This window comes from Ruminococcus sp. OA3 (assembly GCF_022440845.1).
In the GTDB taxonomy this organism is placed as follows: Bacteria; Bacillota; Clostridia; order Lachnospirales; family Lachnospiraceae; genus Ruminococcus_G.
In genome coordinates this window covers 978,805-1,036,475 of record NZ_JAKNTO010000001.1, presented here as the reverse complement: position 1 = coordinate 1,036,475, position 57,671 = coordinate 978,805, and the positions used below count along the sequence as shown (strand labels likewise).

Sequence of the window (57,671 nt, the reverse complement as noted above, 5' to 3'; positions counted from 1 at the left end):
AGCAGTTCCTGTGCTTTTGCTGCAGCCTCGTCAAGTGCCACAACAGTCTTTTCTCTTGTATCACGGCGAACCAGCACAGCCTGACCATTTTCTATATCCTTCGGTCCCAGCTCGATACGCACTGGTATTCCTCTCATTTCCTGCTCTGAGAATTTCCAGCCCGGGCTCTTATCCGAATCATCCAGTCGTGCTCGAACACCCGATGCCCTCAGACTGCTGCAGACTTTGTCCGCCATATCCAGAACGCCTTCTTTTTTCTGCTGGATCGGAATGACCATTACCTGCACGGGTGCAATGCGCGGAGGCAATACCAGTCCGCTGTTGTCTCCATGTACCATAATGATAGCTCCGATCATACGAGTCGTCATGCCCCATGAGGTCTGATGTACGTATTTCAACTGGTTATCTTTATCGGCATACTGGATACCGAATGCCTGTGCAAACCCATCCCCAAAGTTATGACTGGTTCCGGACTGGAGTGCCTTACCATCATGCATCAGGGATTCAATTGTATACGTTGCCTCTGCCCCGGCAAACTTTTCCTTATCCGTCTTTCTTCCTTTGATCACAGGAATAGCCAGCACTTCCTCGCAGAAATCTGCATACACATTCAGCATCATGATCGTACGTTCTTCTGCCTCTTTTGCCGTTGCATGTGCAGTATGGCCTTCCTGCCATAAGAATTCTCTGGAGCGGAGGAACGGTCTCGTCGTCTTTTCCCAGCGCACAACAGAGCACCACTGATTGTACAGCTTCGGAAGATCCCTGTGAGAATGGACATCCTTGGCGTACAGGTCACAGAACAATGTCTCGGAAGTCGGCCTGACACAGAGACGCTCCTGAAGCGGTTCCAGTCCGCCGTGTGTCACCCATGCAACCTCAGGCGCAAAGCCTTCCACATGGTCCTTTTCTTTTTGCAGAAGGCTTTCAGGAATAAACATCGGAAGATATACATTCTCAACTCCCGTCTCTTTAAACCGTCTGTCAAGCTCATGCTGAATATTTTCCCAGATCGCATATCCAGCCGGTTTGATTACCATACAGCCTTTTACGCTTGTATAGTCAATCAGCTCTGCCTTTTTTACAATATCCGTATACCACTGCGCAAAATCTTCCTCCATGGAAGTAATCGCTTCAACCAGTTTCTTTTCCTTAGCCATAATTTCTCCTTTTTACCTGAATATATTTTAAACACGGAATGTGATTTCCCGGTTTGTCCTGTTGTATTGATAATAACGCACCCCCGCAGCGTCCAGCATTCTCTTGGAAGCAACAACGGAATCTGAACCCGAATATTTATCACAGTCATAGATAATCGTCTTGATACCTGCCTGAATGATAGCCTTCGCACACTCGTTGCACGGAAACAGTGAGACGTAAAGCTTTGACCCCTCCAGACTGCCGCCGCGATAATTCAGAATCGCATTCAGCTCGCTGTGCGTGCTATAAAAATATTTGTTATCAAGCGGTGCTCCCTCCCTTGTCCACGGAAATTCATCGTCCGAACATCCGGTGGGAAAACCGTTATATCCCATCGACAGGATTTTATTATCTGCGCTTACGATACAGGCTCCAACCTGTGTGTTGGGATCTTTTGACCTCATTCCGGATAAGATTGCAACACCCATAAAATATTCATCCCAGGTTATATAGTCTTCTCTTTTTGTCCCCATTATGTTTCCTCTCCTATTGCTCCTGCTGTTCCTCTTCGTTAAGGCGGATTACGATGCCTCCGATCAGAGCTTCCAGCGTCTCATAACATTTTCCGTATTCCTTTAACGGTTCCCCGTAAAGAGGAGGGAGTTCACCCCGCAGGCTGATATATTCAGTCAGCGTATAAACGTGATGTGCATGCTCATAGTTTTCCCAGATTTTTTCCTTCTGTGCATCCTCCATCGTAAGTACCAGAACATCTTCCCCCAGATCTTCCTGCTGCAGCTGTCTGGCCTCATGGGTCGTCACACTGTAGCCGTTGCTGATCAGCACCGCCTCCGCCTTCTGATTCATCGGTTCCGGAAACAGCACAACGAGACCTCTGGATTCAATATCCAGCGGTCCGAGAAGGAATTTGCTTTTCATAATGATCTTTGCCATCGGTGCTCTGCTGTTATCATCTTCATCTACGAAGATCAGTTTGTTATAATACTTCACTGTGGTGCTCCTCAAACCTCTATAATCTGGTGTCCTGCCGCCTTCAGCAGACGGTTCATGATAGCCTGTCCCATTTTAGGAGTGTGGAAAGACTCCGAATAAATATATGCAACTTCGCTGTCATCAAATTCCCGCAGCACCCGGTAAAGATGCCGCGCGATCCCGGCTTCATCTTCGCGTGCCCCGATGCTCTTGACAACTCCTGATTTATAGGCGTCAACCGTCTCATCCGTACCGATGATGCCAACACAGTATCCCTGGCCGATTTTTTCATCCGCCATTTTCTGGATTGCAGCCGTCACATTTTCCTGCCTGCCTTCTACGATCACAAGCGATCCCTTCGGCGCATAATGTCTGTATTTCATACCGGGAGCCTTTGGGTGAATATCCATATCTTCCGCGATCAGTCCCTGATCCATCCTGACTTCCCCCAGAATCTCCCGAAGCATATCTTCATTGATATAACCCGGCCGCAGTATCGTGGGTATATCCTCTGTAAAATCCACAATCGTGGACTCCAGCCCGATTCCTACACTACCCCCGTCAATGATCATATCAATCTTCCCATTCAAATCTTCGATCACGTGCTCCGCCAGCGTGGGGCTGGGCCTCCCGGATGTGTTAGCGCTTGGTGCAGCCACGTATCCGCCAGCCTCCCTGATCAGAATCTGTGCAATACTGTGACTGGGCATTCTGACTGCAACACTCTCAAGTCCTCCTGTCGTCTCATACGGCACACATTCGCTCTTGGGAAATATCATAGTCAGGGGACCGGGCCAGTATGTGCCCGCAAGGTGTTTTGCCGCAGGCGGTATCTCAGTCACTAACGCGTCCATGTCTTCCAGGTTCGCTATATGAATGATCAGCGGGTTATCCGACGGTCGTCCCTTGGCCGCATAGATCTTATGAGATGCGTTCACGTCAAGTGCATTGCCTCCCAGACCGTACACGGTCTCCGTCGGAAACGCCACCAGGCCGCCGTCCTTTAAAATCTGTCCGGCCTCCCTCATGATGTCCTCCTGTGGATGTTTCCGGTCCACCTTTACAATTTTCGTTTCCATAGTCATCCTCTTGTAATAAATCTTTACACAATCCATTTTATTATAGCATTGAATTTTGTAAAATGGAACTCTCTTTTTGGGAAAACTCAGGAATCCCCCAGATATTCCCTGACACCTGCGGTTACTGCGGCCGCAACCTTATCCTGATATGCTTCTGTCTTTAACTTTCCAGCCTCCTCTGAATTGCTCAGAAATCCACATTCAACGATCACGATTGGAACCTCTGTCTTCTTCAGCAGGTAGTATGTGATGTTCCCCTTCTCTTTTCTGTGGTTTTGAGGGTCGAGTCCATCCACAAGTGCATTCTGGAGCATGGACGCCAGCTGTTTTCCGTCCTCGGAATGTTCAAAATAGAAAACCTGAGCACCCTTCACGGCTTCATCAGAATAGCTGTTCTGATGAATACTGACTGCACAGTCTGCGGAACTTTCGTTGATGATCTGACACCGTTTCTTTAGATCCTCCGCCTTTTTATTCTGGCTTCCCCTGCCGCAGAGCATCTCATCCTTCGTGCGAGTCATAATCACCTGGTATCCCGACTCCTGAAGCAGTTTCTCTACTTTTTTGGCAATTTCCAGATTCAGATCCTTTTCCAGTTCGTTATTGATCCCCACTTTTCCCGGATCATCACCGCCGTGACCGGCATCGATCACTACAGTCTGACGGCCCTGCAGTTCCTGCGTGACCAGACGCGCTCCTTCCCGCGATAAATAGTACACGCCCACCAGCAGCAGACATCCCAACATAATGTCTACAACGGGTTTCCATTTTTTTCGATCCATAGACACCTGCCATCATATCTTCCTCTTAATATATGACTCATCCACTTCCAATCATTCTACCTGAGCTTAAAGTTTCCCAAATGCCAAAAATAACTTGACAAAAGCATTCTTTCTGCAGATGATAGAATTAACGTAACAGTTCAGGACGGCGGGGAAATTGGTGCAGAAAGCTGCGTCAAGCTTTGCTTGTAAGTCGCTTTCTACACCAATTTCCACATCGGATGAACATTTGATGCTTCTTGACCGGCTTTTTCGGTCAGGAAGATGTGCCGTCCTGAACAGTTACGGATTAATATTTATTACCATAAAGGGGGGATCTGCCATGAACCACTCAGAGGAGAACAGCTTATTTTCCGGTATTCTGGCCGCACTGACCGCAGCCGTGTTTTTTACCGCCTGTCTGAAGATACCGGCACTTTCAGCTTTTATCTCATCCGCAGGCAACATCAATTTAATTGTCTTTGCGGGAACCGTCATTTTATTTTGTCTTTCGTTCCTGCTTTTTTACCGCATATTCTGCTTTCGGGCATGCAGCTTTTTACAGCACCGTGCAGTGCGCTTTCTATGTTTCACACTGTTTTCAATTGGAACACTGCTCTTTTTAACCGTTTCTTTTTTAATGGAGGGAAACCTCACCGGAGGGGTGTCATACAAATACATCTGGCATAATCTGCCGCTGCTGCTTGTCATTGTCCTGGCCCTGATCGCATGTCTCGTGTTTTTCAGCGTATGGCATTTCCAGGATGTACCTGTCAGAACCTGGATTATGGTTTTATTTTACAGCGGGCTGACCATGCTGATGACCTATACCTTCTACACGCCAAATATCTTCGGACGAAGTCAGGCCGCCGATACCGCCCACGGCCATGCATATTTCAATTCTGTCTACAATGTATTTCACGGAAGTGCATACACAGAGTCCACGACCAGCATTTACGGTCATTACGCTCTTTTTTATAAAATTCCACTGAAGATTCTGGGCGGAAACTTCCTGGATTTCATGCTGATCACAGCATTGATAGGAGGGTTATGTTTTCTGTGTTCATTTTTAACGCTGCACCTGATGGTCGAAAACACCGTCATCCGTATTTTAGGATGTATCGCAATGACTCTCCCCATCTTATCTATGAGAGGTGGATATTACTGGCAGGTGTGGCCGCACCGTATCCTGTTTCCGGCTGTCCTGCTGTTGTTTGGCGCTTTCTGCCTGCGTATGAACAGGCTGAACCGACCGACCTGTGTTCTGGGGTATGTGTTATGCCTGGCGGGGGTCGTCTGGAACACAGAAAGCGGTATGATCTGTGCCGTTGCGTGGGCAGGTCTTTGGATACTCCGATATTTTGTATTGAAAACGCAGAGTACGTTGTCGCTCATAAAGACTGCGGTGTTTCACTGTGCAGCAGTCGGGGGTGTATTCCTCGGAGCTTATGGTCTCGTAAACCTGTATAATATCCTGCAGCATTCTCCGGCAAATTCACTTCGGGAATTTTTATTTCCGCTGATGTCATCATCCTATATGACGGATCTTCTACACCTGGATCTTCCCCTGTATCCTGCTGCTTACATGGGCGTCCTGCTGCTCTTTTTTATTGCAGCTGCCTGGGGCATTTCTTCCATGAGATGCTTTCAGATCTGTGCCCCTTCTTCTATTCCGGTGCTCCCGGTATTCAGCTTTTTTCTGTCCGTAATCTCACTTGGACAGATTACATATTTTATGAACAGACCTGCCTATCACAATCTGGATATCTGTCATATTCAGGCCGTACTTTGTCTGTGTATGCTGGCTGACCACACACTGCCACAGCTGCAGGTTTTTTCTCTCAGAAGGCTTATGAAGAACTCTTTTGCACAGCTTGGGAAAATCAGTTTCTGTGCTTTATCCCTGTCCGTCCTGCTGATGCTGACGCTTGGTACAATGATACAATACGCTTACAACAGTGATATCAGGAAGAACTATCATGATATGACAGAATTCCAGGGATTTGCCGATACAATTGCCGCTGAGATTCCCCCTCACACCTACGGATTCGGCGTCTCCGTCTCGGAGATATACAGCCTGCTCGGCTGGTCAACGAACTGCTTTACTCTGGATTTTACCGACTTATCGGTGCGTCCTCAGGTTGCAGATTACGTAATACAGGATATTCAGGATAAGAAGGTCACACAGGTCTTTACCGGACAGGCCACCATCGAAAAAATGGAGTCCTTTGCTCCCGGAGCCGCCTCCTGGTTTCATGATCATTTCATACTGGAAAAAGAATATAATTTCGGCGGTTCAACCTTCCGGTACTTTGTTGCAAGAGGAGCATCCACGGGCTGAAATGCCAAAAGCAGGTCATCGTCCTTCCCTCAACTTAACGTTAAGGGTATGGACAATGACCTGCTTTTTATTCATCGTCTTTATCCTTACGGATAATCCCATGTTTATAAAGAAATTTTTCAAGATCTTCTTCTGTCAGGTCGTCTGCATCATCCAGACTATCCTCGAGATCAAGATCTTTTCTGATCTTACGCTCAATCTCACGCATGGATTTGCCTGCCGCCTCCAGCTCCGGATCCTGTTCACTGATATCGGCATCAAAGTCATTCGTAATGTCCTCATCAAAATTCCTGAGCGATTCAGGCATTGTACTGATAATACTGTGAACCTCTTTATAAGAGGCCATAAACCGCTGCTGTGCCTGGTTGATCAATTCAACAATCGCATTCATCTCTTCCTGTACAGCTATGTATTTACGCTGCCCGTCTGTGAGTCTCCTGTCTACTTCTGACTGTACCGTGTCGATGCGCTTCTGCGCTTCCTTCTCAGCCTGACGCACAATATCATCGGCCTTCTTCTGTGCATCCTTGATAATGTTCTCGGCCCGGATCTGTGATTCCAGTACCAGCCTCGATATACTTTCATAATGATCGATATACTTTTGATATTTATTTTTTATATTGCGTTCCAGCTGTTCTTTCTGTTCTTCTTTGGCAACCAGACGTTCTGTCAGCTCCTCAATCCTGCTGTTTTTCTTCTGAATCTCCTTGGCAAGACGGGTAATTTCTCCTGTGTGGGTTTCTTTCATTTTCCTCATCTGTTCCATCACATCATCCTTGTCATATCCCCCCATTAATGTTGTCTTAAACAATTCATTCTCACTCATGTGTTTCCCCTTTCTGTCTACTGCAGGTATTTGCCGATCACGGCCCACACACTGTTGTTCTGGTATCCGAGCTGCCAGGATGCCACTCCTGCCAGGTCATATGACTGAATCAATTTCATTTTCTCTTCAATTGACTGGTCGTCTTCCAGCCAGATTTGATACAACGCATCATCTCCCTGGAGTTCAGCCACATTCTGTCCGGCCTCTCCGTCCCAGTATGTTTCCATCTGGTGTTCACTCACATAAGCTGCAGCCGTATCCATTCCCATCGCCTCGCTGGTAATATTGCTGGATCCATATGGCTGGGTCCACAGTCTGGTGTAAAATGGTATCGCATTGATCACCTTTTCTTTCGGTACTTCTTTCAATGTCTGTTCAATTCCGTCTTTCACAAAAGGCAGGGAAGCAACAGATCCCGCTTCTTCCGAACCGGAATAATGTTCATCGTAACCCATTATAATCACGTAATCCGCCATGATCCCCTGTTCTTTCCGGTTATAAAATTCATTATATGGCTGCGGAACAGGGTTGTCCACAGACAGTACAAGCTGTGCTTTTCGGCACGCAACAGAAAGCTCTCTGATAAACTGTACATAGTGCGGTGCGCAGTCTTCCGTTATGTTTTCAAAATCTACGTTGATGCCGTCCATTCCTGTCCATTTTGCAGATTTCATCAGCTGCTGTATGATTTTAGTCCTGTTTTCCGTGACAGAGAGCAGGTCGAGCGTACTGACTTCAGTATTAATGTTTTCGATCAGTCCCCAGACCTCAATTCCAGCCTCATGTGCCTGTTTCACATATGCCGGACTCGCCAGAGACTGCAGTTTTCCTTTATCATCCGCAAAAGTATACCACGTCGGTGAAATTGTATTAAGGCCGGTACATCCTTCGATCTTAGAGGTAAGCTCTTGATTGCCTTCCCGGTTCATCATCATGTGCCATGTCAGATTAATTTTGTAATCTTTCCGGATATTTGTATATTCCAGTCCATGAGTTTCCACCGCAGACTCAACTTCCCTCACTCCGGAAATATCCTCATTGCGAATATAGCCGGTATATCCATCGCCGGTAGACACTTTCGTCCAGTTCTCCATCGCCTCAAGGAAATACAGGGCATCCCCTTTCTTCCCTTCTGTCAATATTGGACTTTTTATGCCACCCTTCTGCCGTATTTCATAATCAGCAGACGCATCAACCATCTGCACTGTCCCAGCTTCTGTGCTGATCACGACCCGTGCTGGCTCCTTATATTCTTGGCAGGACATATCACTGTACTTTTTCAAAAATTCAAGGGATACATAAAAAACGTCACCCTCCGACCTGATCATTGGAACATCTTCCCTCAGTGTTTCCCCGCCAACCAGATATTCAGTACTGTCCGGTGTCAGCGTGATAACTTCTTCCGGAAGCGTATAAAGCATGACCTTGTTATTTGCATCCCAGTAAAACCTCTGGTTTATATACTGGCTCACCACAGCATCCTGTATATAGATATTTCCGTCAATAAATTTCCCTACATCTTCCAGCACTTCCCCGTTTACCACAAGTGCCACGTCTGTATCCTGTTCCAGTCCAAAGTATTGACTGCCGTCCATCTTCTCATTGCTCGGTGTAAACCTCTTGATGACAAATGACAACACACCGGCCGCCGCTACCAAAATTATCAACAGAATGACAACCAGTATCGGAGCTGCCTTTTTTTTCATCCTGTCATACCTCCTGATGTTTTATTTTTTGTCCCCTCGTGCAGGTTCTGATGAGGCCTCTCTGCGTTCGGCTTCCCTTTCCTGCTCTCCCCTTTCACCTCAGGAACCCTGTTCCTTCGTGAAAGATCTCAAGAGCTTCGCTCTTTCGATAACTTATATTATAGCAATATATCTTTTGTTCGTCATTACCTATTTCGACATTTTAAGATTAATTTCATAAGTATTGCACCCGAAGCGGCAGCTGTGCAGAGAGGGGACTCATCACTTTACTTCGGGTGCAGCATCTTACTTCTTTATAATCAAGTCAAATTGTAAGGTTTCCACTCTCCCTTCTTCGTTCTGTACATAATCGCGCATATACGCCCCATCTTCAGCGATGCAGTGCGCCTTCATAATTGCCTTTGGCGTACTGGGTCTTCCGTTCAGCATCAGCAAAACTCCCTGGGCCTGATATGCTTTCAGCTCATTAAGCAGGGTTTCATCTTTCTTTTTCTTTTTTTTTCCCATTTTCCATGGTATGGCGCTTCCTTCTTTTCGTGATATATTATTTTAATTTGAAGCCGGCCACGTCTCCTTTCCTGCTAATCTGCAAACCAATCCCTGGTTCTGGAAAAGATGACATCAAAAAAATAACGGTGCCTGCTGACGGGGTTTTTATGTTCATAAAGTTATAGTATATTTGGGTAATACGGCGACACGCCTTTGAAATTAATTGATATAAAATATGAGTTTGTTTAGATTGGGATGTAATGTCATCTTTTCTTAATTATCATTATACTAAAAACGGGGGACATTGCAAGAAATATTTTTTACAGAATCGACAGGTAACGACACGGCATGCTGTTTTTTGTCGTTTCAATATCCTTTCTGACCAGACATCTACTTAAATTTGTATAAATTATTTACAAATAGATATTTTTAGTCATAAATAACGAGTATATTGAATAATATAAACTCGTAACTGCCATTTTCCTTTCATGTTTTTGTACAACCATCGGTTTCCTTATAAGGTATTCTCTGCCTGATTTGGTATTATATAAATTTTAATGTAGAATCTGAAAGTTTTCTTAAGCACTTTACATATTCTAATAGGGTGGTATATAATATAGTAGGAGCAGAATATATCAATGCAGGGTTTTCCTTCCTTGATATAGGATTCATCATGAATGGATAGGATGTGATAGTATGAAGATTGAAAAGATCAACGACAACCAGATACGTTGTACGCTTACCAGTGATGATTTAGCCAACCGTGAAATTAAACTTAGTGAATTGGCTTACGGTACCGATAAAGCCAAGAATCTATTTCGAGATATGATGCTGAAAGCTCAGAATGAGCTTGGATTTGAAGCAGATAATATTCCTCTTATGATTGAGGCAATTCCGGTTACTCCGGACAGCATTGTCCTGATTATAACGAAAGTCGAAGATCCCGAAGAGCTGGATACACGCTTTTCCAAATTCACACCAACATCTGAGATTTCTCTGGATGTTTCAGAGACGCCTCAGGTATCAGGTGCTGATGACATCATTGACATTTTCCAAAAACTTTGTGAGGCGAAGTTAAAAGGACGAGCCGCAAAAAAAGAGACAAAGGAAGAGACAGCTCCCGCTTCCGAACCTGCAGTAAATCTGGTTCGCCTGTTCAGTTTTCAGTCACTCGACGATGTAATTGAAGCAGCACATGCCTTAAACGGATTTTTTGAAGGTACGAATTCACTTTACAAGAACCTGCAGCAGAAAACATATGCGCTGGTTCTTCACCAGTCAGACCGTACACCGGAGGAATTCAATAAGATCTGCAACATGCTTTCAGAATACGGTATCGGGAAAGCATTTTCTGCAGCCGGTGAGGCATATCTGCTGGAACACGGCGAAGCGATCATTAAAAATATAGCATTACAACAACTGGTTCAGCTTTAAAAGAGATAAAAAGCGGTATAGCTATGTGCTATGCCGTTTTTTTCTTGAGAAATATTTGAGATTTTTATCAGAAAATGAAATTAAGAGAAAGGGGATGAATGTTTTGTGTAAAAAACTTTTACTGGTTGACGATGAGAGAGGTGTTGTCGATATGCTCAGAAGTTATTTTGAGATGTCATCTTATCAGGTTTATACGGCGTACAACGGCGCGGAAGCTCTGCAGAAGGTATCATGTCAGCCCGATCTGATCCTTCTTGACATCACAATGCCCGAACTGGATGGCCTTACAGTCTGCGAACGCCTCCGCACATACGTTTCCTGTCCGATCCTGTTTCTGACTGCCCGCATTGAGACGACTGACAAGATAAGAGGATTTCAGGCGGGCGCTGACGATTATATCGTTAAGCCTTTTGATATTGATGAATTAGGTGCAAGAGTTGCAGCACATCTCCGGCGCGAAAGCAGAAAGCCAGAACATTCTGCGCTCCGTTTTTTTAGTGATATGACCATCGATTATACGAAACGGGAGCTTACAATAAACGGAACTTCTGTCTCATTATCGAAAAGGGAATTCGAGATTGTAGAATTATTGTCCCTGAATGCAGGTCAGATTTTTGACCGTGAACGTATCTATGATCGTATCTGGGGGTTGGATGGGGATGGCAGCAGTGATACGATTATGGAACACATTCGGAAAATACGGGCCAAATTTGCTTCCGTTTCTTTTCACAGCTACATTGAAACTGTATGGGGGGTTGGATATAAATGGATCGGTTAAAACAGATGAATCTCAGAAAATCATTATTTACCTTAACATTCATTAACGTTCTGGCTGCCTTCACACTCTCCGCCTTCACCTTTTGGGGATGTATAAGACTCCGCGGCATCATCGCACCTCAGGGCATTGTGATCGATCCACATACAACACCTGCCAAAATGACAGAGCTTCCCCAGCCTTCTGAATATGCCCTGCAGTTTGCCAATGCGCTGGAAGTCCTTCAGATAGTTCTGCCTGTTATATTTTTTATCCTTGCGCTGATTCTCACCTCCTCAATATTCTACCATCTGAAGCTGAAAGGACCCATAGCGGTTCTCACAGAGAGTGCAGACCGGATCATGGCAAATGATCTGGATTTCACCATTGACGGTTCCTCACCCGATGAGCTTGGGCAGCTCTGTCGTGCTTTTGAGTCTATGAGACAGGCCCTTCTGTTGAGCACCCGGGAACTCTGGCGTCAAAATGAAGAGCGCAGACGGCTGAATGCCGCTTTTTCGCACGATCTGAGAAACCCGGTTACAGTATTAAAAGGTTCATTAAAGATAGCCCGGCAATGTGTGCCGAAAGACCGGTTGTCCAAAGATCAGCTTATGGAAACTCTGGCACGCATGGAAGATTACACCGACCGGATCGCACACTATGTAGAAGTGATGGGCAATATCCCACAGCTGGAACAGCTGCCTCTCCATATGGAAACTTTCAGTTGGTCTATTCTATCTTCTGAACTTGAACAGACAGTAAATCTCCTTGCGTTCAACGATAATATAAAGATACAGTTCAAAAGCACCACGTACAACGGACATATATGTCTCGACAAGTCCATATTATTTCAGACGGCAGAAAATCTTACCGCAAATGCCGTTCGTTTTGCCTCCTCAAAAATCTGCATATCCTGTTCTGTCAGTAAAACACACCTGGTTTTTTTGGTGCTAGATGACGGCGACGGTTTCCCGGATGACATTCTGATACGTGGTATTCGCCCCTTTCAAAAAGGAAGAACCGGACCGGAGCACTTCGGAATGGGACTTTACATCTGCAGTGTGTTATGCCAAAAACACGGCGGAAATTTAACAATTGAAAACACACCACACGGAGCTCTCGTAACTGCAAAATTTAAAATCACACAGGTTTGAGAGTTTCTTGAGATTGCTCCTGTATACTCTCCTTATCAAAACAATAAGGAGAGTTTTTTATGGATATCAAGGTTCAAAACATTACTAAAATCTATGGCAGCGGCGAAAACCGTGTGACTGCACTCGACCACGCAGACATGAATGTCAGCACCGGTGACTTTATTTCTATAATGGGGCCATCCGGCAGCGGAAAAAGTACTTTGCTTCATATCATCAGCGGACTGGACCGCCCGACCTCAGGAAGTGTTTTTTACGACAATACGGATATTCACCGGGGAAGCGACAAAAAGCTTTCCGCATTTCGCCGTCAAAAAATGGGCTTTATATTTCAGCAGTTTAATCTGCTCCCGGTATTGACGGCTCGTGAAAATATAATAATGCCTCTGTTGCTCGATAAAAAGCAACCGGACGAAACATACCTGCAGCAGCTGTCTGAACTTCTGAGAATTCAAGACCGGCTTTCTCATCTGCCTCACGAACTTTCCGGCGGTCAGCAGCAGCGCGTGGCGATCGCCCGCGCCCTGATCGCACGGCCAGATATTATTTTTGCAGATGAACCGACCGGCAACCTCGACAGCAGCAGCGGTGCGGAGGCAATGGACATGCTCTGCAAGCTTCGGCAATCATTAAACAAAACGCTGGTCATTATCACTCACGATTTACGTGTCGCTGCCATGGCAGACCGCAGGTTCACAATGAATGACGGAATCCTTTCGGAGGTGATGCCCTCATGAAATCATACTTTGGATTTGCACTTAAAGAACTAAGGGCACAAAAGCTTACCTCCATCCTTATTTTAATTGCCGTCATTCTCTCGACCACAATGACAACAGCCGTGGGGCAGTCTGTCGGCACTCTTCAGGCAATGCGTATCAGTCAGGCCTCCTCCCTGAACGGTGACCGTTATGTTTCTTTTCACCAGATGACCAGAAAACAGATGCTGAAATTATCTGATGACAGCCGCATTTATGATGTCGGCAGTGTCATCAATACGGGAAACACCCGACTGAAAAACAGCGGTCTTACGCTCTTTTTGCGCGAATTCCTGGACGGAGCTACAAGCGTATATTCTGCCACCTGTGATATAAGTGAGGGGAGACTCCCGACTTCTGCGTATGAGATCGCCCTTCCGGAAAACGCACTCCCTTATATAGACGAGAACCTCACAGTCGGAGACCGCATCACGCTCAATCTGAGTATTTCTCTGATGAAAGATACAAAGCCTCCCTACGAATATTCCGCAGACTTCACTGTGTCTGGAATACTCAAGAGTAACTATACAGGATACGCAACCGGAATTGTCAATGCAGTCGTAGGCAAAGGGACTTCTCAGTCTCTGCTGCCAGCACGTTATCATCTGTACTCAACTGATTTCAAAACCCGCAGCATCGATAATTTTCAGACACTTGTCGATCAGCTCGCAGGTGAGGTCGATGTTTCCAAAGAAAACATTCAATACAACTGGGTGCTGCTGGACGCCCTGGGTGTCTCCTATGAAGAGTCGGGAAGCTCCGATACGGACTCCGGTTTTGCCTTTATGACGGCGTCCTGTATTCTTGTCGGTATACTTGTTCTGCTGGCCGCCGGTCTGGTCATCTATAATATTATGAAAATTTCCGTTGCCAAACGTATTCGTGAATATGGTACGCTCCGCGCCATCGGCAGTGACCGCAGACAGCTGTATATTATGGTATTTCTGGAAATCATTCTGTTATGTGTGATCGGTATACCCTGCGGTCTTCTCGCAGGACTTTACTCCGCAAAAGGCATCCTGGTCGCCGCAACAGGAATCCTGAATCCGGATCTGTTCATGGTAAACAGCACGCAGCAACTCAATGCAGTAATCGCCGCAAACAGTTTCGCGAAAATATTCCCTCTCGTCTTAAGCGCAGTGATTACGCTCCTGTTTACCGCTGCCGCTGCATACCCCGCCGCCAGATACGCCTCCCGTGTATCGCCCACTGTAGCAATGGCAGGCCAGGCAGTTAGAATCAGAAGGCACGTTCGAAAAGTAAAAAAAATCCGACATTTTGAGGCATACCATGCCAGAATAAATCTCAGACGAAGCCTGGGGCGCACATGCATAACCATCCTTTCGCTGATAATGAGCATTACTGTCTTCGTAGCTCTCCAAAGCTTTCGGGGGCTGCTGGATACGAGCCGTAAAGTACAGGAAATTCACCTCGGTGATTATGCGGTCACGAATGAAACGACAGGTATCTCCGTCTCGTCTGTGGAAGAAATGCATAGCCAGGAACTAGTGAAAAGTCTGTCCACGACAAAGCTGAAACTTTATACCCAGGACAAGTCAGGCGGGCTCCCCATTGAAACCAGCCTCTCCCTGAATCCCGGTGAAACGCTGCAGATTGCCGGACTGGATGATGACCGTCTGGGAGACAGCACAGGCGATCTTACAGAACAGGAAGTCTCTGAATTGTTAGCCGGAACCGCCTGCCTTATAAAAAATCCGATTCCTGTTTCATTTGAGGGACAGGAAGCAAAACTCACAGAGCTGCATACAGGGGATACGATAACTGTTGCCGGAAAAGAGCTTCGCGTGATCAGTGTTGTTGAGCATCCGGTCACTGTCAATAACGAAGGCTTTACAAACGGCGTCCAGATCATTGTCTGCGATAGTCTGTACAACGAACTGACAGGACAGGACAGTTACGCTGAAATTTACCCCGTCCTGCACGATAATTCAGATGCCGAAGTGTTCGAAGCATGGCTGGATGACTGGTGCGGCGAGAACCCAGGAAGTCACTGGCTATCTTATCGGCAGGCAGATGCTCAGATGGCAGAAAGTTTTGAACAGATCAACTTTCTCTGCTGGGGGTTAATTCTTTTCATCGGCCTCATAGGAATTTTAAATATTATTAATACTGTTTACATTAATATTCACACCCGGGTGGCAGAGATCGGCGTACAGAGAGCTATCGGCATGAGTGCAGGCAGCCTATACAAAACTTTCTTATGGGAAGGCGCCTATTATGGGATCATCGCTTCTTTTGCCGGAGCGGTTTTGGGTTATATCTGCACGCTTTTTGTGGAGGCCGCCGCATCCGATTCCCTGCACCTTTCCGCGATTCCTTTTCCTTCCATTTTGGCAGCATCTGCAATTTCCATACTCTCCTGTCTGCTTGCCACTCTGATACCTCTGCGCTTTATTTCGAAAATGGACATCGTAGACTCTATTGAAGCACCGGAATAAGCTCTTTGCAACAGCAAAACGAAAGACCAACTTATACAGTCCTGTACTAAATTGGTCTTTCTGTCTTACGAAAAAAGTCTTTCGTTAACCTTCCCGGGGAAACTCTTTCAGGAATTCCTCTAAACCATCAGCAGTCTGGCTGTTTCCTATTCCCTTTTTTCTTATATACTGTTTCGCCCTCGCAATTTCACCAGTTGAAAAACACCATTTCCCCTGCAATATCTTCCATTCACCCTCATCACTTTTCGTATTGGAAAATACTTCTGTGATTTGGTCGACATAATCTCTCTGTGTATACCACCTGGAATCTTCATGAAGCCCCCCCTCCTCCTGTCCCATTCTGTAATACTTTTCTGAGATAAACCGTACTTCGCCTTCTGTATCAGGCAGTGATTCAATTCCACCATCTATCACTGAGATGATAATGCTGTGAAATGTCTCCTTTCCAAACCTGTCAGCAACATGATAAGTGACTAGTATTTCACCCGGTGTTTTAAAAACTTCACTGTCAAATCCAACAATACTGAGATTGTCATTAATATCCACCAGTTTTCCGCCAGCCATCAGTCCCAGATCCCTTGCCTCATCGTCTTCCACATCAGTAGCAGAGGCAAAATTCAGAACCAGTTCCTCTGTCAGCATTCCATCACGAACCTCCTCTAAAAGATAGGTACGGTCTGTGGCCTCAATTACCGGAGGATGATTGTATCGAATCTGTATCTTAAGTTCTTTATTGGTTTCGTTTCCTGCACTGTCTGTCGTATGATACGTCACCCACAATATCTGATCACCGTCTTCCTCTGTCTTTCCCAACTCCCCAAACGACACCTGAAAATCGTCTTCGCTCTGCATGCCTTCAGGATATTCCCTGCTTAACGTTTCATCATCACTGCGGATTTTCCTGATGTCCAGCGGAAGTTCAATGCCCTGTCGGTTATCTTCCAGATCCTGGACGACCACTTCTTTCATCAGCATTTCTTTTGTGATAAGTTCACCTTCATAGTATACCGGCACCTCTTCTCTGCGGATATCAGGCGCATAATCCCAAATGGCATATAAGTCCGGCTGTCCCAGAGCTTTCGTTACATCCTCCACTTTCATTGGCAGCTTCGTGTTCGGGAATCTTACGTTCTCGGCAAATGCTTCCGGTATTTGATCCCAACCGGCAAATACTGCTGTCCCGCCTTCCTTAAAATGAATGTTTTCATCATTTTTTCTTACAATGTAAGGGAAGTTACGATAAGTCTTTTCCGTAAACTGCTCCTGCTCTTTTTTCCGAAAATTAGAGTGGTAATTGATCAAAACCTCTTCTCTGAACCTCGTTTTCACAGTATTACTTTTTTTTGATGAGGAACCGCCTCCTCTGATCAACGTTGAAACTGACTGATTTTCAACTTCATAGTAACCCGTCTCAGTGTTCAGCCACACTGCATAATTCAGCGGCCGACGGATACGGACCTGAACCTTAAAATGATAGGTCACCCCATAAAATATTGCTGAGTCAGGTGTTTTTACCTGAAAAATCACATTCTGATTGTTATGTGATACCAGGAAACGGAATGTTACATCTTTCCCAGTATCATCCTCTACTTTTGCGCTGACAAATTCAAGGCATTTAGGCAGAAGGTCCTTAACCGTGAAATCACTGTAATAATAAGCAGCCTCCTCTCTGGGAATATTTTGTGAGATCGTATAAAAATATTCTTCCCCCGGAGAGTCCAGCGTGTTCTCCTGCACAGCTTTCTCATCTTTATCTGTAACCGTCATGGCTGGCACTGGAAGTGACGTTTTAGCCATTCTTCTGGCCGAAAAACCCTGATAACCGGGATTCAGATTATCAACAAAATATGGTTCTCTGCTTTTCCAGTAAGCATTCCAGGATCCTGCTTTTGTATAAGCAGCCGGATCAATATAAGCGTTGGCAAGACCATCTCTGTAAAAATAACGGTCGTTATGATACTTGTATTCAAATACGTTTGAATCAAACTCCACCTGCAGTGCAAACGGATAGTAATCGGTATTATTGGCACCGCTTTTATCAATCAGAACGGGCGAAGTCATCACATGATTCTTATAGACCGCAAATGTTGATTCATCCAACACATAAATATTATCGTATGCACTTTCTACTTTAACCCCCTGGCCATAATCGACGTCATCCAGAAGCGCAAATCCCTTCACATTAACCTTTTTTGTCGAACTGCCGTGCTCATAAAATTCGATGCGCAGCGTGACATTACTGATATTTTTCGCGAAAATTCCTATGCGGTCTTCCGACAGCCCCAGTATTCCAAGCCCCTGTCTGGCTCCCTCCTTATATAAGGTATAATTTGAAATGACAGCCTTTGCATCGATAATTTTCCCTTTATAGGTGCCCACATTCCGGTACCAAGCACCAAATTTTCCTTTCCCGCTGTCATCAGTAATGCGTGCCGTATGGAGTATTCCGCTGCTTTTATATGAATTTTGCAGCTGTGAATCACCAACCGCAATTCTCTTCGCCCAGTCTCCCATCTCCTTATTGTCCCAGGGCCCGAACGCAGTGACCTTTGTAATATAATTCTGTTTTTCATATGCTTTTCCAGAATAAAGGACCCGCGCGCAAAATTCATACTCCCCATTCAGTGTAAACTTGTCAGGTCTGATAACCGTAAAGCGGCTGTCTGTCTTTGCATATGCGGCAGGCGTCATTGTCGGATAAGCGATCGTGTTGTCTGCTGCGGCTCTGGCCGCCAATCCCGTCAGAACAAAATACGGATCTGCCACCTCATCGAAAATTGCCTTTTCTGTAACTTCTGATTTTTCTGTTTTTACATCAGTTTGAATCACTACAATCTGAATGCCTTTTCCGGAAAACATCTCATTTGCCGCCATTTTATTTTCATCATAACAGTATACTGTCAGCAAGCCTTTCTCCCCATACGCTTTTAAGTCAAACGCCTTTTTATTGAGTCCGGAGTTTTCTGTAAACAGAACGGCTTTCAGATTTTCGCATCCATAAAAGGCTCCGTCTCCTATTGTCACACGATTAAATGGAATGTCGCCAACGACTGCCTCTCGATCTTTTACCCGTATAAAGTCCATATTTTTTTCTACAACCACGGCATTCTCGAAATCCACCGTATTTTTCAGTGTTTTGCATCCATAAAAGGCTCTGGAACCGATGAAATCAACATTGCCTCTCAAATCCATTGTTTCAAGTGATGTACACTCCTGAAATGCCCCTTCCGGAATTTCATGAATGGCTTCCGGCAATTCCACACGCTGAAGCTTCTGGCACCCCTCAAACACATAACTGCCTATGGATTCCAGTGTTTCCGGCAGCGTCACTTCCTCCAGGTCCGGCATACCGGCAAACAGGTAAGATGCCAGTTCTGTAATACCCTCTTCCACAGCAACAGCCCTGATAGCTCCCTCCCATCCACTCCATTCTCCGTCAGGAACAGCAGCTCCATGCCCGGACAATGTCAGCACACCGTCTTTACAATACGCTGTTACAGAGTCTGACAGTCTCCACTCTGTCACCGATCCTTTACCCTCATCTGAATTTTCTGCCGTGTCTTCTGTCTCCCCAACCGTCTGGTCTCTCCCGCCGTGCACGGTGCCGGTATCTGTCTCAGCATCCGCACAGATTGCATACGGTACAGGCGGCAGAATTGTCAGCGTAACCGCCAGAAATAGTGCAGAAATCTTCTTCTTCATAGCAGTCCTCCTCATTCCCGTTATACTTTGTCAGATGAAAACCGCTGTAAGTGTTAAATTCTGTGTTACAGGACAGTCCTCCAGCTCACCATCAATTTCGATATTCGGTTTCCACTGTACAAATATCATTCCCTCCTTTTCCGGTATGGCTGTCACTGCCAATACACTTCCCAGCAAGTCTCCGCTGTGAACATTTACACTCCTCACCACTTTTTCATCCACCACAAAATCCACCTTATGATAAGTCTTATTTATATTCTTCCATTCGTCAAACAACACCGTCCTTCTGCAGTTGATTTCTTTACTGTTGCCCGAAATACTCCGATATTTTGTTTTCGTCTCTACATCCAGCAGTCCCCTCACAGGATCCGCATTTAATATGTTTACCGTAACATCAGAATCACTGTCTGTCATCAGCAGAAAATTCTGGACAAAGTCAGCACACAGTTCCTCTGACAAGCTCTGCGCCCCTTCCCCGTTGCCATAACCATACGTCTGGTTCACTTTCAGGTTATACATTGTCTGCTCCAGCGCTGTATCCGTATTCCGTTCCAGTTCATTCGCCCTCACTGTCTGGCTGCCAATCCCGAGAACTGCAACTCCAGTAAGCAGAAGCAGTATAACTGCCGTCACCGATATTACTACCGTCCGCAATATATCCTCCTTTCATCTGGCATACCCTGTGATTTCATAATCCTTTGACAGCTGAAGCAGCGGAACTGAGTAAGTATATGACAAGGTCACTTCGGCTATCCGGTTATTTCCGTTTACTTCATATATCTTTACATCAAGGCAGTCCTTCAAACCTCCGCCATATTTCTTCCTGGCATCCGCTTCCAAAGCCTGAATCACTTTTGGTGCGTAATTTGATGCCTCAATTTCACTGATACACGAAGCATGAAAATTTCTGGCACCAGTGATATACAGATTGCTTCCTATGTAACCGGCAGCCATCACCGCCATTAGCGAGAGCAATGCTGTCATAATATAAAATTCAACACTTGTCCGCATCATTCACCCCGCTCCGTGTGCCGTCACCAGTACGGTAGCTCTTTCTTTTGCTTTCCTGCAGTAACTGTCCCTGTAATCAATGCTGACAGAGTATGTCTGTTCTCTGTCTGATTCCAGGATGCCTTCTGTACTCATCTTTTCACACTCTATGACAATTCTGCTCTCTCCTTTTCGATATACACACCGCCCCTGACTCATCTGATATTCTTCAAAGTCCAGATCTTCAGCTTTTCCTTCTGAATTTATCAGCGAGTCCAGGAATGAAAATGCTTTTTTCCTTTCTCCCTGTTTCAGATGTATGGGCCGTATTATTATCACAGGCTGCTGCATAGACGCCAGTTCTTCAAACATCGGTCCGCTGATATTCGATGCGGTCTCTTTTTGAGGTGCTGCCGACTTCAGCTGAGGGAGCACGGCAGCATATAAGCCAAAGAAACTTAAACCTGCAATTAATAACATAACAGTCAGCATGCCATACTCTTTTATGATGCTTTTCATACTCAGCCTCCAAGCAGCCCGTCTGCAAAAGCACCCAGCCACTCTTTCAGTACCCCTTCTGCTCCGAGCAGGTTCCTCAGCACGAATACCGTCACGCATAATGCTACTGCTGCCGTAAGGAGCAGCATGCCGTATTCACCTAGTATCTCCTTCATCCTGCTTCCTCCTCACGCGAACCACTGCACGGCTCCATAAAAAAACTTAACGATCACCACGCCGATTATTGCCGCGGATGCCATGCTTCCATACTCTTCCAGCATTTCTCTCATTAATTTTCCTCCTTCATTTTCCCCTGTTATGTCAAAGTTCCGGCTTTCACTGTCAGGACAACAATCAGCAGAATCATATCCGCCATCATTTTCACCGTTCCTGTTATCATGGGCAGATATACAAGCATTTCCGTCCCGGCAAGCCTGTCCTCATTCTGAATCCTCTCCGCTTTGTCCAGGAGCATATTATTCCTTTTGATCAGTGCATTCATCTGGATTTCCGCATTTCCTGTCCCGGTCTCGTCCATTGCATAGAGCATACGCATCGCCGTCTTTACGTCAGGCAGATCAAAATCATCCAGAAAGCGCAGATATGGATAAACGGAACCCGGTTCAGCCTGCATGTCTGACAGCAGCTGCCGGATGGAATCCCGTAAAACAGCAGGCGCATTACCTCTGGTCGCTTCAATTGACGTAAATACATTATTTGTCTGCAGTAAAAGGATCAGTTCCATCACCCATCCCGGAAAAACCTTTTGTATCTCCCGGACTGTACGCCGCCTTGCACCAGTCGTCATTCGCCCGGGACTTGTCAGCAGCAGGATTGCCGTACCAAAGAATGCAGCCGGCACAACAGCCTGTTTTGTAATGCGCCACCCGACTATGCCAAGAATCAGCACACAGACAGTCTTATGGACCGCTCTGCTTTGCAGAAGCTTTAAATCCGGATTTAATGCCGCCTGATAATCAGCCCAGACCTTCTCCGGATCGCTTTCTTTGATATCGGTGAACCATGTTCCGCTAAGTGCACTCTGGGCCGATGCACCGATCAGAATGCCCGAAACCAGAAAAATACACGTTACGATCTGACTGATCATCATCCCCTTAATGTCAAAGTTCTCGGGTACAATGAGGGTAATCAGAGAACATATGGCTGACGCGAAAATAATAGATATGAAAATCTTATTTTTCAAACGTTTTTTATCCTGCTGCAATGCATAGATACGTTCTATCCACATTCTTCTGTCCTCAAGCAGAATATCAAGCGTCATCTCATAATTTCCGCCGTATAATTCTACTTTCATCAGAAACCTGTGCAGCGTATTCACCCTGCCGCACCCATATCCATCTTCAATGATTCCCAATGCCTCCTCATACATCCTCGCCGACTCTCCTTTGTGAATGCAGGCGATAGCTCTCTGTATCCGTTCGCCCATATCTCCTTTCGGAAAGACAAGCGCTGTCTCTTTTAAGCAAAACAGAATATTTGGTCTTTTCTGAAAGGAAAACATCATTTGTTCCAGATAATTGTTGGCATCAGCAAACCTCTTCTGTTCATAAAGACTGTGATATACGGAAAGTATCACTTTCGGCATGCACATCAGCACACTCAGCAGGACCACAGCTGTCAATGCGGGGTGAAGTCCAAACAATAAGCAGATCCCGCACGTAGCTGCAAATGCCAACAGGATGAGTCTCCAGAATCTGGCGAGCGAAAACCTGTATCCATACCGGTTGATTTCAGCAACCATTTCTTTTGGCCGCCGCACCGTGCGGTGCGGCTCCTTCTCTTTCAATCTCTTTCCTCCTCTCATCTAAAACGCAGAAAATGGGTCCTGAATCTTTGCACGGAGAAATTTTCTGCAGAAACTGTTCGGAATCATACGCTTCAGAATGATTCCGTCATCTACAAGCATCTGAATTTCATTGTTTTGGGACTCTCTGTTGAATAAACAGATTTGAGAAATGTAACGATGGATTTTTCCATCTTCTTTTGCCTTTTTGCTAATCAAAACACCTACGTTGATGAAGTTATAGATATCATTTTCCATTCGCGCTGCAGCCAGAGCGTCCTGCATCATATTCTCAATGCGGTCGGGAATATGCCTGACATCATCTGTATGCAGTGTTGTCAGCCCATAATGGCCTGTGGAAAAGGCTTCGAGCAGATATTTCACCTCCACAGAACGTGCCTCCGATAACAATATCCACTGTGGGAATTGCCTCAAACACGCCTTAATGGCTTTTGTATATGAAAATAATTCCTCGTGTACTTTGAGCTCTACACAGTCTTTTCCGGGATTAATTGCACGATAATGTATTTCCAGATTATCTTCGATCGTAATCACCCGTTCATGTGCCGGTATCGAACGTGTAAGCCATTTGAGCAGTTCCGTTTTTCCCGAACCTGTCAGGCCGCAGACAACAACGTTGCAATGTGCTGCAATGCAGTTTTTTAAGAAGTTCATAATATCCACAGAACAGTACCCTTCTTTTACCATCCGTTCATCCGTCAGCCGCTGAACCGGCGGTGACTTTCTGATAGAGATTGCAGTTCCGGTATGGGCAATACTTTCATGGATAACAGAGACTCTAAGATCCTCAGTCTCCGCCTCCAGAATGTTATCCTGAGGATTAAAGTTTGCTGAAACAGCATTCTTTATCCTCATTACAAATTGCTTCTCGAAGTCCTTGTCAACCACTATATCCGCCCGGTAACGTCCCCTGGTGACATCATCTACCCATACCTCCTTACCATTATAATTAATATCCGTTACATTATCATCCCGGATATACGGCAGCAGTACTCCGTAGGACTCATCCGGCAAATGCCAGTTACTGATTCTTGCCATCTCTTAACCCCTTCACAGTTGGTTATAAAGGACATCCTGTACCATCCCTTTGCTTACTTCAGCTCTGAAATCCATTTTGCCGGTCAGAACCCAGGCGGAACCGTAACACCGGTCACTCCGGATTTCTCGATAAAGTTAGCGATTGTCGCTTTTACCGCACCGAGAATATATTCTCCCACTGGTGTGGCTGCCGTTGCAAACAGCAGTATGATGATAGCCGCTACAATAATCAAACCGTATTCTCCTAAAAAATCTTTCATGTTTATCGTCCTCCTTGTATTTTTTGAAGCCTTGTTCCCGGCTTCTGGATTCAGTATATCCGTTTCGCGCACATTCAGCCAGAGGTTAACTGAGGTCTTTTAGGGTAGCTCAGGGTCGTTCCGAATGATATTGGTCTTCCCCCTGTTCCATCGCTTCTCTGATAATTCCCAGCGCTTCCTTTCTTTTAGCCTTCACATATTCGTGGCTGACATGAAGCTCACTTTCCACGGTATACCATGTTTCTTTCTTTACATACAACCGGTTCATCAGTTCGAACATGGCATGATCCAGCTGATAAAAAGATTCCCAGACGAGCAGGATCCGGCACTCTTCAAGTTTTAATCCCCTCAGGGTATTCTGCATCCGGCTGATTTGCCGTTCGATCAAATAACCATACGTTTCCTTCTCCTCTTTTTCATTTGCTGACGAAAGCTGCTCATCAAGAAACTTAAGGTCCTCGTAAATATGACGGCGCTTTTCGGCAATGTTCTGTATCATCTGCTTTTTATTTTTTAATATGTCCGTAATTGTCCTCTCCTGCATAATGCACACTCCGTTCCTGTCTCAGCACGTTATCATTTTTTTGCGCACAAATACCCGCAAGCATATTCATCACCTGCCTTTTTAAATTGTTTCATTATCGATTGGAAATATCCGGCTGAACAGCCGATTTGAGATTTGTATTAAAAATTATAAGTGTATATCCCATGTTTGTCAATGGCCTCGAGGGAGAGACAAAATCTTCTGTTATATGGGAAATTTAAATTAATAAAAATGATGTTGGGACTTTGGCATCATAAAAATTAAAACGGGCCGATATCAATCGACCCGCTGTGATTTATGCATTTGCAAGAAAATCATTGATCTGTTTTTCCAGAACTTCTGCATCCATGCCATGAACCATAGCTGCCTCTGCCAGGCTTTCTCCCTGTGCAGACGGACATCCAACACAATGCATACCTGCTCTCATTAAAATTGCCGCAATATTCGGATTCATCTGAAGAAGTTCGCCGATCAGCATATCTTTATTAATCTGTGCCATGATAAATTTCCTCCTTATCATTCAACCATATAGGTTATCATCTGTCTGTACAGCTCATTATAATACCTTTTAACCCGAAAAACAACCAAAACCTTCAGAAAAACGCTGGTAAATTGTTTCGAGAATTGTTTCGAAATTAATACTTGTATTCTTTCAGAAGATATATTAAAATGTGCTTAGACCCAGAGATGGGGAATCGTAAAATAAGAGGAGGATGAATGTTATGGCATATGTAATTACTGATGCATGCGTAAGCTGCGGATCATGTGAAAGTGAATGTCCGGTAGGCGCTATCGCGCAGGGCGATTCTCAGTATGAAATCGATCCTAATACATGTGTGGATTGCGGAACATGTGTAGGCGCATGTCCTACAGACGCTATCACAAACGAATAATCACATATAAAAAACTGCTCGGCCTTCCGGTCTGGGCAGTTTTTTATTTTGTCAGCTTTTTCCTGGTTTTAAAAACTTCTTTTTTCGCTTTTTTCCCTGCTCTTTCGTAGCAGCGACCATTCGCCTTGAATACTGATGATGGCGAATCGCCGCATCCAGTCTCTTGTAACGATCTTCCTGATGATCCATATCCTTGATCTGCGTCAGGAGGCGGTCCAAAATCTGGTAGAACTCCTGCTTTTTATCAGGCGTTTTTTCCTCTTTCCGTTCAGAAATCACTTTCTTCTTCTCAACTGCCGGTTCTTTTTTCTGCGATTTTTTTTCAATAACCCCTTTTTCTGCATCTGCATCAGACTTCCTGGACGTATTTGCATATAGTTCGCGCCGAAGTCCCGGTACCAGTTCTTTAATCGTCTTTAACTGAAACCCTTTTTTCTTAAGTTCTTTAATACTCAGAAAAATCTGAATATCTTCTCTGGTGTAGTAACGATGTCCCATTTCATTCCTTGCGATCGGAAGTGCAAGCTCTTCCTCCCAGTAACGCAGTACGTGGGTCTCCACATCCACCATCCTGGCCGCTTCAGAAATCAGAAATCTGGTTTCACTCATATACTTACCCCTTTATGCTTAAGCTTCAACTTTATTATAGCATTCAGGGCTACAATTGCAATGAAAAGACATCGACGGATTCCGACATGCCTGTCCCGGGATCACCCTACTTCTTCCAGTTAACAAAACGTGTGTACTCCGGCATCCACACCAGATTCACAGTCCCGATGGGGCCATTCCTCTGCTTGGCGATAATAATTTCCGCCACATTCGGGTTTTCCGTGTCCTTATTATAATAGTCATCACGATAGATAAACATTACGACATCGGCATCCTGTTCTATCGCCCCTGATTCACGGAGATCTGACAGCATTGGTCGTTTATCATCACGTTTCTCAACTGCACGGCTCAGCTGTGACAGAGCCACTACAGGAACGCTCAGTTCACGGGCTAGCGATTTGAGGGAGCGGGAAATATCTGATATCTCCTGCTGTCTGGAATCACTCCTCCCGCTGCCGCTCATCAGCTGCAGGTAGTCGATGATGATAATCCCCAGATTATGTTCAAGCTTAAACTTTCTGCATTTAGAACGCATCTCAGAGATTGAAATACCGGGCGTATCCTCGATAATCAGATTGGAATTCCCAATGACACCGGCGCCTTCTATCAGTTTTGCCCAGTCCTCATCCTTAAGATTACCCGTACGGATACTTTGAGAGTCCACCCTTGATTCCAAAGAAAACAGACGGTTCACCAGCTGTTCTCTGGACATCTCCAGACTGAAAATGGCTACCGTCAGATCTTTTTTAAATGCCATATACTGTGCGATATTCAACACAAATGCCGTCTTCCCCATGGATGGACGCGCCGCAACCAGAATAAAGTCAGACGGCTGGAATCCGGAGGTCTTGTAGTCAAGATCCACAAAACCCGTCGGAAGCCCTGTTACACTTCCCTTAGTCCTGGATGCCTTCTCAATCGTATCAAGTGCGTTTAGTACAACCTGGCGGATCGGCACAAATTCTCCGCTGTTTCTCTTCTGAAGAAGCTCAAACATACGCTTCTCCGCATCCTCCATAATATCCTCAACCTTATCATTATTCAGATAGCATGCATTGGAAATTTCCTCATTGACTTTGATCAGCCTGCGAAGCATTGCCTTATCCCTCACAATCCCGGCATAATACTTCACATTTGCAGACGTCGGGACAGCCGAAATCACATCGCGTACGAATTCCATACTGCTGATCTCCGGCGGCACATCCTTTTCCTGCAGCCTGTTCTGAAGCGTCACAGGGTCTACCGGCTTGCCTTCATTAAACAGCTCCAGCATAGCTTCGTATACCACCTTATACTGATGCTGATAAAAATCGTCTCCGGTCAGTATCTCAGACGCTACCAAAATAGCTTCCCGGTCCATCAGCATGGAACCGATGACAGACTGCTCCGCCTCAGTACTGTGAGGCAGTATTCTTTTGATAAGCGCTTCTTCCACGCAAATTCCTCCTAAGCTTCTTTCACAATGACTTTAAGTTCTGCTGTCACCTTGGGGTGCAGGCGCAGCGGAACCATGGTGGTTCCCAGTTCACGGATTGGATTGTTAAGCTGCATCTTTTTCTTATCCAGCTCATACCCCAGCTGCTCCCTGGCCGCTTCAGCAATTTCTTTTGCAGATACAGAACCAAATGTTTTTCCGCCCTCACCGACTTTGATCGAGACCGTCACTTCCTTTGTCTCCAGTTCTGCCTTAAACTGACGTGCGGCTTCCAGATTTTCTTTTGCGATCTTATCATCGTGTGCTTTCGCAAGCTTCAGGTCATTCATATTCCTGGACGTCGCTTCCAGTCCCAGTTTCTTTGGAAGCAGCATATTTCTTGCATATCCATCACTCACGTTAACAACTTCTCCCTTTTTCCCCAAAGCTTTTACATCTTCCAGTAATATTACTTTCATCAGATATCTCCTCCGTCTATCATTTCCTGTAAAGTCTGTTTCAGGTAGTCAATGGCTTCCCTGACCGTATATCCCTTCAGCTGCGAACCGGCGATGTTCAGATGGCCGCCGCCGCCCATGCGTTCCATGATAATCTGAACGTTAACTTCATCAATTGCACGGGCACTGATATAGATCATATCTTTATAATCTGTCATCACAAAAGACGCCTTAACACCGACGATATTCAGCAGTTCATTTGCTGCCTGTGCACCGACGACTGTCGGGCTTTCCAGCCCCTCCGCCGGGCACACGGAAATCGCATAACATTTCCTGAAGAGCTCCGCATTACGAATCGCTTCTCCTCTTGCACGGTAATCCTCTGCGTTCTCGCGGAACAGCTTACGAACACGCGTCACATCAGCACCGCACCTCCGCAGAAAAGCCGCAGCCTCAAATGTACGCACACCTGTCTTAGTCATAAAATTATTTGTATCGATCATGATTCCCGCATAAATACTGTCTGCCTCTATATTACGGATCCGTATACCATCCGCAAAATACTGAAGCACTTCTGCAACCATTTCACACGCCGAAGATGCATAAGGCTCAATATAAGAAAGGACTGCATTCTTAATGACCTCACTGCTCTGGCGGTGATGGTCAAGTACTACAATCGTCTTCGTCATGGACAACAGTTCTTCGCATTCTGAATAGCTCGGACGGTTGGTGTCAACAACGACCAGTACCGTATTATCATCGGTGATGTCTTTTGCCTCATGGCTGTTCACAAACATATGCGGATCGTAATCCGGATTATTTATAAATTCGTCCATCAGCGGCCTTATGGAAGAGGTCGCATTATTGATAACGATATAAGCTTTCTTGTTCAGAGTTTTTGCCGCGCGGTATATACCGATAGCAGCGCCAAATGTATCGACATCCGTGATCTTATGCCCCATCACGACCACATTGTCTTTCTGACTCATGAACTCTTTAAGTGCATGCGCTTTAACACGGGCCTTGACGCGTGTGGTCTTTTCCACCATCTGTGACTTTCCGCCATAATAGGAAATCTGGTCTCCGTCTTTTATGACAACCTGATCTCCGCCCCGGCCGAGTGCCAGTTCAATCGCAACGCGCGCGTACTCCGCAGTCTGTGCATACGTATCTGCATGTGCCCCAAGTCCCATACTGATCGTGACAGACATCTCATTTCCAATATTGACGTTTTTAATATCTTCCAGGATATTAAACTTCTGTTCTTTCAGCTGTTCCATGGAACCTCTGCGCATAACCAGAAAATATTTATCTTTCTCAAGGCGCTTGACAACTCCGTCGACAGCTGAGAAATATTTCGTGATCTTACGTTCGATCAGCGCTGTCAAAAGTGATCTGCGGACTTCCTCCACACTGTCAGTAGCTTCTTCGTAATTGTCCAGATACAACAGACCAGACACCAGCTTTTCTTCTTCATTTTTTCTAATATATTCATTTAATTCCGTCACATCGTACATGTAAAGACCGATCAGGCAATTATCCTGTACCTCTTCCACGTCGACAAGTTTGGAATTCTGAAGAAGTCCGTCAATACTGATGCGCTGCAGTTTTACCCGAAAATTCTGGCTTCCGTAACTGATTTCTACTTCTTTGATCTCATTTTCTTCCCCTGGAAGGATATCCTGTGTGATCTCCGACATCACATTCGTTATGGATTTATGATACTTCTTATCTTTTCCCGTCAGTTTTGAAAATGACTTGTTCAGCCACATGACTTTTCCATCCGCATCCAGAACGGCAAACGGAATCGCAAAATCACGCATCAGGTTCTTCTGAATCTGACCGTACTGCGTAGCAAATGTGATCAGCTCATTCAGAATAATCGGGCGGTTATGAAAATATAATATCACCACGATCGCAATATAGGCTGCCACAAAAAAACTGACGAGAGTCCCAGCCTTTACGTTGATAAAATACACTGCGATATTCATAATAATCATCAAAACGCTGAGAGTTATCGGCCAGTTCAGATAAGATTTCAGCGGCCCTGAAAGTTTTATTCTTCCATTCATACCTTTTACCTACTGTAATTTTTCCTATAGATTTAGAATTTTGTAGTAGCGTTTCTGTCTCATTATATCATTTTTCTGCCAAATAAAAAAGCCTTTTTTCTCGCCATCTCTGCTCCTATAATAAAGTAAACGAAAATGACAGCTTCAGATAAGGAGGAATGATTTATGAACAGCGTTATTGAAAACCTGCTGACCCGCCGGAGTATCAGAGCATTTCTGGAGAAAAGAATCCCGGAAGAGGATCTGAATCTGATCTTAACATCAGCAGCTTATGCTCCAAGCGCCATGAACAGGCAGAGCTGGAAATTCACAGCAGTAACAGACAGATCAAAAATTCAAAAACTTGCGGCCGTCGTGGCAAAAGAGCTTAATAATGAAGGTTACGACATGTACGATCCTGAAGTCCTGATCATCCCGTCCAACTCCAGGGACTTTATCTGGGGACGCGAGGATAATGCCTGCGCCCTGGAAAACATTTTTCTTGCCGCCCATTCTCTTGGAATCGGCTCCGTCTGGATCAACCAGCTTCAGAACATCTGCGACGTTCCTTCTGTAAGAAGTATTCTGGATGAATTTCAGATTCCGTCAGACCATGTAGTGTATGGCATGGCGGCCCTGGGCTATCCGGCTTCTCCCGATAAAAACAGGCCTTCCAAAACCGGAGAGATCAACATCATCCGATAGTATAATTTTCTCGTATATACTAACAGGACCGCAGAAGTCTCTGCGGTCCTGTATACTTCTATTTCGTATAAATTTTTTCCCCTTCGGGGCTGAACACACTGTATCCTTTTTTGCACGCTTTCTTCGCCTGAACAAGATCCAGATATGCTCCCTGCTGGCTGTCTTCATCCTCCCAGGTCTTTCTTATCCTGTAGAACTGCACATCCTCAAGCAGTTCATCATTACTCTTTGTATCCGGCACGACATCATACTGCGTCAAATTGAATTTTTCTATGATATTGCAGATTTTAGACACGTATGCGCTGTCCGTTGCGTAGCCGCCGTCTTTGATGATCTGAATTGCTGTTCTGTAATCTGTTTCGCCTTTCAGACCCTCGTAACGGAGCCCCTCACCGTCTGTGGCTCCCAGAAGATATGCTGAATGGTCTGCAACAGAGTCCTCCACACAATCATATTTTCGAAAAGCTGCCGTGATCGTAACCTTACGTCCGCCATACTCCTCACCAGTCTGTTTCGTATAGGACGAGATCCCATCCCAGGAACTGTTCTCCCATGTATTTCCGGAAAGCGTCACCTTCATTCCGAAACAATTATTTGCCTCCTGTGCAAGGTCCGTCCCCATATATCCGGATTCCAGAATACACTGAGCCGCACTGATACTGGCAAGTATTCCAGATTTAGCATAGTCCTGCTGACACATCCTGCCGATGATCGACACCCGGTCCGTCTCTGCCAGATTCGCTACATCGGCTGCATTCGTAATTGTCCCAGTAAGTACCGCAGTCTCCTGCGTGTCCTCACTGCTGTCTGATTCTTCTCTTGCTTTCTGACGTTCTTCCACCCTGTTGTAGTTCTGCTCCTGCGGTTCTGCAAACACAGGAACTGCACTCGTTACCGCCAGCATTCCCGCAAGAAGATACGCCACCACTCGTTTTTGCTTCATATCCACCTCTCAGCTGTCCACGTACATACTATCTTTACAATTAATGTATTCATTATACAGAAGAATGGAAAAAAATACAAGCAGTTATATTTTCATCAAATTCGACATCATACAGGCTCCTGACGCCCTTGTCTCCCTGACCAGATTCAGATTTTTTTCTGTGATTCCTCCAATCGCATAGACCGGAATATCAACCGCACTGCAGACTTTTTCCAGAAAATCAAGCCCGCGGGGAGGCAGTCCGGGTTTGCAGCCTGTTGGAAATATATGGCCTGCGGTCACATAAGCCGCGTTATGCTCCTGTGCCCATACGGCGTCCTCCACCGAATGCACCGATGTGCCGCATGCGTTAAATTCTTTTACCTCCATCCATTGTTCCTGAAACAGTGTAAATGGAAGATGAATCGCCGGCCACGCAAGCCTCCGTGCGACTTTGGCGTATGTGTGAAGTACACACGGAATCCCCAGCCGCATACAGCAGGCAGTTACCTTTTCTGCCAGGTCCTGATACGCTTCTTCTGATAAATCCTTCTCTCTTAACATAACCAGATCTGGTCTGATTACGCTGGCAATGCGTTCCAGCTGTTCCGTCAGCGGGCGGTGACAGAGTCGGCGGTTTGTCACGGCGATTATTTTAAACGTACACATAATCATTCATGACAGGCTGCAGGCCCTGCGCTAAAATACTTGCATAGACCTCTTCCACATTGCGCCCGTCCGCAATTTCAAACTGGTCGTCCCCCAGTTCCTCCGCATCTGACTCATGACTTCCAACTCCTGTGCTGACGCCGGCTGAAATTTTAGTCGCTGTCATCCCGATCACGTGGTCCCGGAATCCGGCCCTCTCTCTTGTGGAAATTGTCATCCCCGCATAGGGCATGAAAATACGATATGCGCACATAACCTGCAACAGTTGTTTTTCGTGCACATCTTTTGGATTAATCTTGTCATTATTGATGATCGGACGCAGTCTCGGACAGGAAAATGAAATTTCCGCCCACGGATATTTTCGCTGCAGCAGCCAGGCATGCAGTCCGGTTGCAAACGCATCCTTTCTGAAATCGGCAAGGCCAAGCAGTGCCGCAAAGGCTACACCGCGCATACCTCCCATAAGGGCACGCTCCTGTGCATTTACACGATAAGGAAAAATCCGTTTATGCCCCGCAAGATGAAGAGTCTCGTACTTATCGGAATTATACGTCTCCTGGAAAACTGTGACATAATCCGCGCCGCATTTGTGCAGATACGCATATTCGTCGGAATTCATGGGATAAACTTCCAGCCCCACCATTTTAAAATACTTACGTGCGATCCTGCAAGCCTCTCCTATGTACGTCACATCGGAATTTTTTCTGCTCTCCCCTGTCAGGATCAGAATTTCCTCCAGACCTGTTCCTGCGATCGCCTTCATCTCCCTCTCGATCCCTGCAGCATCCAGCTTCGCACGTCGTATTTTATTGTGGCAGTTAAAACCACAGTATATGCAGTAATTTTCACAATAATTTGAAATATAAAGCGGAGTAAACATATAAACGGTATTACCAAAATGCCTGCGTGTCTCCTGCTGTGCACGCTGCGCCATCTGTTCCAGAAACGGAAGTGCCGCAGGTGAGAGCAATGCTTTAAAATCTTCCACGGAACAATTTTCATGGATCAATGCCACCCTGACATCCTCTGCCGTATAAGCGTGATAGTCATATGCCTCCATCCTGCTCACAACCTCATCCATGACATCAGAGGGAATGATCTCCATTCCCTCCATATACTCCATATGGTCAGTTCTTTTTTCCAATGTCCCTTCCCTCCCCTTACTCTTCCAGGAAACCGGTCAGAGGTGAAGATGCCGAACCGCCCTTTGCAAGTACTCTGCCAAGCCCTGCAAGGTATGCCCCGCGCCCCGCCTCGATCGCCTGTTTAAAAGCCTTTGCCATCGCCGGAATGTCACCTGCCGTTGCAATCGCTGTATTTGCCATGACAGCGGCAACTCCCATCTCCATGGCTTCGCATGCCTGTGACGGCCTTCCTATCCCCGCATCAACGATGACCGGAAGTTCTGTTTCATCCACCAGAATCTGAATAAATTCCCGGGTGGCAAGTCCTTTGTTGGAGCCGATCGGGGCCGCGAGCGGCATGATGGACGCTGCACCGGCATTCACAAGATCTCTGGCTGCATTCAGATCCGGATACATATACGGCATCACCACGAATCCTTCCCTCGCCAGTATCTCTGTAGCCCTGATTGTCTCGTAGTTGTCCGGAAGCAGATATTTTGAATCATGGATAACTTCGATCTTCACGAAATCACCGCACCCGAGTTCTCTTGCCAGGCGTGCGATGCGCACCGCTTCTTCAGCGTTTCTTGCTCCGGATGTATTGGGAAGCAGTGTCACACCCTCAGGTATATAATCCAGAATATTTTCTTTTCCGTCCGAATTTGCTCTTCTGAGTGCCAGTGTGATCATCTGCGCACCCGCGTCCGATACAGCCGCACGGATCAGGTTCAGATCATATTTTCCCGAACCCAGTATAAAACGGGAGGTAAAGGCATGTCCCCCGATCATCAGTACATCCTCTTTTACATCTTCTCTCTTCATGGTATTCTCTTCTCCTTCTTTTTATCATAGATATCAGACATCCTTCTCACCCAGGAGCAGCCGGAGCACCATATTTGCCTGATGTCCGGCACAGATTGCCACACGCGGCGCCATCAGTCCTGTCCCGTCGTTTACATCCGCCTGACCATCGCCGCAGATATACAGACGGTTCATGGCACGCCGGGTAATGATTGCATTGCTGCTCCCATATCCCGCCATACCGGAGCCCGCCACCACCGTCGTATGGGGACAGTTTTCCAGCAGCGTATTGACAAGCATCGCTTTATTCTCCGGCCGGTCAAAAGCTTCACAGACAATCGGATACCTTCCAAACAATTCCGCCGCATTTCTTTCCGTCACATACGCTGTCTTCGTTGTTATCCTGAGGTATGGATTGATCTCCCGAAGGATCTGTGCCAGCGCCGCAGTCTTTTTCATCCCCAGATGACTCGTCATATACGCCTGACGATTGAGATTTGTCACATCTACAGAATCGAAATCCACCAGATGAAGATGGCCGATTCCGCTTCTGGTCAGCATAACCGCAATATTTGATCCAAGACCACCGAGTCCCGCTACCGCTACCTGTGAATCTTTCAGTCTTTTATGTACTTCCGGTGAAAATCGCTGATCTTTCGCCCGGTCAAGTTCTTCCCTGGACGGGAATGTACAGCTTTCTCCCTGCTGCATAGCCTCATCCTCCCCCGACAAATCTCACAACTTCCAGATAATCCCCATCGTTCACTGTCACTGAGCCATACCTGGCTCTGGGAATAATATTCTGGTTCAATTCCACTGCGACGCGCCCAGTATCATACCCCAGTTCTTTCAAAAGTCTGTCAAGCTGCATGCTCTCACCACACTTTTTCTCTTCTCCGTTAACAAATATCAATCCTTTCACCTCCCGACGTTTTTCAAAAAGACATATGAAAAAGGCCACACGAAAGAATACACCCGCGGTGGTGTACCCCTTCGTGTGACCTTTTACACACTCTAAAAATGATTATATAAATTTTTCAGCTTTTGTCAACTGTTTTTTTGCTTCTTTTTATAATTCATAAAGAAATCTTTCAGCTGAGTGAGCGAAGTGACCAGGATTTCCTTCTCGTCCTCAGCAAGCCCCTTTACCACAGCCTCAATCATTTCCCTGTGGAAAGCTTCATGATGGTAATATGCCCGCTTCCCTTTTTCTGTCAGGCGGATAAATACCACACGCCGGTCTTCTTCACTGCGTTCCCTCAGCACATATCCCTTTTTTACAAGGCTGTTCATAGAAATTGTCAGTGTGCCCATGGTAACCAGCATCTTTTTGGCAATCGATGACATATTCATCGGCTGTTCCACGCCAACCGCTTCGATAATATGCATATCATTGTTTGTAATGTCGCAGAATTCCCCGGTAATGATGGCATCCTGCTCAATATCCATAATATCATGAAACAGATTCACCAGAACATCATTCAGGGCGCGATAGCTCTTTTCCATGGGTACCTCCTTCATTCAAATTGCAGCTTTCGTACATGTTAATGATACATGGTTTTATGCCGGATTACAAGCGATTCCGAACAAATCTGAAATCACCCGCGGCACCGTCTCAATCTGATTACTGCGATACGCGTTGCTGCCGCAGAAAAGCAGTGCCAGTTCTGTTTTTTCCGTGACCGCGTTTACAAGCGCCTGTGTGATACAGTACGGAATCTGTGCAGGATTACATTTTTCCAGGCATTGAAGGCAGCCCTGGGGGCGCTTCTCCTGCGTATGATCCGCTGTTAAGAATGAATTCCTGATCGCACGTCCCGGCATCCCCACCGGACTTTTCGTGATCACAATATCTGCCTCCCTGGCTCTCAGATACCGCTCTTTATAGGACATCGGAGCGTCACACTCTTTGGTCGTAACAAATCTGGTTCCAACCTGTACCCCATCTGCCCCTACTTCCCCGATCATATGCTGTACATCCTGTCCGTCATAGATTCCGCCCGCCACAACGACCGGTATGTTCTTCTGGTATTTGTCACCGCATTCCCTGACCGCGCAGATAATCTTTTTAATCTCTTCCTCATAACTCTCGTCCGTATATGTCTTAAGTTCTTCCTCTGAAAATCCCAGATGACCTCCCGCCTTTGGTCCCTCGATCACAATGAGATCCGGTGTCGTCTGATAACGGCGGTCCCAGAGTTTGCAGATCAGTTTCGCCGCTTTCAGCGAAGATACGATCGGTGCCAGCTTCGTCTTAAAACCTTTTGCATATTTCGGCAGATCCACCGGAAGCCCGGCACCTGATACGATGATATCAGCCCCCGCCTTCAGTGCCGCTTTCACATAATCTTCATATCGTCTCGTGGCGACCATGATATTGAATCCCAGTATCCCTCCGGGCGCAATCGCACGGGCTTTATCCAGTTCTTCCTTCATCACCCGCAGATTTGTCTCAATTGGGTTTTTACGAAATTCGGGATCCCGGAAACCGATCTGTGCCGTGGAGATCAGGCCGATGCCGCCGTTTTTCGCCACAGCTCCCGCCAGTCCCGAAAGACTGACTCCGACTCCCATCCCACCCTGGATCAGCGGAAGGGGTACCGTCAGCTCCCCGATTCTCAAAGGTTTTTGCTCTGTCATTAATTTTTCCCTCTCTATTCCTGCACTCGTTACATTTTGCGGAAACGCTGGTAACGGTGATCCCGAAGCTCACTGTCTGTCTTTCCCTGGAAACGCACCAGAAAACTTCGGATCTCTGCACGCAGCATTCTGCAGATCTGACGCTGATTCTCCTGGCATGCCGGTTTTTCTTCCGGAATCACTTTCTCAATGATACCAAGGCCCAGCAGATCGTCTGCGGTGATTTTCATGACCCCGGCCGCTTCATTTGCTTTTTTGCTGTCCTTCCACAAAATGGAAGCAAATCCCTCCGGGGACAGAATCGAGTAGACTGCATTTTCCATCATCCAGACTTCGTCTGCCACAGCCATGGCAAGAGCACCGCCGCTTCCGCCTTCTCCGATTACCATGGAGAGGATGGGCGTCTTCAGATCCGACATCTCGAACAGATTATCCGCGATCGCTCTTCCCTGACCGCGCTCCTCGGCTTCCAGTCCGCAGAACGCCCCCGGTGTATCCACCAGACAGATCACCGGGCGGTGAAATTTCTCCGCCTGTTTCATAAGTCTCAGTGCCTTCCGGTAGCCATCCGGAGACGGCATCCCAAAGTTCCGGACCAGATTATCCTTCAGGTTTTTTCCCTTCTGCTGTCCGATGACCGTGACGGGTGTCGCCCCCAGCATCGCAATTCCCCCGACGACCGCTCCGTCATCCTGGCAGTAACGGTCACCATGAAATTCTATGAAGTCCGTAAAAATATTTTCAATATAGTCGAGTGCCGTCAGACGGTCTGCCCGTCTGGAGGTCTCCACTACACTCCAGGCATCCCGGTTTTCCTTCCGTTTGCGTGATTTTGCCAGATCTGCCTCAGCCGGCGCAGATGCTTTTTCTGAAAGCGTATGCATACGTATGATGTCTGCAAGCGTTTTCCTCATATCTGCACGCTCCACGATCTTGTCGACAAACCCATGTTCAAGCAAAAATTCGGAACGCTGAAATCCTTCCGGGAGCTTCTGCCGAATCGTCTGCTCAATGACACGCGGACCTGCAAATCCAATCAGTGCTTTCGGCTCTGCCAGAATCACATCTCCAAGCATTGCAAAACTCGCCGTCACCCCGCCCGTCGTAGGATCCGTCAGAACAGATATATACAGCTGTCCTTCATTACTGTGTCTTTTTAATGCTGCGGAAGTCTTCGCCATCTGCATCAGAGAGACCATGCCTTCCTGCATTCTGGCTCCTCCTGAACAGCAGAACATAACGATCGGAAGCCTAAGCGCCGTAGCACGTTCTATCATGCGTGTAATTTTTTCTCCGACGACATAGCCCATGCTTCCCATCAGAAACCGGGCATCAATGACGCCGACTGCACAGGTAAGTCCTTCAATGGCAGCTTTACCTGTCACAACACCTTCCGCGAGTGATGTTTTTTCCTGTGCCGCCTTGATCTTCTCTTCATAGCCCTCAAACTGCAGCGGATTGCCGGTCTCAAGATCTGCATCCCATTCCTCAAAACTGCCGCCGTCCACTGTCATTTTCAGCCGGCGCTTTATATTCAGACGGAAATATCCGCCGCATTTTGGGCAAATATAATAATTCGCACGCACATCATCCCTGTAAACCAGTTCACCGCACTTGCTGCATTTTGCCCAGAGAGTTTTCAGCACATCCGGTGCCTCTTCTCCCTTTTTCATATTCATATTGGACGGAGATTTCCGTAATAAATTCTTTAACATCACTACCTCCACGGCTACAGATATTTCTCAATAAATGAAGTGTCCTGTTTTCCCTCCCGGAAAACCTGGTGTTCAATAATCTGCATCTGATATTCCTTGTTCGTATCCACACCTTCTATGACCATCTCATCAAGTGCCGAGCGCATTTTCTGCAATGCCTCCTCACGGTTTGCGCCGTGAACAATCACTTTGGCGATCATGGAATCATAGTTCGGCGGAATCTGATACCCGTTATATACCGCACTGTCGATCCGAACGCCGTTTCCTCCCGGGAAATGGCTGTCCTGGATCGTCCCCGGACATGGCATAAAGTTTTTATCCGGATTTTCAGCATTGATCCTGCATTCCATCGCATGACCCCTCAGACAGATGTCATCCTGTGAAAATGGAAGTTTTTCCCCTGATGCGATCCTGATCTGTTCCTTGATCAGGTCCAGCCCTGTCACAGCCTCCGTCACCGGATGCTCCACCTGAATTCTTGTATTCATCTCTATAAAAAAGAATTCTCTGTTCTTATCCACCAGAAATTCGATCGTACCTGCATTTTCATAACCCGCCGCAAGAGCCGCTTTCACCGCAGCCCTTCCCATTTCGGCGCGGAGGTCTTCGGAGATGGCGGGACTCGGTGATTCTTCGATCATTTTCTGATGGCGGCGCTGTACGGAGCAGTCACGTTCCCCGAGATGTACCACATTTCCATAACGATCCGCCAGGATCTGGAATTCAATATGCCGCGGTTCCTGCACAAAACGCTCGATATACATCGTCGGATCGGAGAATCCCTGCTCCGCCTCCCGCTGTGCCGTCTGGAACTGTGCATCGAATTCCTCCGGTGACATGGCAACCCGCATACCTCGGCCTCCACCTCCGGAAGCCGCCTTGATCATCACGGGATATCCGATATCCGCCGCAGCTTTCTTCCCTTTTTTTACATCCAGGATTGACTCTGTGCTCCCCGGTACCACCGGAACATGTGCCGCGATCATGGTATTCCTGGCTTCCGCCTTATTTCCCATACGGGCGATCACATCACTTTTCGGCCCGATAAAGGTGATGCCGCATTTTTCGCACATCTGAGCAAATTTACTGTTCTCCGAGAGGAATCCAAATCCCGGATGAACGGCATCCGCCTCCATGGTGATCGTTGCACTTAAGATACGTTCCATATTCAGATAACTTTCCTTTGACGGAGCCGGACCGATGCAGATGGCTTCGTCAGCCAGCAGGGTATGCAGGGCATCCCGGTCTGCCTCCGAGTATACGGCAACCGTAGCAATCCCCATCTCACGACACGCTCTGATAATACGCACCGCGATCTCACCCCGGTTTGCGATCAATACTTTCTTTATCATGCAATCACCTATCCTACCACAAATGTCATATCGGCAGTAACTGCCGTCTTACCGTCAACGGTCGCCGTTGCACGGCCGACACCGATCGGTCCTTTTTGTTTCACAATCTCACATTCCAGGCGAAGCGTGTCTCCCGGCACTACTTTTCTGCGGAATTTAACTTTGTCCATTCCTCCAAAAAATGCTGTCTTCCCTTTGTTCTCGTCCACACTTAAGATGGCAACAGCCCCCACCTGTGCAAGCGCTTCCACGATCAGTACACCCGGCATCACCGGTTCTTCCGGAAAATGACCTGCGAAAAAGTCTTCCTTAAAAGTTACATTCTTGATTCCTTCTGCGCGCACACCGGGTTCCAGTTCATCGATGCGGTCGATCAGCAGAAACGGATGACGGTGTGGTATAATCGCTTCAATCTCTTTGATTCCAAGTGCCATACTGCCCCTCCTTATCCAATCCGAAACAGCGGTTGCCCGTATTCAACCACCTGCTCATTTTCAATCAGTATCCCGGTGATCACGCCGTCCCTGTCACATTCGATCTCATTCATCAGCTTCATCGTCTCAATGATTCCGATTACCTGCCCTTTTTTCACAGTATCCCCCACCTGAACGAACGCCTGCGCATCCTCCGACGGTGCACTGTAGAACGTTCCCACAAGCGGGGATTTGATCAGTGTTCCATCGTCAATGATCTCTGTCTCCTCGATGGACTCCGGTACTGCAACCGGCGCTGCTGCTGCCGGAACTGCTGCGACTACCTGCTTCTCCGCTTTTAAAACGAGCTTGACATCGCCTTCCTGATATTCAAATTCCGAGAGTGATGAGGCTGAGACAGTCTCTATCAAACGTATAATCTGTTCTGCTTCCACTTATGCTTCCTCCTGCCCGCGATATTTTCTGACACAGAGTGTCGCGTTATGTCCGCCGAATCCCAGAGAATTCGTGAGACAACAGTCAACCTCCTGCTCCACAGGGCCTCCTGTGATATAATCCAGATCACATTCTTCATCCGGCACCTGATACCCGACGGTCGGGTGAAGATAACCGTCCTGTATAGATTTTACACAGGTAATAAATTCCACACCCCCGGCTGCACCAAGCAGATGCCCAATCATGGACTTTGTAGAACTGATCTTTACCTTTTCTGCTTCTTTGCCAAGCGCCAGCCTGATTGCCTTCGTCTCAAACAGGTCATTATGATGCGTACTCGTTCCATGGGCGTTGATATAATCCACGTCCTCCGCCCTGATTCCGGCATCATTCATCGCCTTTTCCATGGCTTTTGCAGCTCCGCTGCCGTCTTCTATGGGAGAAGTAATGTGGTAGGCATCGCTCGTGGCACCGTATCCTACGATTTCCGCATAAATTCTGGCATTTCTCTTCTTTGCATGCTCCAGTTCTTCCAGTACTACAACTCCTGCTCCTTCGCCTATCACAAAACCGCTTCGCTCCTTGTCAAACGGAATCGATGCGCGCATCGGGTCAGATGCTGATGTCAGAGCCGTCAGCGATGAAAATCCGGAAACACCGATCGGCGTGATCGAGCTCTCGGCCCCCCCCGCCAGCATCACATCCGCATCACCATACTGGATCGTCCGGAATGCTTCGCCGATGGAATGCGTTCCCGTCGCACATGCCGTCACCACATTGATGCTTTTTCCTTTGCATCCAAGCTGGATGCTGACGTTCCCTGCTGCCATATTGCTGATCATCATCGGCACCATCATAGGGCTGACTTTTCTCGGACCGCCCTTCAGCAGTTTCTGAAATTCACGCTCCACGGTCTGCAGGCTCCCAATTCCCGATCCTATACTGATTCCTACCATATACGGGTCTTCTTCCTCCATATCGATGCCGGAATCACTTACTGCTTCTCTCGATGCCGCAACCGCATACTGACAGAATGCCTCCATACGCTTTGCCGCTTTGGCGTCCATATATTCTTTCGCGTCGAAGTCTTTGACTTCCGCTGCAATTTTCACTTTATAATCTGATATATCAAACTTTGTAATCTCTCCGATGCCCACGGTCTGACTCTTTACAGCCTCCCAGAATGCATCCACACTGTTTCCGATCGGGGTGATGGCTCCCATCCCCGTAACAACAACTCTTCTCATGGATTTTCTCCTTTATATCATTATGTGCAGTGTTCAGGCGAGTTCCCATTACATTACCATTCCACCGTCCACGTGCAGCACCTGTCCGGTAATATACCGGCTTTTCTCTGATACCAGAAATACAACTGCATCTGCCACATCCTCCGGTCTCCCGAAATCTTTCAGCGGGATCTGAGCCTTTGCCCCTTCTTTTACTTTCTCTGACAGAACCTCTGTCATATCTGTCTCAATAAATCCCGGAGCCACCGCATTCACGGTAATTCCTCTGGAAGCCACTTCCCTTGCAACAGACTTTGTCAATCCAATCAGTCCCGCCTTGGAAGCGCTGTAATTGGCCTGTCCTGCATTTCCTGACACGCCGGATACGGAAGAAATATTTACGATTTTCCCGCTCCGCTGGCGTATCATGGACTTCACCGCCCATTTACAGCAGTGAAAGGCGCCTGTCAGATTTGTATCCAGCACCCTGGTAAAATCTTCTTCACTCATGCGCATAAGAAGTCCGTCTTTTGTAATGCCCGCATTATTTACCAGAATATCAATCCGCCCCAGGCGAGCCATAATGTCGGCAAACCATGATGCTACCGCTGCGCCGTCCGCGACGTTACAGGGACCCGCTTCCGCCTGTCCGCCTCTTTCCTGGATTTCCTTCACCACTTCCTGCGCCCTCTGGGAGGAACTCGCATAATTCACTACGACATACGCTCCCTCAGCTGCCAGTGCGAGTGCGATCGCACGTCCGATTCCCCTGGCACCCCCTGTTACGATAGCTACCTGATTCTCCAACATAGTCATTCTCCTTTATTTTCCTGCCTGCCGGTAAAAATCCTGTAATCCGTCAAGCTGCTCCCATTTTTCCACATTGTAGACGGCTGCATCTCTGTAAATCTTTTTTACAAATGATGCGAGCGTCCGTCCAGGACCAATCTCCACAAAATGAGTCACTCCATCTGCAATCATCGCTTCCACGCTCTGCTGCCAGCGCACGGAACTGCTGACCTGACGAATCAGAAGCTCTTTGATCTTATCTGTGCCGCCGACGTAAGACGCGGTCACGTTCGTCACATACGGAATCTCATGTTCGAAGACCGCCACAGACGCAAGCGTCTGTCCCAGCCTGCTCCCCGCCTCCTTCAGCATCTCTGAATGAAACGGACCGCTGACATTTAACGGCACTACCCTTTTTGCTTTGGCATCCTTTAAGGCTGCCGCTGCAGTATCCACCGCTTTTTTTTCTCCGGATATCACGATCTGTCCAGGGCAATTATAATTGGCTATCTGAACACCCGGGATATGATTCAGTACCTGTTCGATGGCTTCAGCAGACAGCCCCATCACAGCAGCCATGCCGCCCTGCCCTGCCGGGACAGCCTCCTGCATCAGAATTCCTCTCTGACGAACCACCTGCACGGCATCCTCAAAGCTCATCGCACCGCAGCAGACAAGCGCACAGTACTCCCCAAGGCTTAATCCCGCCGTCACATCCGGTACAAACCCCCGCTTCTGAAGTTCACGCAGCATCGCAGTGCTGGTTGTGACCATAGCTGCCTGCGTATACTCGGTGATGTCCAGCCGGTCATTTTCCTCAAAGCAAAGTGCTTCCATGGAAAATCCCAGCAGCTCTCCTGCCTTCTCGAAAACTGCCTTTGAGATGGGGGAATTTTCATAAAAATCTTGACCCATACCGGCTTTCTGTGCTCCCTGACCCGGGAAGATATATGCTATTTTTCCCATTTTTCCGCTCCTTTTAACAGCGTCTCGGTCTCATTTACAAGTTCTTCGATGATTTCCTTACAGGTCTGACGCCGTTTGATCAGTCCTGCAATCTGCCCTGCCATCACACTTCCATTTTTCGTATCCCCCTCCAGCACCGCTCTGCGCAGTGAACCGAGTGTCAGAAGCTCCAGTTCTTCAAAGGAAGCTCCTTCCTGCTCTTTTTTCAGATACTCTTTCGTGTTCTGGTTCCTTAGCGAACGGACCGGATGTCCTGTAGAGCGGCCTGTCACGACGCTGTCGATATCCTTTGACTTTACAATCCGTTCTTTATAATTTTCATGCACGATAGACTCATCAGATACCACAAAACGTGTACCGATCTGAACACCCTCCGCACCCAGCAAAAACATGGCCGCCATCCCTCTGCCGTCGCCGACTCCTCCGGCTCCGATCACTGGTATCTCAACCGCATCCGCGACCTGCGGAATCAGTGTCATCGTCGTCTGTTCCCCAATATGTCCGCCCGCCTCGCAGCCTTCTGCCACAACGGCATCTGCTCCGTATCGTTCCATACGCTTTGCCAGTGCAACACTCGCCACAACAGGAATTACTTTCATGCCGGATTCTTTCCATGTTTTCATAAATTTCTCCGGGTTGCCTGCTCCTGTCGTGATGACCGGAACCTTTTCCTCTGTCACAAGCTGCGCTACCTCTTCTGCACTCGGACTGATCAGCATAATATTCACTCCAAATGGCCTGTCCGTCAGCTCCCTGACTTTTCGTATTTCTTCGCGTACTACCTCAGCCGGTGCATTTGCCGCACCGATCAGTCCCAGTCCGCCTGCATTGGAAACTGCCGCCGCCAGATGATGTTCTGCCACCCAGGCCATCCCGCCCTGGATGATAGGATATTCTGTACCCAGTATGTCCGTCACTCTTGTTTTCATGGCCTACCTGCCTTTCGCAATCTTATTCTTCGTCAATGCCTTTATTTTTCAGGTAATCAATAACATCCTGAACTGTTATCATACTTTCCAGATCCTCAGCCGGAATTTCGATTTCATAAGTATCTTCCAGATTTGTCACCAGTTCAAACAGATCAAGTGAATCCGCATTCAGATCATCTTTTAAGGATTTTTCCGGTGTAATGCTGCCTGCATCGATACCCAGCTGCTCTGCAATTAATTCTTTCATTTTTTCTAACATTTTTTTGTTCTCCTTTTATCTTTCATAAATTATTTATTGTAATGCTGACCTTCCGGCCGCTTACTACCATGTCATGAGCGTACTGCCCCAGCTCAATCCCCCGCCGAACGCACACAGGATTAATTTATCCCCTTTTTTAATCTTTCCCGACCTGCTGTACTCGTCCAGTAAGATTGGAATACTTGCCGCAGCAATATTGCCGCACCCATCCATATTCATCGGCATCTTCTCATTCGGGATCTTCAGTGCTTTTGCTGCGGAAGCCAGAATCCTCCGGTTTGCCTGGTGCATGATAAAATGATCGATCTCTTTTATATCAGTTCCGCTCTTTTCGAGCACCCTGCGAATCGTCTCAGGCACTTTGCGGATCGCAAATTTGAAGACCGCCTGTCCATCCATATGCATTTTCCGGCCGTCAGGCGTATGGCTCACCAGCGGGTTCTGCAGCGGATTGCCTTCACAGTAAAGCACCATGCCTTTCGATCCGTCGCACCCCATGTCCATGCATTCTATTCCCGTCTCATCAGCGCCCACAACAGCTGCCCCGGCGCCGTCACCAAAAAGAATGCAGGTGCTTCTGTCTTCCCAGTCAACTATTTTTGAAAGAGTCTCCGCTCCCACTACCAGAATCTTCCCGTAAATCCCGGACTGTATATAGGATGCTGCCGTATTCAGAGCAAACACAAACCCGGAACACGCCGCATTGATGTCCATGCAGACTGCGTTCTCCGCACCGATCGAATCCTGCAGCTGACATGCCGCACTCGGAAACAGATAATCCGGCGTAACGGTCGCAAACAGTATCATATCCAGCTCCTCAACGGACGTTGCCGCAGCCTCTAAAGCTTTTTTTACGGCTTCAGCCGCCATGGATACCGTCCCCTGATCGGTAAGATGCCTCTTTTTGATCCCGGTTCTCTCTCTGATCCATTCGTCACTGGTATCCACCAGCTGTGCGATATCATCGTTTGTCATAATATGCTCCGGCAGATAGCTTCCGGTACCCAAAATTCTCGCTCTCATATTTTTACTCTCTCTTTGTCATGAAATTATACTAAAGTAAATATCCTGTCGTAATTTGAACTTATGAATATTTTATTTTAAAATATTTCGTATATCAAACTATTTAGGCATAAAAGTATTATAGCAGGTTCCAAACGTATGTCAACCCTGAATTTACAAAGATTAAGCGGACCGGTTTGAAACCGGTCCGCCATTGATATACTGCCTGTCATTCATTGTGATCTTTATTTACGGTTTCTTTTAATCCTGACTGCCAGTACCGCTATAATGATACCTGCTGCCGCAAGGAGGGCAATCCACAGCATAATATTCGTCTCATCACCCGTCTTCGCATTCGCGGCACGCGTACTCTTGGTGCTGAGTGTACGTTTCGTCGTACTTGCCTTTGTGGTAGACGCCTTCACCGCAATCTTTGCTGCACGGCTGGTAATGGATACCGTCTGATCGCCGTTTGCCGACTTATTGGTATTCGTGACTACACAGTAGTAATACATCGTTCCCACAGAAGCGGTGGACGGTGTATAGGTGCTCTTCGTCGCTCCCTTGATCGCACTTCCGTCTTTTGTACTGTTCTTTGTGCTGGAGTACCACTGATAGCTTAATGTTCCGCCGTCTTTTACACTGGCTTTCACTTCCATCGCCTTTGCGGCTTTACCTTTATAGTATGTCGCATTGCTCGGTCCGCTTACAGAAGGCGTCTCCGCATTCGTCCTGGTGCTCACCGCGATTTTCGCCGTATCACTGACAGCCGTCGCAGTCTGATTACCAGTCACATCTTTATTCGTATTTGTCACCACACAGTAATAATATACTGTTCCGTTTTTCTTCGTGGACGGTGTATAGGTGCTCTTTGTCGCATCCTCGATCACCGTTCCGTTTTTGGTGCTGTTCTTAGTGTTGGAGTACCACTGATATGTGAGTTTTCCCCCATCCGGAGACTCAGCCTTTACCTGCAGCTCTTTGGCAGATGTACCAGTAAAGTACGATGCCCCTTTGGGATTTCCTGTGATCTTCGGTGCTCTGGCATCCGTCTTCTGCGTATCCGTCACAACGACCTTAGCTGCATTACTGGACGCAGATGCTGTTTTCCCGTCCTTCGTATTCGTTACGATACAGTAGTAATATGTCTCTCCGGCCTTATCCGTCTTCGGCGTATACTCACTGGTTGTTGCGCCGTCAATTCTGGTTCCGGTTGCAATATTGTTGGTATTATTCTGATACCACTGATAGCTCAATGTTCCGCCATCCGTAACTTCCGCCGTCACACTGAGCGGATCTGCCTTGCCGTCTTTTTTATATGTGCCGCCTTTTGGGTCTTTCTTGACAGCCGGAGTCTGTACGTCAGCCGGGGGTGTGGAATCATTGACAGTTATCGCTGCCGTGTTGCTGGCTGCCGCCGCTGTATTCCCGTCCTTCGTATTCGTTACGATACAATAATAATATACTGTTCCCGCCGCATTCGCTGGGGGAGTAAAGGTGCTGTTTGTTTCTCCCGTGATCTCAGTTCCGCTTGTGGTATCATTTTTGGTGTTCTGGTACCACTGATACGTTAAAGTTCCGCCGTCCGTCACTTCCGCTGTTACCCCAAGCGCCGTCGCTGTCTCGCCTTTATCATACTCTGCGGACTGTGGATGAGCCGTGAACTGTGGTGTCTGTGCTGCTGCCGGCTGGTTGTCATTCACTGTGACAGCCGCTCTTTCACTCGTCGCCGCTGCCGTCTGAGTACCTGTCACTGCGGTATTGGTATTCGTCACCACACAGTAATAATACGTGGTTCCTGCTGTCCCTGTTCCCGGTGTATAGCTGTCTGTGCCGTCCCCAACAGGTGTTCCGTCAGAAGCTGCATCCGTGCTCTGGTACCACTGATAACTCAGTGTGCCTTCGTCATTTACCGACGCCGTGACACTGAGGGCTGCTGCAGGTGCGTCCTTATCGTATGTGGCATCTGCTGGATTTCCCGTAATCACCGGGGTCTCGGCATCTACCACCGGCGGTGCCGGTTCATTTACCGTAACCGTTGCTCTGGCGCTGACAGCAGTCGCCGTCTTTTCACCTGTCGCCGCATTGTTCGTATTCGTCACCACACAGTAATAATACGTGGTTCCTGCTGTCCCTGTTCCCGGTGTATAGCTGTTTGTGCCGTCCCCAACAGGTGTTCCGTCAGAAGCTGCATCCGTGCTCTGGTACCACTGATAACTCAGTGTGCCTTCGTCATTTACCGACGCCGTGACACTGAGGGCTGCTGCAGGTGCGTCCTTATCGTATGTACCATCTGCTGGATTTCCCGTAATCACCGGGGTCTCGGCATCTACCGACGCTTTCACAGCCGGAGCCTGTAGTTCCTCTTTCGGCTGTTCCTTTGATTCTGACGTCTGTTCCAGTGTTATCACATACGCCCCCTGGCGCATTTTGGCATTCGCCTCGTCATAAAACCAGTCCTTATTCTGTGCAGCAGTCGCTTTCCAGATCTTTCCGGATTCTGCTGCCGGCAAAGTGTAGGAACCCTTTCCGTATGATCTGCCGCTTTCCTTCGTCTGCTCCTCATCCAGGTAACCTTTGATCGCTCCGTCAGAAGGATAAACTACCTTCCCACTTTGAACAACCTGGAATACACTGTCGGAACCAGCTGTAATCTTATCGCCGGACTGCAGCTGTTTCGAATCTCCCGCCTTAATACCAGTATTTAATGAATAATCGGCTGCCAGCACCGCTGACATATTGCCGAAGATCATACCCAGCGTCAAGATCACTGACATGAATACTTTTCCAAACCTTTTCGTTTTTCCTTTCATACTGCACACCTCTTTTCCATTTTTTCAGCTCTTTCATACGCCCCTTTTTAACCCATTTCTTACTTACAGCATACGGTAACAATGCCCCAAAATCAATAGTGTACACACATATTTAAGTTATTCTTAAGAATGTTCACGAAAAAGAAATATTCGTTTATAATTATCAGAGTTCTATCGACATTTTATTGTACAAAAAACAGGATGCCAAAGCATCCTGTTTATCTCTCCGTCTATCAGGAAAATTCCGGTTCTATCAGTCCGTACGTATTCCCTTTCCTCTTGTACACTACATTTACTTCTTCTGTCTCTGCATTGCAGAACACGAAGAAATTGTGACCGAGCAGTTCCATCTGCACACATGCGTCTTCCGGATACATCGGTTTGATCCCGAATCGTTTCGTGCGGATGATCTTTACCTCTTCATCATCGTCTGCTTCTTTCTCTATAAAAGCCTTCTGGAGATTACCTCCGTCCTGATGTTTATCAACGATTTTATTTTTATACTTTCTTAACTGTCTTTCGATAACCTCCTCTACCAGATCGATCGATACGTACATATCATTGCTGACCTGCTCTGAACGGATGATATTTCCTTTTACCGGGATTGTCACTTCAATTTTCTGACGCTCTTTCTCTACGCTTAATGTAACAACGATTTCCGTCTCCGGTGTAAAGTACCTCTCCAGCTTACCCAGTTTTTCTGTGATCGCCGATTTCAGTCCTGAAGTAACCTCAATATTCTTTCCACTAATTATAAAATTCATGATGTCAACCCCTTTGGCTCGTATTTTACAGTGAGGGCAACGCCGATTGACAGGAACGTCTGCCGTCATCTGTAATTATTCATATTATAATACATGTCTAATTTGTTCGCAATAGAATTTAGAAAACTTCTTATTATTCTACATTAAAACTGTTAATTATCGCATATTCTCAAAATTTGTTCGTACTCCATAGGCCCGCCGAACAGATCAAGTGCACTGCCCACCGTCACGTCAATTTTGTTCCCCCCGGTCTCACGCAGCCGATATAAGTCTTCATAGCAGCCAACCCCCCCCGCATACGTGATCGGATTCCTGCGGTGTCCTGCCAGAATGCGCACAAGGTCCGTCTCAATACCGGAGGCTTTTCCTTCTACATCGACCGCATGTATCAGGAATTCATCGCAGTATTCTGCCAGCTCATCCATAACCTCCTGCGTCACGGTCACTTCGGTAAACTTCTGCCACCGATCTGTTACAATATAGTAACTTCTGCCCTTCAGTCTGCAGCTCAGGTCGAGAACCAGATGCTCACGTCCGACTGCTTTCGTAATGCGGTTCAGATTATCCCAGGAAATATTACCATCCCGGAATACATATGATGTCACGATCACATGACTTGCCCCTGCCTCCAGAAACTCAGCTGCATTCCCGGCGTGAATTCCTCCTCCCGCCATCAGGCCCCCCGGATAAGCTTTCAGGGCATTCAATGCCTGCTGCTTTGTCTGCCTGTAATATGGGGAGGATTCGGGATTCAGCAGAATCACATGTCCCCCGCCGATTCCCCGGCTGCGGTAAAGCTCCGCATAAAACACAGCATCCTGCGCGGAAACAAAATTCTCCTGAGCCAGGTCTCCCAGGTCTTTCAGGCTTCCTCCCACGATCTGTTTTACTTTTCCATTATGTATATCAATGCAAGGCCGAAACCGCATACATCGTATCCTCCATCCAAAAGAGCTCATACCAGCGTTAAAATGCTGCCATCGCCATCCGGCAACGGCAGCATGCAATTACATCACAGCGGGTTATGGATTAGTACGCGCATCGTTGGATGCATCTTTTCCGAGATCTTCCACACCCTGTCCCAGGTCTTCAATTCCTTCGCCGGCGTCCTCGACAAGATTATCGCCATTGTTGTTATTGTTATCTGTTGTGCCGTTCGTATTCGTGCCGTCAGAATTCAGTCCGCCGGTTCCTGCTTCATTGCCGGTATTGTCATTTCCGGTAGTCGCGTTGTCCGTGGTATTGTTTGTTGTACCGTCTGTAGCATCGTTCACGTTGCCGGTGTTATTATTATCATCAACACCGTTGTCTGTCCCGTCGGTATTTTCCTCTGTGGCTGCATTGTTTTTATCAGTATTATCAGCGTTACCACATCCCGCCATGAAACATACCATCGCTGCCAGCATCAATCCCAACATCCACTTCTTCATACACTTCATAATATCGTCTCCTTTTCTTTCTCTTATCAGATTTCGATGTTATTAATATACACGTGTCTGTCGGAATTTATTCAATTTTTTTATTTTTTAAGCTTCATTGATTACGTCGCTCATATCAAAACGCCCCGGTCCTTTTCCCTTCAGGAATTTAGCAGCCTGAACAGCGCCTTTCCCAAATATGGCTTTTGAATAAGCTGTATGCCTGAACTCGATCACTTCATCAGCTCCCGCAAAGATCACCTCGTGATCTCCTACAATTGTTCCGCCGCGAACTGCAGAGATACCGATTTCATTTTTTTCTCTTTTTTTACGTTCCTGACTTCTGTCATATTTATATTCATAGGAATTATCCAGTGCTTCATTGATACTGTCTGCCAGCGCCAGCGCAGTTCCGCTTGGTGCATCGACTTTCAGTCTGTGATGTCTCTCCACAATCTCCATATCAAAGCCAGCAGGTGCAAGGAGCTGTGCTGCCTCTTTGAGAAGTTTCAGCAGCATGTTGATACCGAGTGACATATTGGCAGATTTGAGAACCGCAACTTTTTTTGCAGTTTCTTCCACCTTATGAAGCTGTTCCTCTGATAACCCGGTTGTACACAGTACGATAGGGATTTGTCTCCTGGCGCTGTAATCCAAAATTGCATCTGCTGCTTTGGCCGTGGAAAAGTCAATGATTGCATCCGCTTCAATTTCACACTCATTCATGTCCGTAAACACGGGATATCCGTTGTCCCGATTGTCCACTACGTCAATACCGGCCACGATCTCGGCTCCCTCATCCTCTTTTACAAGGCCAGAGATCACCTGTCCCATATGGCCGTTGCATCCGTGCATTATAATTCTAACCATGTCGTTCCTTTCTATTTTACCACATTCAGTCCAAAGTCTCTCATTGCAGCTGCCAGCCTTGCCTGATTAGCCGGTTCCATCTCTGTCAGCGGAAGACGGAGCGGTCCTACATCCTTGCCCATAAGATTCATCGCAGCCTTCACCGGAATCGGATTCACTTCACAGAACAGCTCATCAATCAGTGAGATTGCCCTGATCTGAAGATCGCGGCTGCCTGCAACATCCCCCTCGAGATACTTCATGACAATATCGTGGGTTTCCTTTGGAGCAATGTTTGACAGCACAGAAATCACACCGATACCGCCGAGTGACAGCAGCGGAACAATCTGATCATCATTACCCGAATAAAGATCAATCTTACCGTCTGTCAGTTCCATCACTTTTGCAACCTGCGAAATATTTCCGGTCGCTTCCTTGATGCCGACAATGTTCTCCGCATTTTTAAACAGAGACGCTACCGTGGGGGGCAGTATATTGCATCCTGTTCTGCTCGGCACGTTATACATGATGATCGGTTTCTTAACCGCTTCAGCAATTGTAGTATAATGTCTGATCAATCCGTTCTGAGTCCCTTTATTATAGTACGGTGTCACGATGAGCAGTCCGTCCGCACCGTATTCTGCGGCATCTTTTGACATGTTGACCGCTGTATGTGTACTGTTGGAACCTGTCCCTGCGATTACAGGAATCCGTTTCGCCACCTTATCAATCGTAAATTTAATGGCTTCCAGATGTTCCTCCTCACTCAATGTCGCGGATTCACCCGTCGTACCGCAGATGATGATCGCATCTGTGCCCGCCGTAATCTGTTCTTCCAGCAGCTCCTCCAGCTTGTTGTAGTTGATCGATAAATCTTCGTGCATAGGTGTAACGATGGCTACACCGGCTCCTTTAAAAATTGCCATTTTTATTCCTCCTTATTGTGAGCAAAGAAAGAGGCGATCCCTTCGTCAGGCCGCCTCCAAAGAATACATATAGTCCATGAACTTCAGATAGCACTCCATCAGAAATGATGACAGTCATATGGTTATTCACCATATGCCCAAGGATAAAATCCCGGTATCCTACCCTTTCGGCACTCTTCCCTTTTGCTTATCTTCCTCTGTTCCCGAAACATCCAATAAGCTACTGATTAAGAATGCGACCTCTATCAAAATTATTTGATTATTTTAACTATATCATTATTCATTTTTTTTGTCAATCCACGTACTCCAGTTTACTCACAGACACTTCATAAGCTATCCTGCGTTCTGTCTCGTCCTCGCTGATTTTCTTCATGTATTCTCTGCTTTGAATCCTTCCCCAGATGAGAACGTGTCCTCCTACCTGGAATGCTGACGCATATCGGGCATTTCTCCCCCAGCATATGCAGGGAATGTAATCCGATTTTCCATATGGACGGTTTACCGCGATCAGCAAGTCTGCGATTTCGCGGCCCAGTGGTGTTTTTCGGTAAACCGGCGGTTTACATATGTAACCGTCCAGGAAGATCTGATTCGATTTCATCGATTCATCTTCTTCGTCAACAAAACTGATTTCTCTGGCAAAAACAGAAAGCACCAGCCGGTTCTTTTTCTCCTCGTGCCGGTTGTAGGACCTGAACTGCCCTGCCACCTGGATATACTCTCCCTCATAATCCTGTGTGACATCGATGAGCCGTTCGGAAACCATGACGGGAATCCGGTCCTCTGAATCGCTTAATCGTTTAACCAGCACGTCGACAAGATAAAAGCCCTCGCCAAATACCTGATGGCTGAACGTAAACTGTGATGCGATCCTCCCCATAATTGCTACCTGATTGTTTTCAATAATCTTATCTGCCATGAATGATAGTACCCCTTCCTCTTCGTTGTATTTTGTCTATATCATATCTATTCCATTTTTTCCCACATTAGAACCAAAAAATAATTTTTTTCATAATTACTTGTATTCCGAACAAAATGTGGTAGACTTGTATAGTCAGGAAATCCACGTAATTTCGCGGGTTAAGCCCAAAACCCACAGAAAATATATAAATTCAGGAAGGAAATACCATGAAGACCAAGAGAGAAGATGTAAGAAATGTCGCCATTATCGCTCATGTAGACCACGGCAAGACGACACTGGTGGATGAATTGTTAAAGCAAAGCGGAGTATTCCGTGAAAATCAGGAGGTCCAGGAACGTGTCATGGACTCCAACGATATTGAACGTGAGCGCGGTATCACAATTCTTTCTAAAAATACAGCAGTATCATATAAAGATGTAAAAATCAATATCATCGACACCCCCGGCCATGCCGATTTCGGCGGAGAAGTAGAACGTGTACTGAAAATGGTCAACGGTGTTATCCTCGTCGTTGACGCATTTGAGGGGGCTATGCCGCAGACAAAATTTGTACTCCGCAAAGCACTCGAACTGGACCTGGATGTTATCGTCTGCGTGAATAAAATCGACCGGTCTGAGGCTCGCCCCCACGAAGTGGTCGATGAGGTGCTGGAACTGCTGATGGACCTTGAAGCCTCTGACAGGCAGCTGGACTGCCCGTTTTTGTTTGCTTCTGCTAAATCGGGATATGCGCTTCGGGATCTGGATGATACTCCGCAGGATATGCAGCCCCTGTTTGACACAATCCTCACACATATCCCCGCACCGGAGGGTGATCCGGATGCCGGAACCCAGCTCCTGATCAGCACCATTGACTATAACGAATATGTGGGGCGTATCGGTGTGGGTAAAGTTGACAACGGCAGTATAACTGTCAATCAGGATGTAATGCTTGTCAATGACCATGACCTCACCAAAAAGAAAAAAGTAAAGATCAGCAAACTGTACGAGTTTGACGGTCTCAATAAAATAGAAGTAAGAGAGGCCGGCATCGGCTCCATTGTTGCCATATCCGGTATCTCTGATATCCACATCGGAGACACTCTGTGTGACCCGGAAAATCCGCAGCCGATTCCGTTCCAGAAAATCTCAGAACCGACTATTGCCATGCAGTTTATGGTTAATGACAGTCCTCTGGCGGGTCAGGAAGGGAAATTTATTACTTCACGGCATATCCGTGAACGTCTCATGCGTGAGCTGAATACTGACGTGAGCCTTCGGGTGGAAGATACGGAATCACCGGACTGCTTTAAAGTTTCCGGCCGCGGTGAGCTGCATCTGTCGGTACTGATCGAAAACATGCGGCGTGAAGGGTACGAATTCGCCGTCAGCAAAGCCGAGGTACTATACAAGGAAAATGAGCGGGGCCAGCTTCTGGAACCTATGGAGATTGCCTTCATAGACGTCCCGGAAGAATTCTCCGGATCCGTAATCCAGAAACTGAGCGAGCGCAGGGGAGAACTTCAGGGCATGAGTCTCGCGAGTGACGGATCCACACGCCTGGAATTTTCAATCCCTGCCCGCGGCCTGATCGGGTACCGCGGTGAGTTCATGACGGCGACCAAAGGAAATGGTATCATGAATACCGTCTTCGACGAATACGGTCCGTACAAGGGAGACATCCAGTACCGCAAACAGGGTTCTCTGATCGCGTTTGAATCAGGTGAATCCGTGACTTATGGACTGTTCTCCGCTCAGGACCGCGGAACACTCTTCATCGGTCCCGGCGAAAAGGTGTACGCCGGAATGGTCATCGGACAGAACGGCAAGGCTGAGGATATTGAACTCAACGTCTGTAAGACTAAACACCTCACCAATACAAGGTCTTCTTCTGCTGATGAAGCGCTGAAACTGACGCCTCCGCGTGTGTTGAGTCTCGAACAGGCCCTGGAGTTCATCGATAAAGATGAGCTGCTGGAAGTCACACCGGACAGCCTGCGCATCCGTAAAAAAATACTGGACGCAAGACTGCGCAAACGCGCTTCCAAATAATCCGTAACATCGCAAAAAACACCCCATGTTTCTGATTGTTCATTCATCAGAAACATGGGGTGCTTTTATGCTGCAGGTTCGCTCTCGTCGGTGACTTCCTCATCAGAATCCGCACCGCCTGCGGTCGCATCTTTTCCCGGATAAAAATCATAATATGTAACGCCGTCTTCCATACTGACACCCTTCGCAGCAGCCAGCTCACTGACCGTCACGAGCTGATATCCTTCTTCCACAAGCTTCGGAATGATCGTCTTGCAGGACTCCACTGTCGTAGGCCAGATATCATGCATCAGCACGATTTCACCATCCGATACATTATCGAGAACTGCCGATATATTGGAATCGACATTTTTCGTCTCCCAGTCAAGCGTATCCAGACTCCAGTAGACGCACGGCTTACCGATCGCTCCGGTGATCATCTCGTCCTGAGAACCGAACGGCGTCCTTGCCAGGGTCGCCACATCACCGCCTGCGTACTGTGCGATTGCCTGATCTGTCCGGTCAAACTGGTCTTTAATACCAGCTGCATCAAGACTCTTAAGGTTTGGATGATCGAAGGAGTGATTGCCGAGCTCACATCCCAGCTCCTTCATCCTCGGAATTGTATCCGCTCCGTATTCACTGACACACTCTCCCAGCATAAAGAAAGTCGCCCTGGCTCCGTTTGCCTCCAGGATGTCCAGCAGTTCACTCGTATATTTTCCCGGACCGTCATCAAACGTCAGCGCAATCATCTTGGACTCTTTATCCGGCTCGTACACCCCGTTTTCATTGAAGTAACAGCCCTGGTCTCCGATAACAGCCCAACCGGTCTGCATATATCCATCAGCATTGAAATAATACTCCTGACCATCAATTTCCAGCCAGCCATTCTTATAATATGTACGGTCCTCATTGGCATACCACCAGCCGTTATCATCAACCTGCCAGCCCGGCACCGCGTAACTGGTCACGGTATCCGCGGCCATTTCCGCTTTGACAGCCTGTGTATCAGCGCCTTCAGCCGTCTCGCCTGAAGTGCCTTCACCGGACTGGTCACTACCTTCGGCATTACCGTTATCTGCCGCATTGCCATCTTCAGTTTCGCCGGTTTCCGCCCCTTCGCCGGTCCCCGCCTCAACTTCCATAACAGCCTTATCCGTCTTCCCCGAGGTATCCGAATTCTTTACCATGGGTTTGACGACTGCCCACACTGCGCTGATGCACAGAAGGACTACCGCCACACAGGCTGCAACAGCCACACAGCGTTTGATCAGCATTTTCTGACGCCGTCTTCGCCGCAGCTGTTTTTCTTTCTCGCGCCTCATGCGCTCTATTCGCTCTCTTCTTTGTCTCTCATCCATTGTAATGATATCTTCCCGCCTATTAATCTATACTTCCCCTTTATATCTAAACCTCTGTCCCCAAGAGGTTTGTTGTGTCTACCCACTATGACTATTATCATACCCCTCATTGGGCCAAGATACAATTACATTTTTATTAAATTTCCATGATTCGACAAATAGTCCGGCTTCGTGTTCTAAAACTTACGAATCTTCTGCTCTACCTCGGATTCCCTGCGTGGACGGAATAAAAGAAGCCAAGCAATCAGGGGGATCAGGAACGTCAGCACGCAGAAAGCTTTACCCAGAACCCATTCAGGAAGCCCAAAAGAAGAAAACTTCTCCTGGATCGCAGGAATAAAGAGGAGCACAATATCCAGCACAAATGTCAGGACACACAACGTTTTGATCACAGGCCTGCCGTTCGCATTCACAATACACAACAGAGCCAGAACCAGCTGCAGCGCTCCCAGCCAGTACGGGTAC

General features: G+C 47.1%; 58 protein-coding genes and 1 riboswitch (2 of these 59 only partly in view). Of the genes, 9 read left to right on the top strand and 49 right to left on the bottom strand.

Going from position 1 to position 57,671, the window contains the following annotated elements; genetic code table 11:
* From proS to MCG98_RS04815, 5 genes are all read right to left on the bottom strand, one after another.
* Positions 1-1,160, bottom strand: partial view of a proline--tRNA ligase gene (gene proS / locus MCG98_RS04835; RefSeq protein WP_240286181.1) — the 5' portion only. Its footprint begins 280 nt before the window's first position; only the first 1,160 of its 1,440 coding nucleotides appear in the window; its start codon is at positions 1,158-1,160; its stop codon lies beyond the left edge, outside the window.
* Positions 1,161-1,187: 27 nt separating this feature from the next.
* The gene (locus MCG98_RS04830) at positions 1,188-1,673 is read right to left on the bottom strand and encodes a dCMP deaminase family protein (protein WP_240286179.1); all 486 of its coding nucleotides are present in this window, start codon (positions 1,671-1,673) and stop codon (positions 1,188-1,190) included.
* A gap of 13 nt (positions 1,674-1,686) precedes the next feature.
* Positions 1,687-2,151 carry a phosphotyrosine protein phosphatase gene (locus tag MCG98_RS04825; protein WP_240286177.1) on the bottom strand — a complete coding sequence of 155 codons (465 nt, stop codon included), beginning with the start codon at positions 2,149-2,151 and terminating at the stop codon, positions 1,687-1,689.
* Positions 2,152-2,162: 11 nt separating this feature from the next.
* Complete coding sequence (locus tag MCG98_RS04820) at positions 2,163-3,212, bottom strand: L-threonylcarbamoyladenylate synthase (RefSeq protein ID WP_240286175.1); 1,050 nt, start codon at positions 3,210-3,212, stop codon at positions 2,163-2,165.
* 86 nt (positions 3,213-3,298) lie between these two features.
* The gene (locus MCG98_RS04815) at positions 3,299-3,994 is read right to left on the bottom strand and encodes an N-acetylmuramoyl-L-alanine amidase (RefSeq protein WP_240286173.1); all 696 of its coding nucleotides are present in this window, start codon (positions 3,992-3,994) and stop codon (positions 3,299-3,301) included.
* A gap of 322 nt (positions 3,995-4,316) precedes the next feature.
* Here MCG98_RS04815 and MCG98_RS04810 point away from each other — a divergent pair, with 322 nt between their 5' ends.
* Entirely contained in the window at positions 4,317-6,314 is a 1,998-nt protein-coding gene (locus MCG98_RS04810; RefSeq protein ID WP_240300677.1) for a hypothetical protein, read from the top strand.
* 67 nt (positions 6,315-6,381) lie between these two features.
* On the opposite strand, the gene MCG98_RS04805 is transcribed toward MCG98_RS04810, so the two are convergent.
* The 3 genes from MCG98_RS04805 to MCG98_RS04795 form a co-directional block, all read right to left on the bottom strand.
* Entirely contained in the window at positions 6,382-7,140 is a 759-nt protein-coding gene (locus tag MCG98_RS04805) for a DivIVA domain-containing protein (RefSeq protein WP_240300676.1), read from the bottom strand.
* 17 nt (positions 7,141-7,157) lie between these two features.
* Positions 7,158-8,846: a glycosyl hydrolase family 18 protein gene (locus MCG98_RS04800; RefSeq protein ID WP_240300675.1), complete on the bottom strand. Its 1,689-nt coding sequence runs from the start codon at positions 8,844-8,846 to the stop codon at positions 7,158-7,160.
* A 285-nt stretch (positions 8,847-9,131) separates the two neighbouring features.
* Positions 9,132-9,353: a hypothetical protein gene (locus MCG98_RS04795; RefSeq protein WP_240300674.1), complete on the bottom strand. Its 222-nt coding sequence runs from the start codon at positions 9,351-9,353 to the stop codon at positions 9,132-9,134.
* Positions 9,354-10,031: 678 nt separating this feature from the next.
* On the opposite strand from MCG98_RS04795, the gene MCG98_RS04790 reads away from it, so the two are divergent.
* The 5 genes from MCG98_RS04790 (at position 10,032) to MCG98_RS04770 (ending at position 15,891) form a co-directional block, all read left to right on the top strand.
* Entirely contained in the window at positions 10,032-10,769 is a 738-nt protein-coding gene (locus MCG98_RS04790) for an adaptor protein MecA (RefSeq protein ID WP_240300673.1), read from the top strand.
* A 103-nt stretch (positions 10,770-10,872) separates the two neighbouring features.
* Positions 10,873-11,547 (top strand): response regulator transcription factor, encoded by a 675-nt coding sequence (locus MCG98_RS04785; RefSeq protein ID WP_240300672.1) that lies wholly within the window; start codon positions 10,873-10,875, stop codon positions 11,545-11,547.
* On the top strand, positions 11,535-12,680 hold the full coding sequence (locus MCG98_RS04780; protein ID WP_240300671.1) for a HAMP domain-containing sensor histidine kinase: 1,146 nt from the start codon (positions 11,535-11,537) through the stop codon (positions 12,678-12,680). The genes MCG98_RS04785 and MCG98_RS04780 overlap by 13 nt, the downstream gene beginning before the upstream one ends.
* Before the next feature lie 59 nt (positions 12,681-12,739).
* Complete coding sequence (locus MCG98_RS04775) at positions 12,740-13,414, top strand: ABC transporter ATP-binding protein (protein ID WP_240300670.1); 675 nt, start codon at positions 12,740-12,742, stop codon at positions 13,412-13,414.
* A complete protein-coding gene (locus tag MCG98_RS04770) occupies positions 13,411-15,891 on the top strand; it encodes an ABC transporter permease (protein ID WP_240300669.1) in 2,481 nt (826 codons plus the stop codon). Before MCG98_RS04775 ends, MCG98_RS04770 begins: the two co-directional genes overlap by 4 nt.
* Before the next feature lie 84 nt (positions 15,892-15,975).
* On the opposite strand, the gene MCG98_RS04765 is transcribed toward MCG98_RS04770, so the two are convergent.
* From MCG98_RS04765 to MCG98_RS04720, 10 genes are all read right to left on the bottom strand, one after another.
* Entirely contained in the window at positions 15,976-19,593 is a 3,618-nt protein-coding gene (locus tag MCG98_RS04765; protein ID WP_240300668.1) for a leucine-rich repeat protein, read from the bottom strand.
* A 30-nt stretch (positions 19,594-19,623) separates the two neighbouring features.
* The gene (locus MCG98_RS04760) at positions 19,624-20,247 is read right to left on the bottom strand and encodes a hypothetical protein (RefSeq protein WP_240300667.1); all 624 of its coding nucleotides are present in this window, start codon (positions 20,245-20,247) and stop codon (positions 19,624-19,626) included.
* Positions 20,248-20,259: 12 nt separating this feature from the next.
* The gene (locus tag MCG98_RS04755; protein WP_240300666.1) at positions 20,260-20,607 is read right to left on the bottom strand and encodes a hypothetical protein; all 348 of its coding nucleotides are present in this window, start codon (positions 20,605-20,607) and stop codon (positions 20,260-20,262) included.
* Positions 20,608-21,102, bottom strand: a complete 495-nt coding sequence (locus tag MCG98_RS04750) for a hypothetical protein (RefSeq protein WP_240300665.1) — start codon at positions 21,100-21,102, stop codon at positions 20,608-20,610.
* 2 nt (positions 21,103-21,104) lie between these two features.
* Positions 21,105-21,257: a hypothetical protein gene (locus tag MCG98_RS04745; protein WP_240300664.1), complete on the bottom strand. Its 153-nt coding sequence runs from the start codon at positions 21,255-21,257 to the stop codon at positions 21,105-21,107.
* Positions 21,258-21,397: 140 nt separating this feature from the next.
* Positions 21,398-22,888: a hypothetical protein gene (locus MCG98_RS04740; protein WP_240300663.1), complete on the bottom strand. Its 1,491-nt coding sequence runs from the start codon at positions 22,886-22,888 to the stop codon at positions 21,398-21,400.
* 18 nt (positions 22,889-22,906) lie between these two features.
* The gene (locus tag MCG98_RS04735) at positions 22,907-23,944 is read right to left on the bottom strand and encodes a CpaF/VirB11 family protein (protein ID WP_240300662.1); all 1,038 of its coding nucleotides are present in this window, start codon (positions 23,942-23,944) and stop codon (positions 22,907-22,909) included.
* 83 nt (positions 23,945-24,027) lie between these two features.
* A complete protein-coding gene (locus tag MCG98_RS04730; protein ID WP_240300661.1) occupies positions 24,028-24,204 on the bottom strand; it encodes a hypothetical protein in 177 nt (58 codons plus the stop codon).
* A gap of 109 nt (positions 24,205-24,313) precedes the next feature.
* Positions 24,314-24,748, bottom strand: a complete 435-nt coding sequence (locus MCG98_RS04725) for a hypothetical protein (RefSeq protein WP_240300660.1) — start codon at positions 24,746-24,748, stop codon at positions 24,314-24,316.
* Between the two features lie 295 nt (positions 24,749-25,043).
* Entirely contained in the window at positions 25,044-25,247 is a 204-nt protein-coding gene (locus tag MCG98_RS04720) for a DUF1858 domain-containing protein (protein ID WP_240300659.1), read from the bottom strand.
* Between the two features lie 223 nt (positions 25,248-25,470).
* On the opposite strand from MCG98_RS04720, the gene MCG98_RS04715 reads away from it, so the two are divergent.
* Positions 25,471-25,641, top strand: coding sequence for a 4Fe-4S binding protein (locus MCG98_RS04715; RefSeq protein ID WP_240300658.1), 171 nt, complete (start codon positions 25,471-25,473; stop codon positions 25,639-25,641).
* A gap of 51 nt (positions 25,642-25,692) precedes the next feature.
* Here the strand turns inward: MCG98_RS04715 and MCG98_RS04710 are convergent, their stop codons facing one another.
* The 4 genes from MCG98_RS04710 to MCG98_RS04695 form a co-directional block, all read right to left on the bottom strand.
* Positions 25,693-26,250 carry a MerR family transcriptional regulator gene (locus MCG98_RS04710; RefSeq protein WP_240300657.1) on the bottom strand — a complete coding sequence of 186 codons (558 nt, stop codon included), beginning with the start codon at positions 26,248-26,250 and terminating at the stop codon, positions 25,693-25,695.
* Positions 26,251-26,356: 106 nt separating this feature from the next.
* Positions 26,357-27,685, bottom strand: a complete 1,329-nt coding sequence (gene dnaB, locus MCG98_RS04705; protein WP_240300656.1) for a replicative DNA helicase — start codon at positions 27,683-27,685, stop codon at positions 26,357-26,359.
* An 11-nt stretch (positions 27,686-27,696) separates the two neighbouring features.
* The gene (gene rplI, locus MCG98_RS04700; RefSeq protein WP_240300655.1) at positions 27,697-28,143 is read right to left on the bottom strand and encodes a 50S ribosomal protein L9; all 447 of its coding nucleotides are present in this window, start codon (positions 28,141-28,143) and stop codon (positions 27,697-27,699) included.
* Positions 28,143-30,194: a DHH family phosphoesterase gene (locus tag MCG98_RS04695; RefSeq protein WP_240300654.1), complete on the bottom strand. Its 2,052-nt coding sequence runs from the start codon at positions 30,192-30,194 to the stop codon at positions 28,143-28,145. Before MCG98_RS04695 ends, rplI begins: the two co-directional genes overlap by 1 nt.
* 165 nt (positions 30,195-30,359) lie before the next feature.
* Here MCG98_RS04695 and MCG98_RS04690 point away from each other — a divergent pair, with 165 nt between their 5' ends.
* Positions 30,360-30,878, top strand: coding sequence for a nitroreductase family protein (locus tag MCG98_RS04690; RefSeq protein ID WP_240300653.1), 519 nt, complete (start codon positions 30,360-30,362; stop codon positions 30,876-30,878).
* Positions 30,879-30,936: 58 nt separating this feature from the next.
* Here the strand turns inward: MCG98_RS04690 and MCG98_RS04685 are convergent, their stop codons facing one another.
* The 25 genes from MCG98_RS04685 to MCG98_RS04565 all read right to left on the bottom strand — a co-directional run bounded on the left by MCG98_RS04685 (position 30,937) and on the right by MCG98_RS04565 (position 53,830).
* Positions 30,937-31,821 carry a glucosaminidase domain-containing protein gene (locus tag MCG98_RS04685; RefSeq protein ID WP_240300652.1) on the bottom strand — a complete coding sequence of 295 codons (885 nt, stop codon included), beginning with the start codon at positions 31,819-31,821 and terminating at the stop codon, positions 30,937-30,939.
* 84 nt (positions 31,822-31,905) lie between these two features.
* Positions 31,906-32,475: a thiamine phosphate synthase gene (locus MCG98_RS04680; protein ID WP_240300651.1), complete on the bottom strand. Its 570-nt coding sequence runs from the start codon at positions 32,473-32,475 to the stop codon at positions 31,906-31,908.
* Positions 32,456-33,613 carry a 2-iminoacetate synthase ThiH gene (thiH, locus tag MCG98_RS04675; protein ID WP_345891622.1) on the bottom strand — a complete coding sequence of 386 codons (1,158 nt, stop codon included), beginning with the start codon at positions 33,611-33,613 and terminating at the stop codon, positions 32,456-32,458. The genes MCG98_RS04680 and thiH overlap by 20 nt, the downstream gene beginning before the upstream one ends.
* Positions 33,614-33,629: 16 nt before the next feature.
* The gene (locus MCG98_RS04670) at positions 33,630-34,415 is read right to left on the bottom strand and encodes a thiazole synthase (RefSeq protein ID WP_240300650.1); all 786 of its coding nucleotides are present in this window, start codon (positions 34,413-34,415) and stop codon (positions 33,630-33,632) included.
* A 33-nt stretch (positions 34,416-34,448) separates the two neighbouring features.
* Positions 34,449-35,105 (bottom strand): sulfur carrier protein ThiS adenylyltransferase ThiF, encoded by a 657-nt coding sequence (gene thiF / locus MCG98_RS04665; protein WP_240300649.1) that lies wholly within the window; start codon positions 35,103-35,105, stop codon positions 34,449-34,451.
* Positions 35,106-35,109: 4 nt separating this feature from the next.
* Positions 35,110-35,355 carry a sulfur carrier protein ThiS gene (gene thiS, locus MCG98_RS04660; protein ID WP_345891621.1) on the bottom strand — a complete coding sequence of 82 codons (246 nt, stop codon included), beginning with the start codon at positions 35,353-35,355 and terminating at the stop codon, positions 35,110-35,112.
* Positions 35,356-35,441: 86 nt separating this feature from the next.
* Positions 35,442-35,900, bottom strand: coding sequence for a MarR family transcriptional regulator (locus MCG98_RS04655; protein WP_240300647.1), 459 nt, complete (start codon positions 35,898-35,900; stop codon positions 35,442-35,444).
* Positions 35,901-35,954: 54 nt separating this feature from the next.
* A complete protein-coding gene (locus MCG98_RS04650; RefSeq protein ID WP_240300646.1) occupies positions 35,955-37,034 on the bottom strand; it encodes a nitronate monooxygenase family protein in 1,080 nt (359 codons plus the stop codon).
* 29 nt (positions 37,035-37,063) lie between these two features.
* The gene (gene accD, locus MCG98_RS04645; RefSeq protein WP_240300645.1) at positions 37,064-38,749 is read right to left on the bottom strand and encodes an acetyl-CoA carboxylase, carboxyltransferase subunit beta; all 1,686 of its coding nucleotides are present in this window, start codon (positions 38,747-38,749) and stop codon (positions 37,064-37,066) included.
* Between the two features lie 14 nt (positions 38,750-38,763).
* Positions 38,764-40,101, bottom strand: a complete 1,338-nt coding sequence (locus MCG98_RS04640) for an acetyl-CoA carboxylase biotin carboxylase subunit (protein ID WP_240300644.1) — start codon at positions 40,099-40,101, stop codon at positions 38,764-38,766.
* Between the two features lie 8 nt (positions 40,102-40,109).
* Positions 40,110-40,535: a 3-hydroxyacyl-ACP dehydratase FabZ gene (gene fabZ / locus MCG98_RS04635; RefSeq protein WP_240300643.1), complete on the bottom strand. Its 426-nt coding sequence runs from the start codon at positions 40,533-40,535 to the stop codon at positions 40,110-40,112.
* A gap of 11 nt (positions 40,536-40,546) precedes the next feature.
* Positions 40,547-40,969, bottom strand: coding sequence for an acetyl-CoA carboxylase biotin carboxyl carrier protein (gene accB, locus MCG98_RS04630; protein WP_240300642.1), 423 nt, complete (start codon positions 40,967-40,969; stop codon positions 40,547-40,549).
* Positions 40,970-42,217, bottom strand: coding sequence for a beta-ketoacyl-ACP synthase II (fabF, locus tag MCG98_RS04625; protein ID WP_240300641.1), 1,248 nt, complete (start codon positions 42,215-42,217; stop codon positions 40,970-40,972).
* A 48-nt stretch (positions 42,218-42,265) separates the two neighbouring features.
* Positions 42,266-43,006: a 3-oxoacyl-[acyl-carrier-protein] reductase gene (gene fabG, locus MCG98_RS04620; RefSeq protein WP_240300640.1), complete on the bottom strand. Its 741-nt coding sequence runs from the start codon at positions 43,004-43,006 to the stop codon at positions 42,266-42,268.
* A 12-nt stretch (positions 43,007-43,018) separates the two neighbouring features.
* On the bottom strand, positions 43,019-43,951 hold the full coding sequence (gene fabD / locus MCG98_RS04615; protein WP_240300639.1) for an ACP S-malonyltransferase: 933 nt from the start codon (positions 43,949-43,951) through the stop codon (positions 43,019-43,021).
* On the bottom strand, positions 43,939-44,880 hold the full coding sequence (gene fabK, locus MCG98_RS04610; RefSeq protein WP_240286333.1) for an enoyl-[acyl-carrier-protein] reductase FabK: 942 nt from the start codon (positions 44,878-44,880) through the stop codon (positions 43,939-43,941). The genes fabD and fabK overlap by 13 nt, the downstream gene beginning before the upstream one ends.
* 22 nt (positions 44,881-44,902) lie before the next feature.
* Positions 44,903-45,139 (bottom strand): acyl carrier protein, encoded by a 237-nt coding sequence (gene acpP / locus MCG98_RS04605; RefSeq protein ID WP_240286335.1) that lies wholly within the window; start codon positions 45,137-45,139, stop codon positions 44,903-44,905.
* A 63-nt stretch (positions 45,140-45,202) separates the two neighbouring features.
* Positions 45,203-46,162: a beta-ketoacyl-ACP synthase III gene (locus MCG98_RS04600; protein ID WP_240286337.1), complete on the bottom strand. Its 960-nt coding sequence runs from the start codon at positions 46,160-46,162 to the stop codon at positions 45,203-45,205.
* A gap of 224 nt (positions 46,163-46,386) precedes the next feature.
* Positions 46,387-48,954 (bottom strand): hypothetical protein, encoded by a 2,568-nt coding sequence (locus MCG98_RS04595; RefSeq protein ID WP_240286339.1) that lies wholly within the window; start codon positions 48,952-48,954, stop codon positions 46,387-46,389.
* A 233-nt stretch (positions 48,955-49,187) separates the two neighbouring features.
* Positions 49,188-49,718, bottom strand: coding sequence for a ribosome-associated translation inhibitor RaiA (gene raiA, locus MCG98_RS04590; protein WP_028528555.1), 531 nt, complete (start codon positions 49,716-49,718; stop codon positions 49,188-49,190).
* A gap of 152 nt (positions 49,719-49,870) precedes the next feature.
* Positions 49,871-50,647, bottom strand: a complete 777-nt coding sequence (hisA, locus tag MCG98_RS04585; RefSeq protein WP_240286341.1) for a phosphoribosylformimino-5-aminoimidazole carboxamide ribotide isomerase — start codon at positions 50,645-50,647, stop codon at positions 49,871-49,873.
* Between the two features lie 93 nt (positions 50,648-50,740).
* Positions 50,741-51,157, bottom strand: a complete 417-nt coding sequence (locus MCG98_RS04580) for a hypothetical protein (RefSeq protein ID WP_240300638.1) — start codon at positions 51,155-51,157, stop codon at positions 50,741-50,743.
* 87 nt (positions 51,158-51,244) lie between these two features.
* Complete coding sequence (gene dapB, locus MCG98_RS04575; protein WP_240300637.1) at positions 51,245-52,006, bottom strand: 4-hydroxy-tetrahydrodipicolinate reductase; 762 nt, start codon at positions 52,004-52,006, stop codon at positions 51,245-51,247.
* 11 nt (positions 52,007-52,017) lie between these two features.
* The gene (gene dapA, locus MCG98_RS04570; RefSeq protein ID WP_240300636.1) at positions 52,018-52,911 is read right to left on the bottom strand and encodes a 4-hydroxy-tetrahydrodipicolinate synthase; all 894 of its coding nucleotides are present in this window, start codon (positions 52,909-52,911) and stop codon (positions 52,018-52,020) included.
* An 80-nt stretch (positions 52,912-52,991) separates the two neighbouring features.
* A riboswitch (Lysine riboswitch) is annotated at positions 52,992-53,164 on the bottom strand.
* 39 nt (positions 53,165-53,203) lie between these two features.
* The gene (locus tag MCG98_RS04565; RefSeq protein ID WP_240300635.1) at positions 53,204-53,830 is read right to left on the bottom strand and encodes a single-stranded DNA-binding protein; all 627 of its coding nucleotides are present in this window, start codon (positions 53,828-53,830) and stop codon (positions 53,204-53,206) included.
* 209 nt (positions 53,831-54,039) lie between these two features.
* Between MCG98_RS04565 and typA the strand changes: the two genes are divergently transcribed.
* The gene (gene typA / locus MCG98_RS04560; RefSeq protein WP_240300634.1) at positions 54,040-55,863 is read left to right on the top strand and encodes a translational GTPase TypA; all 1,824 of its coding nucleotides are present in this window, start codon (positions 54,040-54,042) and stop codon (positions 55,861-55,863) included.
* 65 nt (positions 55,864-55,928) lie between these two features.
* Here the strand turns inward: typA and MCG98_RS04555 are convergent, their stop codons facing one another.
* Positions 55,929-57,206, bottom strand: coding sequence for a polysaccharide deacetylase family protein (locus MCG98_RS04555; RefSeq protein WP_240300633.1), 1,278 nt, complete (start codon positions 57,204-57,206; stop codon positions 55,929-55,931).
* Positions 57,207-57,382: 176 nt separating this feature from the next.
* Positions 57,383-57,671, bottom strand: partial view of a hypothetical protein gene (locus MCG98_RS04550; protein ID WP_240300632.1) — the end only. 1,223 nt of this gene lie beyond the right edge of the window; 289 of the gene's 1,512 nt are visible here — the last part of the coding sequence; the start codon falls outside the window, past its right edge — the gene reads right to left on this strand; the stop codon is at positions 57,383-57,385.

Coding starts and splice junctions, on each gene's coding strand:
- acpP (WP_240286335.1), bottom strand. CDS start 45,139: ATGTTAGAAAAAATGAAAGAATTAATTGCAGAGCAGCTGGGTATCGAT.
- MCG98_RS04655 (WP_240300647.1), bottom strand. CDS start 35,900: ATGGAAAAGAGCTATCGCGCCCTGAATGATGTTCTGGTGAATCTGTTT.
- MCG98_RS04565 (WP_240300635.1), bottom strand. CDS start 53,830: ATGGCAGATAAGATTATTGAAAACAATCAGGTAGCAATTATGGGGAGG.
- MCG98_RS04640 (WP_240300644.1), bottom strand. CDS start 40,101: ATGATAAAGAAAGTATTGATCGCAAACCGGGGTGAGATCGCGGTGCGT.
- fabG (WP_240300640.1), bottom strand. CDS start 43,006: ATGTTGGAGAATCAGGTAGCTATCGTAACAGGGGGTGCCAGGGGAATC.
- MCG98_RS04775 (WP_240300670.1), top strand. CDS start 12,740: ATGGATATCAAGGTTCAAAACATTACTAAAATCTATGGCAGCGGCGAA.
- MCG98_RS04810 (WP_240300677.1), top strand. CDS start 4,317: ATGAACCACTCAGAGGAGAACAGCTTATTTTCCGGTATTCTGGCCGCA.
- MCG98_RS04720 (WP_240300659.1), bottom strand. CDS start 25,247: ATGGCACAGATTAATAAAGATATGCTGATCGGCGAACTTCTTCAGATG.
- dapB (WP_240300637.1), bottom strand. CDS start 52,006: ATGGTTAGAATTATAATGCACGGATGCAACGGCCATATGGGACAGGTG.
- MCG98_RS04830 (WP_240286179.1), bottom strand. CDS start 1,673: ATGGGGACAAAAAGAGAAGACTATATAACCTGGGATGAATATTTTATG.
- MCG98_RS04555 (WP_240300633.1), bottom strand. CDS start 57,206: ATGGATGAGAGACAAAGAAGAGAGCGAATAGAGCGCATGAGGCGCGAG.
- MCG98_RS04680 (WP_240300651.1), bottom strand. CDS start 32,475: ATGATTATGTGTACGTTTAAAATAATCGCCGTGACAAACCGCCGACTC.
- MCG98_RS04730 (WP_240300661.1), bottom strand. CDS start 24,204: ATGAAAGATTTTTTAGGAGAATACGGTTTGATTATTGTAGCGGCTATC.
- MCG98_RS04670 (WP_240300650.1), bottom strand. CDS start 34,415: ATGAAGAGAGAAGATGTAAAAGAGGATGTACTGATGATCGGGGGACAT.
- MCG98_RS04600 (WP_240286337.1), bottom strand. CDS start 46,162: ATGAGAGCGAGAATTTTGGGTACCGGAAGCTATCTGCCGGAGCATATT.
- MCG98_RS04580 (WP_240300638.1), bottom strand. CDS start 51,157: ATGAAGTGTATGAAGAAGTGGATGTTGGGATTGATGCTGGCAGCGATG.
- MCG98_RS04790 (WP_240300673.1), top strand. CDS start 10,032: ATGAAGATTGAAAAGATCAACGACAACCAGATACGTTGTACGCTTACC.
- typA (WP_240300634.1), top strand. CDS start 54,040: ATGAAGACCAAGAGAGAAGATGTAAGAAATGTCGCCATTATCGCTCAT.
- fabD (WP_240300639.1), bottom strand. CDS start 43,951: ATGGGAAAAATAGCATATATCTTCCCGGGTCAGGGAGCACAGAAAGCC.
- MCG98_RS04595 (WP_240286339.1), bottom strand. CDS start 48,954: ATGAAAGGAAAAACGAAAAGGTTTGGAAAAGTATTCATGTCAGTGATC.
- MCG98_RS04795 (WP_240300674.1), bottom strand. CDS start 9,353: ATGGGAAAAAAAAAGAAAAAGAAAGATGAAACCCTGCTTAATGAGCTG.
- MCG98_RS04710 (WP_240300657.1), bottom strand. CDS start 26,250: ATGAGTGAAACCAGATTTCTGATTTCTGAAGCGGCCAGGATGGTGGAT.
- MCG98_RS04820 (WP_240286175.1), bottom strand. CDS start 3,212: ATGGAAACGAAAATTGTAAAGGTGGACCGGAAACATCCACAGGAGGAC.
- MCG98_RS04725 (WP_240300660.1), bottom strand. CDS start 24,748: ATGCAGGAGAGGACAATTACGGACATATTAAAAAATAAAAAGCAGATG.
- dapA (WP_240300636.1), bottom strand. CDS start 52,911: ATGGCAATTTTTAAAGGAGCCGGTGTAGCCATCGTTACACCTATGCAC.
- MCG98_RS04805 (WP_240300676.1), bottom strand. CDS start 7,140: ATGAGTGAGAATGAATTGTTTAAGACAACATTAATGGGGGGATATGAC.
- MCG98_RS04745 (WP_240300664.1), bottom strand. CDS start 21,257: ATGAAGGAGATACTAGGTGAATACGGCATGCTGCTCCTTACGGCAGCA.
- thiF (WP_240300649.1), bottom strand. CDS start 35,105: ATGCAGCAGGGAGAAAGCTGTACATTCCCGTCCAGGGAAGAACTTGAC.
- MCG98_RS04650 (WP_240300646.1), bottom strand. CDS start 37,034: ATGACAGAGCAAAAACCTTTGAGAATCGGGGAGCTGACGGTACCCCTT.
- MCG98_RS04800 (WP_240300675.1), bottom strand. CDS start 8,846: ATGAAAAAAAAGGCAGCTCCGATACTGGTTGTCATTCTGTTGATAATT.
- MCG98_RS04755 (WP_240300666.1), bottom strand. CDS start 20,607: ATGATGCGGACAAGTGTTGAATTTTATATTATGACAGCATTGCTCTCG.
- MCG98_RS04685 (WP_240300652.1), bottom strand. CDS start 31,821: ATGAAGCAAAAACGAGTGGTGGCGTATCTTCTTGCGGGAATGCTGGCG.
- MCG98_RS04695 (WP_240300654.1), bottom strand. CDS start 30,194: ATGAATGGAAGAATAAAACTTTCAGGGCCGCTGAAATCTTATCTGAAC.
- MCG98_RS04715 (WP_240300658.1), top strand. CDS start 25,471: ATGGCATATGTAATTACTGATGCATGCGTAAGCTGCGGATCATGTGAA.
- rplI (WP_240300655.1), bottom strand. CDS start 28,143: ATGAAAGTAATATTACTGGAAGATGTAAAAGCTTTGGGGAAAAAGGGA.
- fabF (WP_240300641.1), bottom strand. CDS start 42,217: ATGAGAAGAGTTGTTGTTACGGGGATGGGAGCCATCACCCCGATCGGA.
- MCG98_RS04690 (WP_240300653.1), top strand. CDS start 30,360: ATGAACAGCGTTATTGAAAACCTGCTGACCCGCCGGAGTATCAGAGCA.
- MCG98_RS04815 (WP_240286173.1), bottom strand. CDS start 3,994: ATGGATCGAAAAAAATGGAAACCCGTTGTAGACATTATGTTGGGATGT.
- hisA (WP_240286341.1), bottom strand. CDS start 50,647: ATGCGGTTTCGGCCTTGCATTGATATACATAATGGAAAAGTAAAACAG.
- MCG98_RS04765 (WP_240300668.1), bottom strand. CDS start 19,593: ATGAAGAAGAAGATTTCTGCACTATTTCTGGCGGTTACGCTGACAATT.
- raiA (WP_028528555.1), bottom strand. CDS start 49,718: ATGAATTTTATAATTAGTGGAAAGAATATTGAGGTTACTTCAGGACTG.
- fabK (WP_240286333.1), bottom strand. CDS start 44,880: ATGAAAACAAGAGTGACGGACATACTGGGTACAGAATATCCTATCATC.
- MCG98_RS04780 (WP_240300671.1), top strand. CDS start 11,535: ATGGATCGGTTAAAACAGATGAATCTCAGAAAATCATTATTTACCTTA.
- MCG98_RS04750 (WP_240300665.1), bottom strand. CDS start 21,102: ATGAAAAGCATCATAAAAGAGTATGGCATGCTGACTGTTATGTTATTA.
- MCG98_RS04735 (WP_240300662.1), bottom strand. CDS start 23,944: ATGGCAAGAATCAGTAACTGGCATTTGCCGGATGAGTCCTACGGAGTA.
- fabZ (WP_240300643.1), bottom strand. CDS start 40,535: ATGGCACTTGGAATCAAAGAGATTGAAGCGATTATACCACACCGTCAT.
- MCG98_RS04770 (WP_240300669.1), top strand. CDS start 13,411: ATGAAATCATACTTTGGATTTGCACTTAAAGAACTAAGGGCACAAAAG.
- accD (WP_240300645.1), bottom strand. CDS start 38,749: ATGTTAAAGAATTTATTACGGAAATCTCCGTCCAATATGAATATGAAA.